The sequence below is a fragment of the Phenylobacterium sp. genome, from assembly GCF_004799515.1.
Taxonomy (GTDB): Bacteria; Pseudomonadota; Alphaproteobacteria; order Caulobacterales; family Caulobacteraceae; genus Phenylobacterium.
The window spans coordinates 1-56,248 of the sequence record NZ_SSMX01000024.1 but is presented as its reverse complement, the minus strand read 5'-3'; the positions used below and the strand labels follow the sequence as shown (position 1 = coordinate 56,248).

Genomic DNA, 56,248 nt, shown 5'->3' with positions numbered 1-56,248 from the left:
GCGGAGCGTTCGGCATCGGCCTCGACGTCGACGCCAAGGACATCAGCCACTACGCCATCTTCCTGGCCCAGGCGGGCCTGGGCCTGCCCGACCGCGACTACTACCTGCAGAGCGCCTTCGCCGAGAAGAAGGCGGCCTACCAGGCCTATGTCGAGACGCTGCTGACGCTCGAGGGCTGGCCCGACGCCAAGGCCAAGGCGGCGGCGATCGTCGCGCTTGAGACCCGGATCGCCGAGGCCAGCTGGACCAAGGCCGAAGAACGCAACCCCGACACCACCTACAACCCCTATAGTTTGCCGCAGCTCGAGGCGGCCGCGCCGGGCTTCCCCTGGCGCGCCTTCCTGGCGGCCGCCGACCTGGGATCCCCAGCCAAGGTGGTGGTGGTCGAGAAGACCGCCTTCCCCAAGATCGCCGCGATCTATGGCGCCGCCCCGGTGGACGTGCTGCAGGCCTGGCTCGCCTTCAACGTGGCCGACAACGCCGCGCCCTACCTCTCAAAGCCCTTCGACGACGCCTTCTTCGCCTTCCGCAAGAAGACCCTGACCGGCCAGGACGAGGAAGAGGTCCGCTGGAAGCGCGGCGTCCATGCGGTGAGCGGCGGAGACTTCGCCGCAGGCGACCGTTCCGACCGCTTCGGCACCCTCGGCTGGGCGGTGGGCCAGCTCTACACCGCCCGCTACTTCCCACCGGCCGCCAAGGCCAAGGTGCAGGCCCTGGTCGCCGACCTGAAGACCGCCTACGCCGCGCGGATCGGGAAGCTCGACTGGATGAGCCCGGCGACCAAGACCGAGGCGCTGAAGAAGCTGGCCGCCTACACCGTCAAGGTCGGCTACCCGGACAAGCCGCGCGACTATTCCAAGGTGGTGATCCGCGACGACGACCTAGTGGGCGACGTGCTGCGCGCCGCCCAGGCGGACTGGGCCTTCTATGTGGCGCGGCAGAACGGGCCGGTCGACCGCGGCGACTGGGGCATGACCCCGCAGACCAACGACGCCTACAACGGCTCGCTGATCGACATCGTCTTCCCCGCGGTGATCCTGCAGCCGCCGATCTTCGACCCCGGCGCGGACCCGGCGGTCAACTATGGCGCGGTGGGCGGGGTGATCGGCCACGAGCTGACCCACGGCTTCGACGACCAGGGCCGCAAGTACGACTCGCAAGGCCGGCTGCGCGACTGGTGGGCGCCGGCCGACGCCAAGATCTTCGAGGCCCGCGCCAAGGCGTTCGGCGCTCAGTACTCCGCCTACGAGCCCTTGCCCGGCGCCCATGTGAACGGCGACCTGACCATGGGCGAGAACATCGCCGACCTGGGCGGCCTGACCCTGGGCCTCGACGCCTACCACGCGAGCCTGCACGGCAAGCCCGCGCCGGTGATCGACGGGCTGACCGGCGACCAGCGGGTGTTCCTGGGCTGGGCGCAGGCCTGGCGCGGGAAGCTGCGCGACGACGCCGTGCGCCGCCAGGTGGTCAGCGATCCGCATTCGCCGCGGCAGTACCGGGTGAACGGCCCGGTGAGGAACATCGACGCCTGGTACGCCGCCTTTGGCGTCAAGCCCGGCGACAAGCTCTATATCGCGCCCGACCAACGGGTGCGGATTTGGTAGCCGGCGCGCAGCGATGACCGAGGATGCGACGGGGGCCCTGGGCCCGCCCGATCCGCCGGACAAGAGCCGGCTCGCCGCGCGGATCTCGGCGGACTACCTGCTGCGCTCGCTCAAGATGATCGGCGAACTGGCCAACGGCGAGCTGCTCACCGGCCTGGTCAACCTGGCGCTGGTGCAGGCCAACGTCTCGCACCTGGACCGGGTGTCGAGCGGCTTCGACAGCCTCGACAGCCCTCCGCCCGATGAGGTCCGCCGGCCGGTCAGCATCCTGGCGCTCTCGGCCAATCTGGGCCTGCCCTACGAGACCACCCGGCGGCACGTGGCCAAGATGGTCGAGACCGGGCAGTGCGTGCGGGTGAAGGGCGGGGTCATCGCGCCCACCGCCGCGGTCGCCGATCCGCGGCGTTCCGAGATGCTGGAAGTCAATCTGACGAACCTGCGCCGGCTGTACCGCAACCTGCGCGCCGCGGGGATCAGCCTCGACTGACGACGTCGCCCTGAAGGCTCAGAGCTCCACGGCCTCTCCGCCGGGGCCGCTGGCGCGGGCGGCCGCGGCCCTGGCCAGCATGCGGCGGTTGGCGAAGCCCTCGGCGATGGCGCGGGCCAGGCGGCTGACGCTGAACGGCTTGCCGACGAAGCTGTTGGCCCCGACGGCGCCGGCCTTGATCACGCGCGCCTCGGTGGCGTGGGCGGAGACCACCACGACCACCACCTCGGCGATGTGCGGATCCTTGGCGGCGCGGATCCGGCTGACGAACTCCAGGCCGTTCTCGCCGGCCATCTCGATGTCCGCAAAGACGAGGTCGACGCCGCCGGCCTGCAGGACCGCCCAGCCGCCCGCGGCGCTGTCGGCCTTGAAGATCTTGTTGATCCCCAGGCCCCGCAGGACCTCGGCGATCAGGGTGCGGGTGTTGGCGTTGTCCTCGACCAGCAGGGCGCAGACGCCGGTGAGGTCGAGATAGTCGCCGCTCGGCTGCGTATTCATGCGACGCCCCCACGTCTGGAAATCCACAGGCGCATTCTGCGGCTGAGGCCCCTAACGATAGGCTGAATCGCAGAGGCGCCCCCGACGAGGGACTACCCAGAATGGGTACTCTTCCCGCCGAGAACGTCATGGCCCCAACCGCTAGGCGGCGAGCTGGTCGCCCGGCGGGATCACCGCGTCCAGGGTCAGCAGGGTGATGATCCCGTCGTCGGCGGTGATCACGCCCAGCACGAACTCCTGGACCTTCGGCTCACCCACGTTCGGCGCGGGCTGCAGCATGCCCTCGCCAAGGGTGAGGATATCGCAGACCGCTTCGACCAGCAGGCCCACCAGGCGGTCGCCGATCTCGGCCACGATCACCACCGAGGCGGCGTTGGGCTCGCTGTCGCCGAGGCCCAGGCGTGAGCTGAAGTCGATCACCGGCAGCACAGAGCCGCGCAGGTTGATCATCCCCAGGACATGGGCGGGCGATTGCGGCAGGCGAGTGGAGGCGCACCAGCCGCGGATCTCGCGCACCGACATGATGTCGATGGCGAACCGCTGGCCGCCGATCTCCACGATGATCAGCTCCTGGCCCGCCTTGACGTTGAGCTCGGCCTTCATCCTCAGAACTCCGACCAGGCGGCGGCCTTGGCCTGATCCGTGGAGATCATCTGGGCGACCTTGGCCTGGGCGGCGTGCACCGGATGGCGAGAGGCCGGCGTGGGCCGGGCCGACGGGGCGGGACGCGCGCGATTGGGCGCGGCGTGGTCGGGCCCCAGCCGGAACTGGCTCATCAGGTCGGAAAGGTCGGTCGCCTCCTGCGACAGGGCGTGGCTGGCGGCGGTGGATTCCTCGACCATGGCGGCGTTCTGCTGGGTGACCTGGTCCATCTGGTTCACCGCGACGTTCACCTGGGCGAGGCCTGTGGCCTGCTCCTGAGCGGCCGAGGCGATCTCTTCGACCAGGGCATTGATGCGCCCGACCTCGCCCACGATGCGCTCGAGCGCCTGGCCGGTCTCGCCGACCAGCTTCACGCCCTGGCCCACCTTGGCCGTGGAGTCGGAGATCAGCGCCTTGATCTCCTTGGCCGCGTCCGCCGAGCGTTGGGCGAGAGCGCGGACCTCGGACGCCACCACCGCGAAGCCCTTGCCGGCGTCGCCGGCGCGGGCGGCTTCCACCCCGGCGTTCAAGGCCAGCAGGTTGGTCTGGAAGGCGATCTCGTCGATCACGCTGATGATCTGGCTGATCTGCTGGGCGGAGCCCTCGATCTCGCTCATCGCCGACATGGCCTGGGCGACGACCTGGCCGCCGGTCTCGGCGCCGCTCTTGGCGGAGGCGACTACGTCGCGGGTCTCCTTGGCGCCCTCGGCGGTCTTGCGCACCGTAGCGGTGATCTGCTCCAGGGCCGCGGCGGTCTCCTCCAGGCTCGCGGCCTGTTGCTCGGTGCGCCGGGACAGGTCGTCGGAGGCGACGCTGATCTCCTGGCTGCCGGAGTGGATGCCGCCGGCGTTGCCGACGATCACGCCCATGGTCTTCTCCAGCTTGGCCATGGAACCGTTGAAGTCCTCGCGCAGCTTCTCGTAAGCCGGCGCCAGGCTGTCGTTGACCCGATAGGTCAGGTCGCCACTGGCCAGCTTCTCCATGGCGTTGCCGAACACCGAGACCACCAGGGCCTGTTCCTTGGCGATGGCGGCCTCGCCGGCGGCGCGGCGTTCCTGCTCGGCGCGCTCCTTGGCCTCGACCGCCTCGGCGTCGGCCTTGATCTTGGCGATGGCGCTTTCCTTGAACACCTGCACCGCGCCGGCCATCTGGCCGAGCTCGTCGTGGCGGTCGGCGCCGGGGATTTCCACCGCGTGGTCGCCGCCGGCCAGCCGGCGCATCACCTCGGCGATGGCCAGGAGCGGCTTGGACACCTGGTTGACCACCACATGGCCCGCGAAGGCGAGCATCAGCGCCGCCAGGGTCGCGATGCCGCCCATGATCGCCAGGGACACCGTCGCGGCGTGGGCCGCGGCCCGGCCGTCCTCGGTCGCCACCCGCATCTGCAGGTCGACCAGGTCGCCCACCGCGCCCGTCACCGGGTCGATGGCGGGATAGAGGCTGTGGTCGTTGAATTCGGCCAGGCCCGCCATGTCGCCGGACTGCAGCAGGCCCACCAGGCGGTCGGTGGCGCTGTCCGCCGCCGGCAGGCCCGCCTCGACCTTCTGGACCAGGGCGGTTTCCTCGGTGGTCATCTGGGTCTGGCGATAGGCGCCCCACTTGGCCTTGATCGTCTCGCGGGCGGCGGCGATCTGCTGCAGGGCCTTGGCGGGGGTGTAGGAGCCGCCGCGCGCCTTGTGGGCGGCGTCGACGATGCTATCGGAATAGCTGTCGCTGACCGCCTTCAGCTGCTGCATCGGCACGACGCGGTCGCTGATCACCGACTGCAGCCGGGTGTTGCCGACCGTTGTGGAAATCCAACCGCTCGCGCCGATGGCGATCATGCCCAGGCCCAGCGCCGCCAGCGAGCCGACCAGGCGCGCCTTGATCGTAAGCTTCATCGTCTTCGTCTCCATCCATCCCTGGATCGGGTTGCACCGGCAGCCGGGACAGAGGCGTCGAAGCGCGCCCGCGCCAGGGGTGGCGCGCGTTCGCAGACCTTCTCGGACCTGGCGGTCAATCGTCGCCAGCACCCTTAATTTCGGCGGATTACTTTTCCCTAAAGAGTGGGAATTCCCAGGAATCGGCCGGGCAGGTCAGCGTTTCGCCAACTTGCGGATCGCCGCCGCCAGGGGCTGCTCGGCGTCGCAATAGCCGGCCCAGGCGGTGGTCTTCTCAAGCAGGGCCGGCGCGGTGCGGATGGTGAAGGCCTTGGGGTTCAGCCCCGGTTTCACCTGGTCCCAGGTCAGGGGGAAGCTCACCGTCGCGCCGGGGCGCGCCCGCGGCGACAGCGGCGCCACGGCGGTCGAGAGCCGGTCGTTGCGCAGGTAATCCAGGAAGATGCGTCCGACCCGCTTGGCCTTGGCCATGTTGACCACGTAACGCTCGGGCTGGTCGGCGGCGATGGCCAGGCAGACGTCCTGGGCGAACTTTTTCGCCGTGGGCCAGTCGGTCTTGCCCTTCCCGTCCTTCAGCGGCGTGACCACGTGCAGGCCCTTGCCGCCGGTAGTCTTGCAGAAGGCCGTGAGGCCCAGGGCTTCCAGCCGTTCCTTCACCGTCAGCGCGGCCTCGATCACCCGCTCGAAGGGGATGGCCTCGTCGGGATCCAGGTCGAAGACCAGCCGGCCGGGCGTCTCCGGCGAGAACGGTTGACAGTTCCACGGGTGGTATTCGGTGGCGCCCTGCTGGGCGAGCGCGGCCAGGGCCTCGATGCGGTCGATCTCGAGATAGGGCTTGTGGTCGCCCAGCACCTTGACCTCGGAGATCAGAGCGGAGGAGCCCTTGCCCACATGGCGCTGGAAGAAGCGCTGCGCGCCCTCGATCCCATCCGGCGTGCGGATGATCGAGCAGGGCCGGCCCTTGATGTGGGTCATCATCCAGGGCCCGACCGTCTGCAGGTAGCGGGCGAGGTCGAGCTTGGTGACCGGCGTCCCGTCGCCGCCATCCGGCCATAGCGCTTTGTCCGGATGCGAGAGGGTTATGCCCATGACGACGGCGGGTCCCGGTTTCTTCGTCGCCGCAGCCTTGGCCATGGGCGCGGGTTCGGCAAGGGCCGCCTCGCTGACCTGCGCCGGCTTTTCGGCGACGACATCCTGGGCGGGCTTGTCTTCGCGCAGCGCCTTAAACGCGCCCTGGCGCACCATGCCCGAGGCGGTGAAGCCGGCGAACTCGATCTCCGCCACCAGCTCTGGTTTCGCCCAGTGGACATCGGCGGCCTTGCGCGGCGCGCCCGCGCCGATGAAGGGGCTCTTGTCCGCCTCCAGGTTCTGCAGGCGCGGCAGAACGCGGGCCACCTTGTCGCGGCCGAAGCCCGTGCCGACCCGGCCGGTGTAGATCAGCTTGCCGTCGCGGTTCACGCCGACGAGCAGCGAGCGCAGTTGCCCGGTCTCGCCGGTCCAGCCGCCGATCACCACCTCGTGGCCGGCGCGGCACTTGGACTTCAGCCAGGTCTCGCTGCGGTCCGACCGGTAGGGTGCGTCGAGCCGCTTGGAGACGATCCCCTCCAGTGACATGCGGCAGGCCGACTGCAGCACCGCGTCGCCGGCGATCTCGAAGTGGTCGACGTAGCGGATGCGTTTGCCGACCGTCCTGGGCGCCGTGTCCAGCAAGGCCTTCAGCCGCGCCTTGCGTTCGCTGAGGGGCAGGTTGCGCAGGTCCTCGCCGCCCGCGAACAGGAGGTCGAAGGCGAAGAAGATCAGGTCGCCGGTCTTGCCGTCCGACAAGGCCGCCTGCAGGGCCGCGAAGTCGGGCGCGCCGGAGGCGTCGAGCGCGCAGGCCTCGCCGTCGATCAAGGCGTCGGGCAGGGCCTCGCCGGCCTTGCCGATCTCCTCGAACTTCGCCGTCCAGTCGAGACCGGCGCGGGTCTTCAGAGTGGCATGGCCGCCATCGACGCGCAGTTGCAGGCGATAGCCGTCGAACTTGATCTCGTGGCCCCAGCCCACGCCCTGCGGCGGCCGGTCGACCGAGCGCGCCAGCTGCGGGGCCACGAACCCCGGCAGGGCCGCGGCCTTCAGCTTCGGCGGCGGTGCAGCGCGCAGGGGCGCAGGCTCGGCCTCGCCGTCATCGCTATCGCCGTCCGCGCGGTTCGAATGCCAGACCCGCTTGGCCTTGGCGCGCGCGCGGCCGGTCATGAAGCGGGTCGGGCCCTTGCCCTGGCCATCGGCGATCTCGCCCATGGTCCGGCCCGAGGCCACGGAGGTCTCGGTCTGCTCGACCAGAGCCATGCCGTCGTGGTCCACCGAATAGCCGTCGTGGTGCTTGATCAGCAGCCAGTTGTCCTTTTTCTCCCGCTCACGGCGCTTCATCCGCACCAGGACGAACCCGCCCTTCAGCCGCTCGCCATCGAGCCGGAACTTGAAGTCGCCGCCCGCGAGGCCCTTGTGCGGATCGGTCCCGGCTTCGGGCTCCCAGTAGCCGCGGTCCCACAGCATGACCGTGCCGCCGCCGTACTGACCCTTGGGGATGGTCCCTTCGAAATCGCCGTAGTCGAGGGGGTGGTCCTCCACCTGCACCGCCAGGCGCCGGTCGGCGGGATCGAGCGAGGGGCCCTTGGTCACCGCCCAGGACTTGAAGGTCCCGTCCAGCTCCAGGCGGAAGTCGTAGTGCAGGCGCGTGGCGGCATGCTTCTGGATCACGAAGCGCAGGCGGTTCGAAGGCGTCACCGCCTCGGCGCCGCTGGGCTCCTCGGTCTGGCTGAAGTCGCGCATGGCGCGGTAGCGGGCCAGGTTCTTGTCGGGTGCGCTCTTGTCGACGGCGGGTTTGCGGGCGGCCACGGCGGATGTCCCCTAGCAGGCCAGCGCAGCCTGCCTCGATGTCGCTAGGCCGGCGAGCGCGTTCACGAAGGAGTCGCGCCAGGCGGTGACGTCCTCGCGCTGGATGTTGTCGAACAGCGCGCTCCAGCGGCGGATGCGTTCGGCCTTCTCCATTCCGAGCGCGCGTTTCAGGGCGTCGGCGATCTCTTCGGGGCTGTTCGGGTTGACCAGCAGCGCCTCGCCCATCTGCCGCGCCGCGCCGGCGAAGCGCGACAGGATCAGGACGCCGGGATCCTCCGGGTTCTGGGCGGCGACATATTCCTTGGCCACCAGGTTCATCCCGTCGCGCAGCGGCGTCACCAGCCCGACCCGGGCCGCGCCATAGATGCCGGCCAGCTCGTCGCGGCGGTAGTTCTTGTTCACATAGCGGAACGGGTTCCAATCGACGTCGGAGAACTCGCCGTTGATGCGGCCCGACAGCGCGTCCAGCCGGCCGCGGATCTCCTGATAGGCGTCGACGCTCTCGCGGCTGACCGGTGCGATCTGCAGCATCAGCACCTCGCGGCGCATGTCCGGGTTGTCGACCAGGAACCGCTCGAAGCCCAGGAACCGCTCCTCCAGGCCCTTGGAATAGTCCAGCCGGTCGACGCCCACGACCAGGTGGCGGAAGACTGTGGCGGCGGCCATCAGGTCGCGCATGCGCCGGGCGCGCGGGCTCTTCAGCATGCGGGCGAAGTCGGGGGCGTCGAGGCCGATCGGGAAGGCGCCGACCCGCAGGGACCGGCCATAGGCCTTCAGCCGCCCGGGCTCCGGCTGCGATCCGCCGCCCTCCGCCAGGACATATTCCTCGAAGGCCTGGCAGTACTCGGCGGTCTGGAAGCCCACCAGGTCGTAGTCGAACATCGCCTGCACCAACAGGCTGTGCCCGGGCAGCGTGGTGAACACCTGGTGCGCCGGCCAGGGCACATGCAGGAAGAAGCCGATCCGGTTCTTGATGCCGAGCGCGCGCAGTTCGCGGGCCAGCGGGATCAGATGGTAGTCGTGCACCCAGATCAGGTCGCCGTCGGCGATCAAGGGCGCGAGCGTCTCGGCGAAACGCTTGTTCACCCGGCTGTAGCCCTCGCCGTAGACCCGGTCGTAGGCGGCGATGTCGGTGCGGTAGTGGAACAGCGGCCAGAGCGTCTTGTTGGCGTAGCCGTTGTAGTATTCGTCGAGGTCGGCGGCCTCCAGGTCGACCACCGCGCTCGTCACCCCGTCCTGGGTCTGCATCGAGAGCTTGCCGTCGAACTCCGGCGTGGTCTTGCCGCTCCAGCCGAACCATAGGCCGGAATATTCCCGCAGAGCCGCGGCCAGCGCCATGGCTAGGCCGCCCACGGTCTCCTCGCCCGCGCCGCCTGGCGGGTTCACCCGGTTGGAAACGACGATGAGGCGGCTCATGTGGCGGCGTCCAGCCAGGCCAGCGCCGCTTCGACGCCCGTCAGGCGGAAACGCGCGCCGGTGGGCCTGGGCGGGCCCACCGCCACGCCGAACCCGCCCAGGGCCTCCGCGGCCTCGAAGCCGTCCTCGTCGGTGACGTCGTCGCCCATGAAGACCGGCCGTGCGCCGGCGAACGCCGGTTCGCCCAGGAAGGCGCGGACGCTGTCGCCCTTGCTGGCGCCCGGGGTGCGCAGCTCCTCGACCATGTCGCCGTGCTGCAGGGTCAGGCCCGTCTCCTCGGCGATGGCCTGGGCGCAGGCGCGGGCGTCCGCGGCGTGCCGGCTCGCCAGGCGGAAGTGCAGCGCCACGGACAGGCCGGCCTTTTCCTCGACCATCAGGCCGGAATCCCGGGCCGCGAAGGCGCCGAGCGCCTCGGCCGCGCGGGCCAGGGCGGGATGCGGCGCGGCGCTCACCACCCGGCCGTCCTGATCGCGCCTTACGAGGCCGTGCACCGCCGCCACATTGGCCACGCAGCCCTCTAGGATACGGTCGACATCGGCCAGGGTGCGGCCGCTGATCACCGCCAGCCGGCCTTCCAGCTTGCGCGCCAGGCGCTCCAGGAGGCTGGTGCGGCGCGGGTCGGGGCGGACATCCTGCGGCCGCGCGGCGATGGGCGCCAGGGTGCCGTCGAGGTCAAGGAACAGCGCCGTCTCCCGCAGCCGCAACGGCTTGGGAGTGGGAAGTCCGACGATAAGCTCCTGGATCGACATGCACGCAACACCCCGAGGTGTTCTGGGAACGCGTGAGGCCTGGCTTCGATCCCTTGGACGAGCGCCGGAAACCCTGGATGGGCTTGACGTTCCGTACAGCAATCCGCGCTATGCCCCTCGCGCGCCTGAACCCGATCCAGACCCCTATTCGAGGTGACGTCCGATGGCCCAGAACCCCCAGGGCGAGACGCCGCTGGCCGACGCCATCGTGCTGTTCGGCGCGACCGGCGACCTGTCGCGGCGCATGCTGTTGCCGTCGCTCTACTTCCTCGACGCCGACGGCCTGCTGCCCGTGGGGTTCAAGATCCTGGCCACCGCCCGGGCCCAGCACAGCCGCGCCGAGTTCGTCGACCAGGTCCTGAAAATCCTGGCCGCGCGGCCGGAAGGGGTCGACGACGGCGTCTGGGCGCGGTTCTCCGAGCGGATCGACTATGTCGCCTGCGATGCCACCACCGCGGCGGGCGCGGGCGAGCTCAAGCCGCACCTGCAGGGCCGTTCGCGGCCGATGTTCTTCCTGGCCATCTCGCCCAGCCTCTATGGCCGCGTCTGCGTGGCGCTGGCCGCCGCGGGCCTGGCCGTCGACGAGAGCCGCATCGTCCTGGAAAAGCCGGTGGGCCGGGACCTGGAGACCTCGCGCGAGGTCAATGTCGCGGTGGGCGCGGTCTTCTCCGAGGACCGCATCTTCCGGATCGACCACTACCTGGGCAAGGAGACGGTGCAGAACCTGATCGCGCTGCGCTTCGCCAACACCCTGTTCGAGCCGCTCTGGAACAACCTCACCATCGACCACGTGCAGATCACCGTGGCCGAGACCGAGGGCGTGGGCGAGCGCTGGCCCTATTACGACGAGTACGGCGCCCTGCGCGACATGCTGCAGAACCACATGCTGCAGCTGCTCTGCTTCGTGGCCATGGAGCCGCCGGCCGACATGGAGCCGGACAGCGTGCGCAACGAGAAGGTCAAGGTGCTGCGTTCGCTCCGCCGCTTCACCCGCGCCGAGGCCCAGAGCGCCTCGGTGCGCGGCCAGTACACCAAGGGCGTGGTCGGGGGCCGGGAAGCCGACGGCTATGAGGCCGAGCGTGGTCAGCCCACCGGCACCGAGACCTTCGTGGCCCTGCGCGTCGACATCGACAACTGGCGCTGGGCGGGCGTGCCCTTCTTCCTGCGCACCGGCAAGCGCCTGCCCGAGCGGCGCACCCAGATCGCCATCCAGTTCAAGGCCGTGCCGCACTCGATCTTCGGCAACGCCGCCAAGGACGACCTGGTGGCCAACCGCCTGGTCATCGACCTGCAGCCGGACGAGGACATCGCGCTGACCCTCATGAACAAGTCGCCGGGCATCTCCCGGGGCGGCATGCGGCTGCAGTCCATGCCCTTGTCGCTGTCGCTGCTGCGCGCCTACGAGGGGCCCGGTTCGCGCCGGCGGATCGCCTATGAGCGCCTGCTGCTCGACGTGATGCACGGCAACTCCACCCTCTTCGTGCGCCGCGACGAGGTGGAGGAGGCCTGGCGCTGGGTCGACGGGGTCGCCGACGCCTGGGCCGAGGCGGGCCTCGCGCCCAAGCCCTACGCCGCCGGCTCCTGGGGGCCGTCGGGCGCCTTCGCGCTCATCGAGCGGTCGGAGCGCGCCTGGCTGGATTGACGGGGCGGCCGCGCGCCGCTGGCGGCGAGATACGGCAGAGTCGGGCAGTCGACACTACTGTGGCGGGTGCGCCCACATGCCGCGCGTCCGAACGGCGTTGGGATCGGCGCGCTCTGGAATCTTTCTGGGAATTCGGATTACATAGGTCAGCCAAGGGCTTATGGCCCGGGCTATTGGGGGTTCAAGGGATCGGGGGCGAGACCTTGCGGGCGACGGCGCGCGAGCGAAAAATACAACCGAAGCGGGTGCGTGAAAACCTGCCGCTGAGCCCCAATGAGGAACGCTACGTCCTGGCTGAGACCATGACGGGGCAGATCTACATGGCGCCCTCGGCGGTGCGCATCCTGGGCAAGGTCGACCTCAGCGGTTTCGAGGGGCTCCTGCAGGCCACCTGCGACCGTCATGAGGCGCGGCGCACCGGCTTCGAGGCCTCGGGCGACGGGGGGTTCCGCAAATACGTCGAGGACCGCGGCCGGGTCAGCATGAAGCGGCTCTCCATGCCGGGCGCCTCGGACGAGGCCCTGCGCGCGGCGGTCCGCGAGCACGTCTACCAGAAGAGCGACTTCTCACCCGGGACCCTGCACCGCTTCCTGATGATCGAGGTCGGGCCGGAGGACCACGTGGTGGCCATGGGCCTGCACCACGCCACCTCCGATGGCGTCACCACCTCGGCCTTCCAGATGGAACTCTTCATGCGGCTGTTCGGCTTCCCGCTGCCAGCCGAGAGCGAGGTGACCCAGTACAGCGACGTCTGGGATTTCGACTGGCGGAACTCCGACGCCTACCGGGAAGCCGAGGCCTTCTGGCGCGAGCGGATGGCGGGCCTCGAGACCGCCGGCGTCTGGCCGGCCGACCGGGCCAATGCGCCCACGCCCGAGGCGCGGCCCGGCGTGGTGCGGGAGGTGCCCCCGGAAGTCGCCGCCGCGACCCAGAAAGCCGCCGAGGCCATCGGCGCCAGCCACTTCACCTTCTTCTACGCCGTCTACATGGTGCTCCTGAGCCGGCTGACCGGAGCGGCCAGGGTCTGCACCACCTTCCAGAGCGCGGGGCGGCGCGGCAAGGCGGGCGCCGAACAGACGCATGGCGTCTTCTCCAACGCCCTGATCCTGGGGACCGAGGTCGACGAGAGCCAGTCGATCCGAACGCTTGCGGGCCGGATGCGCGGCGAGATCCGCGAGGCCATCGCCCACGAGATCTACCCCTATCACCACGTGATCCGCGCCACGGGCGTGCATCCGCGGTTCGCCATAAACTGGTATCCGCCGAGCCCGTCGGGCGCCGTCGAGGGCGTCAGTTTCGCGGGCATCGACCTCATCGAGAACCAGGACGACGACGACCTGAACCTGCGGTTCCACATCTACGAAGGCCGCATGAGCTTGGCGCTATTCTACGACCCCGCCGCCTTCGGCGCGGCGCGGGTGGAGGCGGTGGCCGAACAGGTGGTGGCCCTGGCCGACGCCCTGGCCCGCGACGTGGACGCGCCGATCGCGGCCTCGCCCCTGGCCGCTTTCGCCGCGCCGGGCGTCCTGCCCGACCCCGACGCGCTCCTGCCGGACGATCCGGGGCGGCTGATCCACGCCGATTTCCTGGCGCGGGCGCGGGAGACGCCCGACGCCATCGCCATCGAACACGGCGAGCGGCGGTTCACCTACGCTGAGGTCGAGGCGTGTTCGCGGGCGGTGGCCGAAGGGCTCGCGTCGCGCGGCGTGGCGGCCGGCGAGCGGGTGGCGATCCTGGCCGAGCGCAGCCCGGAGCTGGTCTTCGCCCTCCTGGGCGTGGCGCGGCTGGGCGGGGTTTTCATCCTGCTGGACAGCGCCTACCCCGAGCCCAGGCTGAGCCAGCTCTGCGAGATCGCCGCGCCGCACGCCGTGGTGGCGACCGGGCCTGGCCTGACGCCGCTCGCCGAACGCCTGGTGCTGGCGGCCCGGGCCAAGGCGCTGGAGGTGGGGGCGCTGCGCCAGGCGGCCCGCGACGCCGCGATCACCGGCCTCGCGCTCGACCGCGCCCGGCCGGACGAGGCGGCCTACATCCTCTTCACCTCCGGCAGCACCGGGCGGCCGAAGGGCGTCGCCTGCGCGCACGGTCCGCTCAGCCATTTCCTGCGCTGGCAGGCGCAGAGTTTCGGCCTGACCGCCGCGGACCGGATCACCCTCCTGTCCGGCCTGTCGCACGATCCCCTGCTGCGCGACGTCTTCGCGCCCTTGTCGGCGGGCGGGACCCTGCTGATCCCACAGGCCGCGACGGTGCTGCAGCCCGGGGCCCTGGCCGGCTGGCTGGGCGAGACGCGCGCCACCGTCGTCCACCTGACCCCGGCCCTTGGGCAGATCCTGGCGGCCGAGGCGCATCGCGCCCCGCCGCTGCCGCATCTGCGGCTGATGTTCTGGGGCGGCGACTTCCTGCGCCCAGCCTTGCTGGCCGAGCTCGCCCCGCTCGCGCCGACGGCTGAGCATGTGAACGTCTACGGCGCCACCGAGACACCGCAGGCCGCGGGCTTCTTCCGCTTCGACGGCGACCTCCAGTGGTCCGCCGTGCCGGTGGGCGCGGGCTCCAACGGCTTCCAGCTGCTGGTGGTCGACGCCGAGCGGCGTCCGGTCGGCGTCGGTGAGGCCGGCGAGATCGCAGTGCGCTCCAACCGGCTGAGCCTGGGCTATGTGGAGGCCGGGCGGATCGTGACGCCCAGCGACCGCGGGCGCGACGCCACGGCCCGCGCCAACATCCACTACACCGGCGACCGCGGGGTTCGCCTGCCGGACGGCCAGGTGCTGCTCACGGGGCGCCAGGACGACCAGGTGAAGATCCGTGGCCACAGGGTGGAGCTGGCGGAGGTCACCGCCGCGCTCGCGGCCCGGCCGCAGGTGCGCGCCGCCGCCGCGCTGGCGGTGGGCGAGGCGGCGCACCGCCAGATCGCGGGCTTCGTGGCGGGCCCCAGGCTCTCGGCTTTCGACGAGGCGGCGACGTGCGAGGCCCTGGCCGCCCGCCTGCCCGCCTACATGGTCCCACAGCGGATCTACTGGCTGGAGGCCCTGCCGCTGACCCCCAACGGCAAGGTCGACCGTGCGGCCCTGGCCGCTCACGTGGCGGCCCAGGAAGCGGCTCAGGCCGACCAGGCCGGTCCGGCGCGGGCGCCGACCGCGCGCGAGCAGGCGCTGATCGACCGCTGGCGCGAGGTGCTGGGCGCGGCGCGGCCGATCCTGCCCGCCTCCACCTTCGCCGGCCTGGGCGGCGACAGCCTATCCTACGTCCAGGCCTACTTGGCCACCGAGGAGGCGATCGGCGACGTGCCAGCCGGCTGGCAGATGATGACCGTGGCCGAGCTCGCCGCCGCCGGCCGGGCCGCCGCCGCGAGCCGCTGGGCGGGCTGGAGCGCGGTGGACGCCCCGATCCTGCTGCGCGCCGCCTCGATCTTCCTAGTGGTGGCGGGGCACTTGGGCCTGTTGCGCTACGGCGGCGGCGCCACCACCAGCCTGCTGGCGATCTCCGGCTACCTGTTCGGCGCCCTCCAGCTGCCGCAGGTCTTCGCCGCCCGCTCGGTCGCGCCGGCGACCCGCTGGCTCGGGAAGCTGTTCGTGCCGACCATGCTGTTCTCAGTGCTGCTGTTCTCGGCCAAGGCCCTGGCCGGGCGGCGCCCTAGCGTCTCGACCCTGCTGCTGGCGGCCGACCTCCAGGACTACTCTAAGCTCTCGCCGCCCTACTGGGGCGGGCATGAGTTCTATCTGTGGTTCATCGACTGCCTGCTGCAGATCCTGGTTCTGGTCTGCCTGGCGCTGGCCGTGACCACGCGGGCGACGGACTTCCGGGTCTCGCCGATGCGCTTCGCCGCGGGGCTGTTCGGCCTCGCCTGCGTCACCCGCTTCCTGCTGCCGGCCGCGGTCTATCCGGGATTCTTCACGGGCCAGGCGCCGGCCTTCGCGACGGTGGCCTTCCTGCCCACGACCCACCTGCCGACCTTCATGCTGGGGGTGATGATCGCGCTTGCCGCCACGCGACGGCAGAAGACCTGGGTCGCCGTGACGCTCCTGGGCTACGCTCTCATGACCGCGGGGGCGTTCAATCCGCAGCAGGCGCTGATCGCGCTGATTTCCGGCGCGGCCCTGCTGACGGCGGGCCAGGCGGCCCTGCCCAGGCCGGTGGCCGTGACCGTGATGGCGGTGTCCGGCGCCTCGCTGTTCATCTACCTGACCCATTTCGCGGCGCGGGACGTGCTGAGATGGGTCCACGCTCCGGCGTGGCCGGCGTTACAGGTGGCCGTGGCCCTGGCCGCGGGGATCGTGCTGTCGCAGCTCTGGACGAGGGGTGCGGCGCTCCTGGGCCGGGCCGCGCGCCAGCCGCCGGCCGCCGCCGAGCCCCAGGCGGCGATCTAGCGGACGCTGGCCCAGGGCCGCGAGAGCAGGCTCGCGCAGTTGATCAGGCCGACCAGGGAATAGGTCTGCGGATAATTCCCCCAGAGCTCCTTGCCGTCGAAGCTGATATCCTCCGACAGTAGGCCCGCCTTGGTGCGCCGGTCCAACATGTCCTCGAAAAGCTGCCGCGCCTCGTCGGTGCGGCCCGACAGGTGCAGGGCCTCGATCAGCCAGAAAGTGCAGAAGTTGAAGGCGGTCTTCGGCTCGCCGAAGTCATCGGGCTGGGCGTAGCGCAGCATGAACTCGCCGCGCCGCAGGCCCTTCTCCACCGCCTCCATGGTGGCGACCATCCGCGGGTCGGTGGGTTCCACGTAGCGCACGTCGATCATCTGCAGCAGCGAGGCGTCGAGCTGGTCGCCGCCGAAGGTCGAGGCGTAGCGGCCCAGTTCCTCGTTCCAGGCCTCGCGCTCGATGGTGGCGCGGATCTGGTTGGCGCGGTCGTTCCAGAACTCGGCGCGGTCCTTGAGGCCCAGCCGGGCGGCGGCGTTGCCCAGCCGGTCGCAGGCCGCCCAGCACATCACCGAGGAATAGGTGTGCACCGCCTCGCGGCCGCGGAATTCCCAGAGGCTGGCGTCCGGCTGGTCGTGCAGCTCGAAGGCGCGGTCGCCGACCCACTCCAGGGCGCGGAAGTCGTCCACCGAGGCCGGGCGGATCAGGCGCTCGTCGAAGAAGGCCTGGACGGTGGAGAGCACGATCTGGCCGAACACGTCATACTGCATGTGCTCGTGGGCCTGGTTGCCGACCCTGACGGGCCCCATGCCGCGGTAGCCCTTCAGGCCCGGGGCGACCCGCTCGGTCAGCACCGGCTCCAGGCCGACGCCATAGACCGGCTGCATCCGCCCGTCCTTGCCCACCTGGTCGACCAGGTTGCGCAGGTAGACCAGGTAGTTCTCCAGGATGTCCGCCGCGCCCAGGCGGTTCAGGGCCTGCACCACATAGTAGGCGTCGCGCAGCCAGCAGTAGCGGTAGTCCCAGTTGCGGGCGACCTCGCCCGGCTCGACCGCGTGCTCCGGGATCGAGGTGGTCATCGCCGCCACGATGGCGCCGGTGTCCTCGTGGGTGCAGAGCTTCAGCGTGATCGCCGCCCGGATCACCGCCGACTGCCACTCCAGCGGCACGTAGAGGGTCCGCACCCAGCGCCGCCAATAGTCGGTGGTCTCGCGCAGCATGCGCAGGGTGGTGGTGGTGATGTCGTCCGGGAAGCCTTCGTCCGGGCCCAGGAAGAGCGCGATCGGCTCCTCCAGCCGGAACAGACGCTCGTCCAGCACGTGGCTGATCGGCCCGTCGGTGGTCATCCGCAGTGTGGTCTCACCGCCCACATAACGGATGTGGTTGGAGCCGTTGGTGGTGGCGGCCGGCGCCTCACCGTAGTTCACGGTCGGCCGCAGGCGGATGCGGATGCGCGGCGTGCCCTCCACGGGCCGGATCAGCCGCACGAAGGCCAGCGGGCGGTAGAGCCGGCCGAACTGGCGGTAGCGCGGGCAGAAATCGATGATCTCCACGCGCGCGCCGGCCTCGTCGGTGATCTCGGTGATCAGGATCGGGGTGTTGCGGCGGTAGGCCTGGGTGGTCTCCTTGCGGTTCTCGACCTCCACGGACCACAAGCCATGGCCGCCGTCGGCGCCGTCCTCCGCGGCCTCGCCGTTCAGCAGGGCGGAGAAGAAGGGATCGCCGTCCACCCGGGGCGCGCAGGCCCAGACATAGCGGCCCGCCTCGTCGATCAGGGCGCTGGCCGCGCAGTTGCCGATCGGGAACAGTTCGAGGTTCTGGGTCACGCGTGCGCCCATACGGTCTGAGCCCCTGTCATCGCACACCCTCTTCCCGAGCCGGTTCGCCCAAATCCGCCAGCTTAGCCTCTAACGTGCCTTGATCAGCTTGGCTCCGGAAGCCTAAGGCTCCAGCCCATGATCCGTGCGCGCCGAGCCCGAATTGTCGCGACCCTGGGACCCGCGAGCCGCGGCGTGGACAAGGTGCGGGAGCTCGCCCTGGCCGGGGCGGACGTCTTCCGGGTCAACTTCAGCCACGGAACCCACGCCGATCACGCCAAGACCATCGCCTCGGTGCGCGAGGCGGAGGCCTCGGTCGGCCGGCCGCTGGCGGTGCTGGCCGACCTGCAGGGGCCAAAGATCCGCCTGGGCGTCTTCGCCGATGGGATCGCGCGGCTGAAGAGCGGCCACCACCTGCGCCTGGACCTGAGCGCCGAGCCCGGCGACGCCTCGCGCATCGGCGTGCCGCATCCCGAAGTGTTCGCCGCCCTGCGCAAGGGGGCTATCGTGCTGCTGGACGACGGCAAGGTGCGCCTGCGGGTGACCGACAACGGCCCGGACTTCGCCGAGACCGTGGTGGAGGCCGGCGACCAACTCTCCGACCACAAGGGCCTGAACCTGCCCGGCCTGGCGATCCCGATCCCGGCGCTGACCGACAAGGACCGCAAGGACCTGGCCTTCGCCCTGAACGAGGGCGTGGACTGGGTGGCGCTCAGCTTCGTGCAGCGCGCCTCCGACATGGCCGAGCTGCGCAGCCTGGTGCAGGGGCGCGCCAATGTGCTGGCCAAGATCGAGAAGCCCTCGGCGCTGGAGTCCCTCGACGAGATCCTCGACCTCTGCCAGGCGGTGATGGTGGCCCGGGGCGACCTCGGCGTGGAGCTGGCGCCGGAGGAGGTGCCGGTGGTCCAGAAGCAGCTGGTCCGCGCCGCCCGCCTGCGCGGCATCCCGGTGATCGTGGCCACCCAGATGCTGGAATCCATGACCCATTCGCCGACGCCGACCCGGGCCGAGGCTTCGGACGTGGCCGGCGCGGTCTATGAGGGCGCCGACGCCCTGATGCTCTCGGCGGAGAGCGCCGCCGGCGATTATCCGCTGGAAGCCGTCTCGATGATGGACCGCATCATCACCCGCGTGGAGCGCGACCCGCGCTGGCCGGAGCTGATGCGCGCGGAATATCCCGTGGAGGACGCCGACGCCGACGCCCTGGTGGCCGCCGCGCGCAAGGCCGCCGACGCCGCCTCCACCGCCTGCCTGGCCGCCTTCACCACCACCGGCCAGACGGCGCTGCGGCTGGCCCGCGAGCGGCCGCTGCAGCCGACGCTGGCGCTCACCCCCAGCCTCGACACCGCCCGGCGCATGGCGCTGATCTGGGGCGTTGAGCCCCGCGTCGTGGCCGAGCCCTCCGACCCGGAGGACCTGACCCGCGTGGCCCTGGAACAGGCGGTCGAAATGAACCTGGCCGACCCCGGCCAGCGGGTGCTGATCCTGGCCGGCTTGCCCATGGGCAAGCCCGGATCGGCCAACATCCTGCGCATCGCCCATGCGCCCACCCGCTAGGCCGGCGCGTTAGGGCGGGATGATGGTTGAGACCTTCGAAAACGGCGAGGCGCTGGCGGACGCGGTGGCCTCCGCCATTCTGGAACGGCTCTCGGCCGGCCTTGCCGCCCGCGGCCATGCGAGCCTGGTGGCCACCGGCGGGCGTTCTCCCGGCGGCGTGTACGACCGGCTGGCGCGCACCCCGCTCGACTGGGCGCATGTGGCCGTAACCCTGTCCGACGAGCGGCAGGTGGACGCCGACTCGCCGAATTCCAACGCCCGGGGTCTGCGCGAGCGCCTGTTCGTGGGCGAGGCCGCCGCCGCCCGCTTCCTGCCGCTGACCGACTATGCCGAGCCGGCGCTGCGCCAGCTGATGCCGTTCGATGCGGTGATGCTGGGCATGGGCGAGGACGGCCATGTCGCCTCGCTGATCCCCGGCAGCCCGGTGATGGCCCAGGCGAACGGCCCCGCCCTGGTCGCGGAGTCGCCCCAGGGCTTCGGCGCGCCGCCCGTGCCGCGGATCAGCCTGACGTTCGCGGCGTTGTTGCAGAGCCGCGCCATCTTCCTCTTGATCGCCGGGGAGGCTAAGCGGCAGGTGATCGAGGGGGCTGCGACCGGGCCCGACCTGCCCGTGCGTACGGTCCTTAACCAGGACCGGGTTCCGCTGAGGGTATTCTGGGCCCCGAGCTTCGAGGGATAGCCACATGCATCCGGTCACGGCGGAAGTCACCGAACGGATCGCCGAACGCAGCCGCGCGACCCGCGCCGACTACCTGGCCCGCATGGAGTCCGCCCGCTCCGCCGGGACCGGCCGCGCCAAGCTCTCCTGCGCCAACTGGGCCCACGCCTTCGCCGCCGAGAGCGACGGGACCAAGACCATGATGCGCGACCCCGCCGCGCCCAACCTGGCCATCGTCAGCGCCTACAACGACATGCTCTCGGCCCACCAGCCGCTGGAGCGCTTCCCGGCCATCATCAAGCAGGCCGCGCGCGAGGCCGGCGCGGCGGCCCAGTACGCCGGCGGGGCGCCGGCCATGTGCGACGGGGTCACACAGGGCCGGCCGGGCATGGAGCTGTCGCTGTTCTCCCGCGACGTGATCGCCATGGCCACCGCCGTGGCCCTGACCCACGACGCCTTCGACGCGGCCCTGATGCTGGGGGTCTGCGACAAGATCGTGCCGGGCCTGACCATGGGGGCCTTGAGCTTCGGCCACCTGCCGGTGATCTTCGTCCCCGCCGGGCCGATGACCTCGGGGGTGTCGAACCACGAGAAGGCCCGCGTCCGCGCCCTCTACGCCCAGGGCCAGGCGACGCGGGAGGAACTTCTGGACTCGGAAATGGCCTCCTACCACGGGCCCGGCACCTGCACCTTCTACGGCACCGCCAACTCCAATCAGATGATGATGGAGATGGCCGGGCTGCACCTGCCGGGCGCGGCCTTCGTGCATCCGAACACGCCGCTCCGCGACGCGCTCACCGCTGCCGCGGCCAAACGGGCGGTGGAGATCCGCGACGGGGCCAACGCCTATGCGCCCATGGCCCAGGTGGTGGGCGTCAAGAGCGTGGTGAACATGCTCGCGGGCCTCTTGGCCACGGGCGGGTCCACCAACCATACCCTGCACCTGATCGCCATGGGCCGCGCGGCGGGCGTCCTGCTGACCTGGGAGGATTTCGACGACCTCTCCCGCGTCACGCCGCTGATCGCGCGGGTCTATCCGAACGGGGCTGAGGACGTGAACGCCTTCCATGCCGCCGGCGGCATGGCCTTCGTGGTGCGCCAGCTGCTGGACGCGGGCCTCGCCCATGACGACGTGCTCACCGTGGCCGGCCAGGGCCTGCGCCGCTATCAGGCCGAGCCCTTCCTCGACGGCGGCAAGCTGGTCTGGCGCGAGGGCGCGGCCCGGTCCCTGAACCGCGACATCCTGCGGCCGGTGGACGATCCCTTCCACACCGAGGGCGGCCTGCGTCTGCTCAAGGGCCCGCTCGGCCGGGCGGTGATGAAGACCTCGTCGATGAAGCCCGACCATCTGGTGGTCGAGGCGCCGGCGGCGGTGTTCGAAAGCCAGGACGACCTGCAGGCCGCCTATCATCGCGGCGAGCTCGACAGGGATTTCGTCGCCGTGGTCCGTTTCCAGGGCCCGCAGGCCAACGGCATGCCGGAGCTGCACAACCTCACCCCGCCGCTGGGCGTCCTGCTGGACAAGGGCTTCAAGGTGGCGCTGGTCACCGACGGGCGGATGTCGGGCGCCTCGGGCAAGGTCCCGGCGGCGATCCACGTCACGCCGGAAGCCGCCGACGGCGGACCGCTGGCCCGCGTCCGCGACGGCGACGTGATTCGGCTCGACGCGCACAACGGGACTTTGGAGATCAAGGTGGACACCCACGAGTTCATGGGACGCGAACGCGCCAAGGCCCCGCCGTCCGTCCCCGGCTACGGCCGCGAGCTGTTCGGCCTGATGCGCCGCGCCGCGGGGACCGCCGACACCGGCGCCTGCTCGCTGTTCGAGGCCGCCTGATGAAGCCCAGTTACACCGGCCTGGTCGGCGACGTCGGCGGCACCAACGCCCGCTTCGCCCTGATCGACGCCGAAGGCCGGGTGCGTAACCTGCACATCTATCCGTCCGCCAACTATTCTTCGCTGAACGACATCATCGCCGACTACCTGGAGCGGACCATGGGCCGCAAGCGCGTTCCACGCGCGGTGATCGCCGTGGCCGGGCCGGTGGTGGACGGCGAGATCGAGTTCACCAATCTCGACTGGCAGGTCTCCGAAGGCGACCTCCTCGCCCAGTTCGAGTTCGAGGCGGTCAAGCTGATCAACGACTTCGCCGCCCAGGCCCTGGCCTGTCCGATGTTGACCGGCGAAGCCCTCAAGGTGCTCGGGCCGCCCCGGCGCGGGCCGCCGGATTGCCCCATGGTGGTGCTGGGCGCCGGCACGGGCTTCGGGGTGGCGGGCCTGGCGCGCAGCGACCGCGGCGACGTGGCGGTGGCCACCGAGGGCGGCCACGCGGCCTTCGCCCCCTCCGACGACCTGGAGGTGGAGATCTGGAGCCAGTTCCGCACTATCCACGGCCGGGTCTCCATTGAGCGCATCCTCTCCGGCCGCGGCCTGTTCGAGCTCTATGGCGTGATGGGCAAGCTGCGCCAGATGGAGCCGCACCTGGCCGACGAAAAGGCGGTGTTCGAAGCCGCCAGCAAGGGCGACGTCCTGGCCGCCGAGGCCGTCGATCGCTTCTGCGCCATCCTGGGCTCGGTGGCCGGCGACCTGGCCCTGAGCTTCGGCGCCCGCGGCGGGGTCTTCATCTCCGGCGGCATCGCGCCGCGCATGGTCGAGCGGCTGGCGGCGAGCGAGTTCCGCGCCCGTTTCGAGGCCAAGGGCCGGCTGTCGTCCTACCTGCAGCAGATCCCCACCTCGCTGGTGGTGCATCCCTATCCGGCGATCATCGGGGCTGCGCGGGAGCTTTCGATGATGGAGCGCATGTGAGCGCGGCTCCCCCTTCAGGGAACGACTTGAGCCTGGATGAGATCCTCGGGCTCGCCCCGGTGATCCCGGTGCTGATCATCGAGGATGTGGCGTACGCGGTCCCGCTCGGCCGCGCCTTGGTGGCCGGGGGCCTGCCGGTGCTGGAGATCACCCTGCGCACCCCGGTCGCCATGGACTGCCTGGAGCGGATGGCCGGCGAGGTTGAGGGCGGCGTCGTGGGCGCCGGCACCGTGCTCAACCCGGCCATGCGCCGCGCCGCCGCCGCGGCGGGCGCAAGGTTCTGCGTCAGCCCGGGCCTGATCGAGGGCGAGACCGCCGGGGAGCGCGCGCCCCTGTTGCCCGGGATCGCCACGGCCACCGAACTGATCGCCGGCCTGGCCGCCGGGTTCACCAACTTCAAGCTCTTCCCGGCCAATGTCGTCGGCGGGATCGAGGCCCTGAAGGCCTTCGCGAGCCCCTTCCAGCAGGCCCGATTCTGCCCGACCGGCGGGGTCAACGCGGCCAACGCGGCTGACTACCTGGCCCTGCCCAACGTGGTCTGCGTCGGCGGCAGCTGGGTCGCGCCCGCCGAAGCGATCCGCGCCGGCGACTGGGGCCGCATCACCGCGCTGGCCCGCGAGGCCGCCGCCTTGGGCGCTGGCTGATGGACGAGACCAACGACCAGCTGCGCTGGGAGGTCACCGCCGTCGCCCAGCCCGCCGAGGCCGGCTCGGCGATCGTCAAGGTGCGCGGCCGGAACGCCATGACGCCGGAAATCGAATTCGACATGGTCGTCGACTGGCCCGCCGGCGCCGAACGCGCCGACGTGGAGGGCCGCGCGCTGGTGATCCTCTCCCTGCTGTTCAAGGAGCTGGCCGCCGAGTGCGAGCGGGTGGCGGGCGAGCGGTTCGAGCGCGGCTAGGGCCGGATCAAGTGCGGCAGGGCGGCGACTTCCTGCGGCGTCATCGGCTCGATGGTGTCGATCGGGCAGGCGATTTCGGACCGGATCTGGACGTCGGCCGGCTTGCAGATCATCTCGGCGTGTCTTGAGGACAGAATGCCGCTCAAGACCTCGAAAGCCTCATGCCGCGGCGTGCCGCCGGTGACGCAGTCGCCCTTGGTCTCCACATGGAAGTAGGCGACGGCGTGCATGTGATCGATGTCTTTCACCTTGAAGTAGAGGGTGTGCGGACCGGCCGCGACGCGGTCGCCGATGTCCCGGACGAAGAAGCAGCCCTTCTCAGGCGCCGCGGACGCCGCCGAGGCGAGGATGAGGGCCGCGATCCCCGCGAGGCCGGCAAGACGGTTCAGCTTCATGGTCGTCTCCCACTCTAGTGGGCCTCTATGCCGTACTGGCGTCACGCCGATGTTGCGCGCCGGACGCCTGCGTCTCACCGCCTCCGGGAAACGCGCTTCGGCGGGTTCGAGTCCGTAGGCTCTCCCGTCACGCGCTCTATCTTTGTAGACTGGGCTGAACATAACGACCGGAAGCGGCGTGGGGAGCGGTAAGTGGGAAAGCGTGACGTGACGAAGACCAAGACCTTGGCCGGCAAGGCGACGGGGCCGCTCAGCGGCGTGCGCATCCTGGACCTGACCAGCGTGGTCAACGGCGCCTATGCGACCCAGATCCTGGCCGACCAGGGCGCCGATGTGATCAAGGTCGAGGACCCCGGCGGCCGTCGCGGCGGCGGCGGCGACATCATGCGTTATCCGGGCCATGTCCCGGAGGGCGCGCCGCGCGACCTCGGACCCATCTTCCTGACCATCAACCGCAACAAGCGCTCCATCGTGCTGGACCTGAAAGAGCCCAGCGCGCAACGGGCGCTGAAGCGCTTGGTGGAGAGCTGCGACGTCTTCGCGGCCTCGGTGCGCTACGAGGGGCTGAAGCGCCTGGGCCTCAGCTATGAGGACCTGAAGGCGGTGAAGCCGGACATCATCTATGTCCACGCCGCCGGCTACGGCTCCGACGGCCCCTATGCGGGCGAGCCGGCCTATGACGACCTGATCCAGTCCGCCTCAGGCCTGGCCGACGTCCTGCCGCGTACGGACGGCAACGACACACCGCGCATCCTGCCGACCCTGGTGGCCGACAAGGTCTCGGGCCTCTTCATGGCCCAGGCGGTGACCGCGGCCCTGCTGCACAAGGCGCGCACCGGCGAGGGCCAGTTCGTCGAGGTGCCGATGCTGGAATGCGTCACCAGCTTCCTGCTGGTCGAGCACCTCTACGACCACACCTTCGAACCGGCGCTGGGCCAATGGGGCTATCCGCGGGTCGTCAATCCCAACCGCAAGCCGTTCAAGACCGCGGATGGCTACATCGGCCTCCTGCCGTACACGGACAAGCAGTGGGACCAGTTCTTCGAGGTGGCCGGCTGGGGCGACAGCCTGGCGAAGGACCCGCGCTTCTCCGACTACGCCGCGCGCGCCAAGCACACCCACGAGCTCTACGGCCTGGTGGAAACGGTCACCGGGACCAAGACCACCGAGGAATGGCTCGCGCTCCTGAAGCCCCTGTCGATCCCGGTGGTGCGCACCAACCGCCTGGATGAGCTGGAGGCGGACCCGCACCTGGCCGCCGTCGGCTTCTTCGAGCACTACGACCATCCCGACTGCGGGGCCTACAAGCAGATCCGGCCGCCGGTGAAGTTCGCGGGCTCGCCCGCCAACATCCGGCGCCACCCGCCCCGGCTGGGCGAGCACACCGAGGAGGTGCTGGCCGAGTTCGGCGTCGGCCTCGGCGAAGACGAACCCGCGTGAGCCCGTCGTGCGCGTCCTGGTCATGGGCTCGACGGGGTCGGGCAAGTCGACGTTCGCCCGGCGCCTCGCCGAGCGCATCGGCGCGCCGCACATCGAGCAGGACGCCCTGAACTGGGACCCCGGCTGGACCAACCTCAGCCAGGTTGACCCCGAAAAGCTGCGCGGCCGGGTGCGGGCGTCGATCGCCGCCGAGGCCTGGACCGCCTGCGGCAATTACTCCGCCGTGCGCGACCTCTTCCTGGCGCGCGCCACCCACCTCGTCTGGCTGGATTACACGCGGCCGGTGGTCATGGCGCGGGTGATCCGCCGCTCGGTGGTCCGCGCCATCGCCCGCGACGAGCTCTGGGAGGGCACCGGCAACCGTGAGGACGTCCGCCGCTGGCTGGACAAGGACCATCCGATCCGCTGGGCCTGGGACACCTTTCGCCGCCGCCGCGCGGCCTATGAGGCGATGTTGGCCGATCCGCGGCTTGCGCATCTTGAGACCCACCGCGTCCGGCGCCCGCGCGAGGCCGGCTTCCTTATCGACCGTCTTGTCGCCGAGGCTCTTCCCATCTGATAGCGTCGGTCTATTCTGTAGGCAGCGCCGACCGGCAAGAGTCGGCCGGAGGACATTTGGCCATGCCCATTTCCAATCGCACCCATTTCCTGGCGGCCGCATCGTGCGCCGTCCTCTCGCTCAGCGCCTCGGCGGCCCTGGCTCAGGCCGGCGGGTCCTACACGGCCCCGCGCACCGCGTACGGCCAGCCGGACCTGCAGGGCAACTGGACGACGGCCACCATCACGCCGCTGACCCGCGACCCGAAGTTCGGCACCCGGAACGTGCTGACCAAACAGGAAGCCGACCAACTGGAGGGCGCCACCCGCGCCCAGATTGCCCGAGCCGATGCGCCGACCCCGCCCGACGCCACGGTCAAGGACCTGAAGAACGCCGATTGTGGCGCGGACGGCATCTCCGGCTTCAACTGCGGCTACAATCAGGGCTGGAAGGATCCCGGCACCACGCTGATCGACATCAACGGCGAGAAGCGCGCCTCGATCATCACCTCGCCGGCCAACGGCCAGTTCCCGCCGCGCGCGTCCGGCGCGCCGGACCCCGCCGCCGCCCGCGCCCGCATGGCGCACCGCACCGACAATCCGGAAGGCTTCAGCCTGGGCGAGCGCTGCCTGCTCTCCTTCGGCTCGTCGGCCGGTCCGCCGATGCTGCCGCTGATGTACAACAACACCTACCAGATCGTGCAGACCAAGGACGAGATCGCCATCGACGTGGAGATGGTCCACGACGTGCGCCACATCCGGCTGAACGCCCAGCATGGCCCCTCGAACATCAAGCTCTGGATGGGCGACTCGGTCGGCCACTGGGAAGGCGACACCCTGGTGGTCGAGACCACCAACATGCGTCCCGAACAAGGGCTGCGCGGCGCCTCGCCGAACCAGAAGGTGATCGAACGCTTCCGCCGGATCGGGCCGAACTCGATCTCCTATCAGTTCACCGTGGAGGATCCGACCGTCTACGCCACGCCGTTCAGCGGCGAGGTGCAGATGCGCACCACCAAGGGCCAGGTCTACGAATACGCCTGCCACGAGGGGAACTACGCCCTGACCGGCATGCTGGCCGGCGCCCGCGCCGATGAGAAGAAGCAGGCCGAAGCCGGCGGCGCCGCCAAGACCGGCGGAGAGTAAGCGGCGCTAAAAATCCTCCCCTTCAGGGGGAGGTGGCGCGAAGCGCCGGAGGGGTTTCACCTCCGGCGTCGTGGGCTTGAACCCCCTCAGTCAGCTTCGCTGAGAGCTCCCCCTGAGGGGGAGCATCTACGTCGTCGCCGCGGTCAGGCTGAAATCGTTGCGAGCTTTGCCGGCGCGGGCTCGCCGTGCGCGTCGGCGATGCGGGCCTGGAACCAGGCGACCCCACGCTCGTGCTTCGGCGACAGCACGCCGCCGCGGTAGATCCCGGCGCTGAGGTTGCGCTGCACCTCCTCGCAGACCTGCTTGTCCTGCGCGGTCACCCGGTCGGAGGCCTCGAACATCTGCGCCAGCTCGGCGGCGCGGGCCGGATCGAAGAAGTAGAAATAGTCGAGGCGCGTCTCCTCCGGACCCACGGCGGTCATGCGCTCGATCATGGAGCCGTGGCGGTAGGTGTTGATCGCCAGGTTGGGCCACAGCCACGCCCAGGTCCCGGCGTAGACGGAGGCGTCGCGCGCCGGCGCCCACTGGAAGATCACCTCGCCCTCGATGTCGACCTGGTAGTCGGCCACGACCACATCGGCGTCGAACTCCGGATGGACCATCGGCAGGTGATAGCCCTCCAGGTAGTTCTCGACATAGGTCTTCCAGTTGCAGGCCAGCCGGTGGCTGCGGCGCTCGGTGAGCGGGAAGTCCGGGAACGGCGCGAGGTCGGTGAGCGGCGCGAACGACTCGCTGAGCGGGGCGGCGTCCAGGTCGAGGTTGACGAACACCAGGCCGCGCCAGGTCTCCACCCGCGCGGGGAACAGGCCGAACTCGCGCGGATCGAAGCCGGGCGCCGCGCCGAAATCGACAGCGTTGCGCAACCGGCCGTCCAGGCTGTAGCGCCAGCCGTGGTAGCGGCAGGTGAAGGCCTCGCCGCAATGGCCCGCGCCGTCAGCCACCAGGGCTCCGGCGCGGTGGCGGCAGACATTGTGGAAGGCCGCCAGCGCCCCCTCGGCGTTGCGCACCACCACCACCGGCGCGCCGCCGACGTCCTCGGCGATGTAGTCGCCGGGATTGGGCGCCATGGCCGTGTGGCCGACGAACTGCCAGGACCGCCGCAGCACCTCCGTCCGGTCGGTCCGGAACGCCTCCTCGCCGCTATAGAGATCGACGCGCAGCATCTCGCTCTCCCAGGTCCTGCCCCATGCCGCAGACTAGCGGCGGCGCAGCCAGAGATACAGCAGCGCTGACGCCGCGATGGGAACCAGGCAGAAGCCGAGCTCGATCGGCTTGCCCGACGCGATCAGGATCAGGCTGGCGGCAATGGCTGCGAGCGCGGTCATCCTTGCGGGCCACCGTCGGGCGGGCGCGAGGCCTCCCGACAGCCGGATCAGCGACCCCCCGGCCAGGGTGTAGCTGTAGAGGCTGAGCAGTACGCTCACGTCGGCGAGGGTGGCGAACTGCTGGCCGAGGCTGGGCGAGGTCGTGCCTGTGGCCACCAGGGTCATCAGGCCGCCGGTGGCAAGCAGGTTGATCGCCGAGGCGCGCTCGCCGGGCCGGGTGCGGAAGAGGCGGGGAAAGACGCCCGCGTCGGCGCCGCTGCGGCTGGTCTCGCTGGTCACCAGCACCCAGCCGGTGAGGCAGCCCTGAGCCCGCAGCAGGGCGCAGACCGCGATCACGCCGGCCAGGCCCAGGCCGAACACCACCTGGCCCGCCTCGGCGAAGGGGGCGCTCGATCGGGCCAGCGCATTGGCGGGCAGGATGCCCATCAGCACACAGCAGGCGCTGATATAGAGCGCGGCCACGACAACGACGCCGATCAGGCTGGCGCGGCCGACATTACGCGCCGGATCGCGCACCACGCCGGCTGTGGCCGCCGCGGACTCCACGCCCAGGAAGGCGAAGAAGGCGGTGAGCGCCGAGGGGCCCACCGCCGCGGGCAGGGACAATCCCTTCGGGTTCCAGGCGGCGAGGAACAGGCCCGGATGGAAGGCGAGCCAGCCCAGGGTGGCGGCGATCGCCACCGGCGCCAAGCCCACCGCCAGCGTTGCGCCTTCGACGCGCGCCACCGCCCGCGGGCCGATCCAGGCGGCGGCGACGCTCAGCCAGATCGAGGCCAGGGTCAGCATCAGCCGCGGCGCGGGGCCCGCGAGCGCCGGCGCGAGATAGCCTACGGCCCCGGCCACCGCCATGGCGATCGGCACCATCCCGGTCCAGCAGCCCACCCAGTAGGCCGTCGCCGTCTGCACGCCGAAGACGGGCCCCAGGCCCGCCTCCACATAGCCCGGCAGGCCCTTGGCCTGCGGGGCTGCGCCCGCCAGCCAGGCGAACATCCCAGCGACGGCGAGGGCCGCGGCGGTGGCGGCGATCCAGCCCAGGATGGAGATCGAGCCTATGGCCCCCAGGCTGACCGGCAGGAGGAAGATGCCGGAGCCCACCATGCTGCCGGCGACCAGGCCGATGGCCCCCAGCAGTCCCACCGCGCCGTGATGAGCGTGGACTCGAGCAGGCGGCGCAAGCTCGCTGGCGTCGGATATGGCCATTCAGAGCCCCCGGCTCTGGCGCCGGGCGCGGCGTCCACCGACCATCGCCCGGATCGGACGCGGCGCCTAGATCGGCGCGAACACCGGTACGGGCGGCCCGCCGTCGGTGTCCTGGAAGCGCACCTTGACCCGCAGGCCGATGGAAAGCGCGTCCGGCGGCACGCCCAGGAAGTTGGTCAGGACCGCCGGGCCCTCGTCGAGCGTGACATAGCCGATGGCGTAGGGGCCGGTCTGCGAGCGGCGCATCACCGAATAGGTGTAGATCGCCCCCTCGCCGGGACTCTCCTCCCACACGGTCTCGCCGGAGGCGCAGTAAGGGCAGATGGCGCGCGGGTACCAGTGGGCCTTGCCGCAGTCGACGCAGCGCTTGATCAGGAACCGGCCTTCCCTGGCGGCGTCCCAGAAGGCCTGGGTCTCCAGGTTGACCACCGGCGCCGGAATGGGCCGAACCATCGGGTCGTTGGAAGCTTCCGACATCTTCAGGCCTCCCGTTCCAGGATCACCGTCGCCGAGCCGTGGCGCGTGCCCAGCGAGCCGCCCGTGCCGTGGGCGATGGCCAGGTCGCAGTTCGGGACCTGCACTTTCGGGTGCGCCTCGCCGCGCAGCTGGCGCACCGCCTCGATCACCTTGGTGATGCCGCCGCGGTTGGTGGGGTGGTTGTTGCACAGGCCGCCGCCGTCGGTGTTGAACGGCAGCTTGCCGACGCCGGAGATCAGGTTCCCGTCGGACACGAACCTTCCGCCCTCGCCCTTGGCGCAGAAGCCCAGGTCTTCGATCTGCATCAGGACGGTGATGGTGAAACTGTCGTAGATCGAGGCATATTTAATGTCCGCGGGCGTTACGCCGGCTTCTCCGAAAGCCTTCGGTCCGGACCAGACGGCGCCCGAGTGGGTCAGGTCCAGATCGAGCCCGCCGCGCGGGCCCTTCGGCGCCTCGCCTGCGCCCATCACCCGCACCTTCGGCCGGTTCAGGCTTCTGGCGATTTCCGGGCTGGTGACGATCAGCGCGCCGCCGCCGTCGGTCACGACGCAGCAGTCGAGCAGATGCAGCGGATCGGATATCATCCGTGAGCTGATGACATCCTCGACGGTGACCACGTCGCGCAGGAAGGCGTGCTCGTTCCACTGGGCGTGATGGCTGGCCGCGACCTTGATCCAGGCCAGCTGTTCGCTGGTCGTGCCGTACTCGTACATGTGCCGCATGGCGCACATGCCGTAGGTGTTGTGGGTCGAGCCGCCGTAGATGTTCTCGAATCCCGCCTCCGGCGCCGGCTCGCCGAAGCCGCCGCCGCGCCCGCCGGCGCCACGCGCCTGTCGGGGCCGGCCGGCGAGCGTGATCAGGGCCACGGAGCACTTGCCCGCCGCGATCGCCTCCGCCGCGTGGCCCACATGGACGATGTAGGACGAGCCGCCGGTCTCGGTGGAGTCCAGGTGGCGGACGTTCTTCAGCCCCATGTAGTCGATCATGGAAAGCGCGCCGAACCCCGGGGCGTCGCCGGCGCAGAAATAGCCGTCGATGTCGTCCTTCGTGAGCCCCGCGTCGGCCAGCGCGCCCCTGGCGCATTCGGCGTGCAGCTGCGGCGTCGTCTTGTCCGGCGCGTCGCGCAGCGGATGCTCGAACGCGCCCATGATGTAGGCCTTGCCCTTGATGCTCATGGCCGCTCCCCGGGTCAGGCCTCTTCCGTCTTCAGCCGTGCGTCGCGCAGAGCCGAGCGGCGCACCTTGCCGGCGTCGTCGCGCAGGGGCTCGTCGACGAACTCGTAGGTGCGCGGCTGCTTGTAGCTGACCAGGCGGTCGGCCAGATGGGCTTTAAGATCCTCTGGGCTCACCGTCCCCTTGGTCTGGACGATGGCGTGGATGATGTTGCCGAGGTCGTCGTCGGGCAGGCCGATCACCGCCACCGACTGCACCTGGGGATGCTCCTCCAGCGCCGCCTCGATCTCGGCCGGATAGACGTTGGAGCCGCCCACCAGGATCATGTCGGTGCGCCGGTCGGCCAGGTAGAGGTAGCCCTCGGCGTCGAACCAGCCGATGTCGCCCAGGCTCTCCCAGCCGCCTTCGATGGCCTTGGCGGTGGCGCCCAGGTACTTGTATGTCGGCGGCGCGCCTTCCGGGCGGCGCATGTAGATCTCGCCGACCTCGCCCGGGGGCAGGTCGCGGCCGTCCTCGCCCACCGCCTTCATCTCGCCCATCATCACCCGGCCGACCGAGCCTCGGTGCTCCAGCCATTCGGCGCCGGTGATGACGGTTATCGCCTGGGCCTCGGTGCCGGCGTAGAGCTCCATCACCTTGTCCGGCCCGATCCAGCGGATGAAGGCCTCCTTCAGGAAGGCCGGGCAGGGCGCGGCCAGGTGCCAGAGGGTCTCCAGCGACGAGACGTCATAGCGCTCGCGCACCGCGTCCGGCAGCCGCCAGATGCGGTTCATCATGGTCGGCACGACATAGACCCAGGTGGCCTTGCGCGCCTCGATCTCGGCCAGGGTCGCCTCGGGGTCGAACCGCGGCATCACCACCAGGTGGCAGCCCTGGGAGATGGCGGACATCATCATGCCGAAGCCGGCGTTGTGGTAGAGCGGCGCCGGCAGGACGGCGATGGAATTGGGCGTCAGGCGCCAGCCGCCGATCTCCGGCGTCTCCTTGGTGGTCACCCCAGGCTGGCCGGCCAGGATCAGCTTCGGCCGCCCGGTCGAGCCGCCGCTGGTCGGCGCCTTGGAGATCGGCGCGGTCGCGTCCGGCAGGTCCCTATCGTCGGAGGACCTGGCGGCGATGTCGTCCACCGTGACCAGCGGCCGGTCGATCTCGTGCTTGAAGTCGGCGATGACGATGGGCGTCCTGGCGAGCTCGACGATCGCCTCCAGCTCGCCCTTCGGCAGGCGGAAGGAGACCGGCTGCGGCGTCGCCCCCAGCTTCCAGATGGCGTAGCAGGCCTCCACGAAGCCCACCCCGTTCGGCAGGCCCAGCGTCACCAGGTCGCCGTGCTTGACGCCCAACGCCTGCAGGCCGCGCGCCAGCCGGTTCGTCCGGCGGTGCAGCTCGGCGTAGGTCAGGCTGGCCGGCCCGCAGCTCACCGCAGGCGCATTGGGCTGGAAGGTCGCGTGCTGCCTCAGCTTCGCGCCCAGGGAGATCATCTCCGGCGCGGTGGTCGTCCCGAAGCTGGCGGCGGCGAGGTCGGGTTTGTCTTCGGCCATGGCGTCTTTCCCAATGTCTGGCGGGCCAATGTTCGGCGGGTCTTAGCGCCCGCCCGCTCTGAAATCGTCCGGTCCGCCGCAATCCTCGGCGGGGCCGCCACTCTCCCCTCAAGGATGCGGCGGCGGCAAGGCCTTGGTTTCGGTTGCGAGGCTCCCTAGGTCATCCGAAAGGGCCGACGAACGGGAGACGGGCATGCTGGACGGCAATGTGGCGGCGGACTTCGCCGAGCGGCAGAAGGGCGCCCTGCCAGGCGAGCTCGGCATCCAATGGGACGAGGTCGCCAATGGCCGCGCCGCCGGCTGGTTCACGGTGGAGCGCCGCCACATGGCGCCCAACGGCTTCCTGCACGCCGCCTCGGTGATCGCCCTGGTGGATTCGGCCTGCGGCTACGCCTGCGTGGCCAGCCTGCCCGAGGGCGCCACCGGCTTCACCACCATCGAGCTCAAGGCCAACTACCTGGGCACCGCCAAGGAAGGCGAGACCGTGGAATGCCGCGCGCGCCTGGCCCACGGCGGGCGCATGACCCAGGTCTGGGACGCCGAGGCGGTCAACCGCACCACCGGCAAGACCATGGCGCTGTTCCGCTGCACCCAGATGGTGCTGTACCCGCGCTGACCGCATCGGGCCGCGTTGAAGCGCCGCTCTTGCCTCCAAGGGGTCGGATGAGTAGGTTCCGCGCCTCGCTCAGCGGACCCCCTATTCTCCGGGTCCGGCGCCGGCTCTGGAGAGGTGGCTGAGTGGTCGAAAGCACCGCACTCGAAATGCGGCGTGCCTTTACGGGCACCGTGGGTTCGAATCCCACCCTCTCCGCCAGAACCCCGCGCGCGCCGGACCCTCACAAAAACGGCAGCTTGAACCCCGGGCCGTAGATCCAGCCGGCGGCGATGTAGAAGCCGGTGTAGGCGTCGGGCGCGCCGACGGGGCCCCAGATCCAGCCGTTGGCGATCCAGTGGCGGGTGTCCAGGTCGGCGGCGCCGTCGGGGCCCCAGATGTGGTTGGCGCCGTCGATCCAGAACTTGCCGTGCTGCTCGGCCTGGCTGCTGTAGATCCAGCCGTCCTCGATCCAGGCGACGGGGACGATGTTCGCGTTCTTCGTCACCGGACCCACTCGCACCTTCGGCTCGCCACTTCGCCAGGATAGCCGCCCGTCCGGGGCCGGGACAGAGCCGAGGGTGACGGCGGCGGCGCGGACGCCCTAAGGTCGCTTTCCAGCGGCGGGAGCGATCATGGGCAAGGAGCGGCTGGCGGCGTTCAGCGACGGGGTGCTGGCGATCATCATCACCATCATGGTGCTGGAGCTGAAGGTCCCGCACGGTGTGGCGGCGGCGGACCTGATCCCCGTCCTGCCGGTGTTCCTGAGCTATGTGCTGAGCTTCATCTACGTCGGCATCTACTGGAACAACCATCACCACATGCTGACCCTGTGTCAGACGGTCAACGGACCGATCCTGTGGGCCAACCTGCACCTGCTGTTCTGGCTGTCGGTGGTGCCTTTCGTCACGGCCTGGATGGGCGAGAACTATCTGTCGACCGCGCCGGTGGCGCTCTACGGCGTCGTGCTGATCATGAGCGCCGTCGCCTTCGCCATCCTGATCGCCCTGCTGGTGCGCCATGAAGGGCCTGGCTCGGCTCTGGCCCGGGCGGTGGGCCGGGACGTCAAGGGCAAAATCTCGGTGGGGATCTACGTGGCCGGCGTGGCGCTGGCCTTCGTCCAGCCCCTGGCGTCCCTGGCGCTCTACGTCCTGGTGGCCGGGATCTGGTTCATCCCGGATCCGCGGGTGGAGCGGGCGATCGGGCTGGATGAACAATCTCGCTGACGGCCGGCCCTTTCTATGGCGGCGCGCTCACCAACTGCCCGGCCTTCGCCATCGCCAGCAGGCGGTCCACCAAGCGGTCGGCGACACTCTGGTCGGCGGGGACGCCGAACAGGGCGCGGACATAGATGGGGGCGAGCAGATAGTCGGTGACGTCCATGACGCCGGGTGCGGGTTCGCCGCGCTCAAGGGCGCGGGTGATCAGGTCGTAGATCTGCTGGATGCGGGGCCCGAGCGCGGTGATGCGGCCTACGCGGTCGGCGTCCTCGGTTGGCGCGGTGGCGATCAGGATGCGGAAGAAGGCCGAGCCCTCGCGGCTGCACAGGCTCTGAGCCACCGTCCGTCCCCAGGTCCTGAGGTCGCCTTCCAGGGAGCCGGTGTCCGGCAAGGGCGAGTCCTCCATCAGCCGCTCCACCGCCATCTCGGTCAGCAGGCTGCGTACGTCGCCCCAGCGCCGGTAGAGGCTGGTCGCCGCGACCCCGGCGCGCCCGGCGATGTCGGTCATGGCGATGTCGGCGGCGTCGCGCTCCGCCAGTAAGGCCGCGGCCGCCTCGAAGGCCTGCGCCTTGGTCCGCGCGGTGCGGCCGCCTGGCCGTGGGGTCGCCATGAAGGTCGTCTCCTTAACGCAAAATAATTTGCATTAGTTCGGAAGAAGGCGCAAGGACTGTCGCACAGTGCAGCCTGACCGGCGGAGGACACCCATGGACCGTAGAACCCTTTTCGCGCTCGGCCCCGCCCTGGCGCTGGCCGCCGGCGCCGCGGTCGCCCAAACTCCGCCTGCAACGCCGACGGAGACGTCGCCACTGTTCCCCGACGACGACCAGTTCTGGTTCGAGACGGTGCGGATGTTCGGCGCCGATGAATATGGCGCGGGCTCCTTCGGCGAGGTGCTGGCGGTCTCGCGCCAGATCAAGGCCGGCGACTACGACAGCTGGTACGACGCCTGGAACGCCGCCGGCGACCGCCTGGCGAAGGAAGCCGAAGGGCAGCTCGTCCGGAGCCACAAGGTCAGCGCCCGCGACAACTTCCTGCGGGCGTCCAACGCCTACCGCTCGTCGGAATTCTTCCTGCACGCCAATCCAAAGGACCCACGCGTATCGCGGGCCTACAAGCGCGCCGTCGAGACCTATCAAGCCGCCGTCAAGCTGTGGCCCACGCCCATCGAGCCCGTGGAGATCCCCTATGAGGGGACGACGCTCCCCGGCTACCTGCACCGGGTGGATGGTTCGGCCAAGAGGCGGCCGCTGCTGCTCCTGAACACCGGCTTCGACGGCTCGGCCGAGGAGATGCATTGGTCCGGCGCGACCGCGGCGGTGGAGCGCGGCTACAACGTCCTGGTCTTCGACGGCCCCGGCCAGTTCGGTCCCCTGCACCGGGCGGGCCTTCCCTTCCGCCCCGACTGGGAGAAGGTGGTCACGCCGGTCGTCGACTTCGCCCTGAAGCAGAAGGGCGTCGATCCGAAGCGCATCGCGCTCATGGGCGTCAGCATGGGCGGCTATCTCGCCCCGCGCGCGGCGGCCTTCGAGCCCCGGCTGGCCGCCTGCATCGCCAACGACGGCGTCTTCGACAACGGCGCGCCCTACCTGGCGCAGGTCCCGCCGGCCCAGCGCCAGGCCTTCCTGGCGATGATCAAGGCGCCGCCCGGCCCGTCGCCGCTCGATCCCATCCTCACCGGGATGATGAAGGCCTCGCCGGTGGCCCGTTGGGCCGTCACCCACGGCATGTGGGCCTTCGGCGCGTCCAACCCCCGCGCCTACTTCGCCAAGGCGCTGGAGTACAATCTGTCGGGCGGGGTCGCCGAGAAGATCCGCTGCCCGACGCTGGTCTGCGACGCCGATGGCGACCTCTTCTACAAGGGCCAGCCCCAGGTGCTCTACGATCACCTGACCTGCAAGAAGACCATGGTCCGCTTCACTGAGGCCGAGGGCGCGGGCGCCCACTGCCAGGTGGGCGCGAGCCGCCTGGCCTTCGCCCGCATCTACGACTGGCTGGACGAGACCCTGGCGGCGATCCCGGCCTAGTCCGCGCCGTCAGTGGCGCGGCAGCACCCGGATGATCGCCATCATGCCGTTATCCTCATGGTCAAGGATATGGCAGTGGTAGACGAAGTCGCCGACCACGGGCCCGCGGAAGTCCATCAGGACCGTGATGCTCGGATAGGGGCCGCTTCCCGTCCAGTAGGGCACCAGGAAGGTGTCGTAGAACTGCTGCTGCGCGGCCGGCAGGGTCTGGCCGTTCTCGCCGATCAGCTTGAAGTGGATCTGGTGGATGTGGAAGGCGTGCAGCTCCTGGGAGCGGTTCTCGATCGTCCACTGCTCCACCGCCCCCTGGGTGGTGACGATGGCCGGCGGATTGGCGGCGTTGAACACCGTGGGCGTCGCGCCATCGACGGTGATGAAGAAGCTGGTGCTGGCGTCGTCGCCGTTGCCCTGCTGGACTTCTGAAAAATAGAGCGTCCGGTTTGCCGTCACCATGCGCGGAGTAAGGCCAGCGAACCGGTTGCCGGGCGGCGCGGCGGTGGGCTGCGGCATGGGCGCGGTGCAGATCGAGCCTTCCGCCGCGACGGCCGTGGCGCTGGTCTGCAGCAAGGCGAGCGTCCGGGCGGGGTCGAAGTCGCCCTGCGGGCCGGTGTCGATCGCCTGGGTGACGAGGGCCGCCTTCTGGACCGTGGCCGCGGGGCCGGTGATGATGAACTCGGCGCGGCCGGCCGGCGGCAGCATGATGTGGGTCACCGGCATGAGGGTTCCTTGGCCCTTGCCGTCCTGCGATCCGGTGGGCACGCCGTCGAGGGCCACCAGCTGCAGCGGCTGGGCGACGCCGTCGTAGACGAGCTGCAGGTCGGTGACGGTGTCGGCCGAGGCGTTCAGCACGCGCCAGAACTCCTGCCGCCCCGGCGGAATGCCGATCACCGCGGGGACCTCGGTGGGGAAGGCGATCGGCACATAGTTGAGGGTCAGATCCCAGGACGGCGGGGCGATGCCCGCGTGGCGGACGCCGCCGGAGGGCGCGCGGCTGGGCCCCGGCGCGTCGGCGACGTTCTGGTCGCGGATCACCAGGAGCCGCGTCGGCAGGCCGGCGACGGCCGGCTGGAGGTTCTCGATGCCGTCGACGACGATCGCCCCGGACGCGCCGCCCTGCACCGCGGTGTCCGACTGGCCGTGGATGTGCGGATGGTACCAGTAGAGGCCCGGCGGCTCGTCCCAGGGCAGCTTCACCGAATAGGTGAAGGTCTGGCCGGAGTTGACCGTGGTGTGGATCGTCTCGTCGGAGTGGCAGGTGGGCGCGGTGTTGGCGCCGTGGAAATGGATGTTCACCGAGCTCGCGTCGCTCGCCGCCGCGCCGCAGACGTTGGAGCCCACGCCCATGACCATCGGCGTCGAGGCCCCGCTGACCGGCGGGACCCGGTCGGTCAGGGTGATGTCGAGGGTGTCGCCGGGGCGCAGGTGCAGGGAGGGCGATTCCAGCCCGTCCGGCGTCACGAAGCAGAAGAGGGTGCGCCCGTCGCTGTCGGTGGTGGTCACATAGTCCAGCGAGACCTTCAGCACGCCGTTCTGGCTGTAGAGGTCCGGCGGCGATGTGGCCACGGCGCCGGCGGCGGGGCGGGCGCAGGTTTCCGGGGCGGCCGTCGTCGTCGTGGCGGGCGGCGGGCTTTGCATCGCCATGCCGCCGTTGCCGCTGCTTCCGCCGCCGCAGCCGGCCAGCATGCTCGCCGCCAGACCGCAGAACGCCCAGGTCCAGATCCTGTCGAGACGGGGCACGCGATCTCCTCAACGCCGACTTGCACGGAGCCTGCCGCCATTCGAGCCATACGGCTTAAAATTTTCCATGCAATTCCGCCAAGCTGTGGCGCGCCTATGAGGCCTCGATCGCGGATCGGGAAGAATTCCCGATTTGATCGGGAACGGGCGCCATTGCCGCGCTCCGACGCCTCTTCTACCCCCGAGGGAACGCCGCGCTGACGGCTTGAATAAAAAAAGATTTGCGGGGAGCGACAGGTTTTGAAGCACCGATATTTGGCGTCTCTTCTGCTGGCGGCCACGCCGGCGGCGGTGTCGGCCCAGACGGCGGGCCCGGCCTCGAATCCCGTCTCTGAGCTGGTGGTGGTCGCGGCCTCGCCGCTGCCCGGTTCGAACCTCGAGCGGGACAAGGCGCCGGTCGAGACCTACGTCGTCACCGCCCGTGACATCTCCCGGACCGGCCCGCCGGACCTCCTGAACGCCCTCAACCAGCAGGTGGGCGGCGTCAATCTGGATTCGGCCGCGGGCAACCCTTATCAGCCGACCCTATTCTATCACGGTTTCGAGGCCTCGCCGCTGCAAGGGACCTCCGAGGGCCTGGCGGTCTACGCCAACGGGGTGCGCCTCAATCAGTCGTTCGGCGACACGGTCAACTGGGACCTGATCCCCAACCTCGCCATCGACCGGCTGACGGTGGAGGGCTCCAATCCGGTCTTCGGCCTGAACGCCCTGGGCGGCTCGCTGAACGTGCAGTTGAAGACCGGCTTCACCTACCAGGGCGGCGAGGCGGACCTGTCGGGCGGGTCGTTCGGCCAGGTGCAGGGTGACGTCCAGTACGGCGCGAAGGTCGGGAACACCGCCCTCTACGTCGCAATCTCCGGCCTGCACGAGGACGGTTGGCGTGACCTGCAGTCCTCGGACATCCAGAGCCTATATGGCGATCTCGGCTGGCGCGGCGAGCGGGCCGAGGCGCACCTCAACGTCACCCTGGCCAACTCCGTCCTGAACGGCCCCGGCACCTCGCCGGTGGAGCTGCTGGCGGCCGATCCGGCGGCTCAGTTCACCGCGCCCAACAAGGTCTCCAACCGCTTCGCTCAGATCAGCGGCTCGGGCGGCTATCAGCTCAGCCCCACCACCTCGGTGCAGGGCGTGGTCTATTACGACAACTTCCGGCAGCTGGTGGTGAACGGCAACAGCGCCAACGACACGCCCTGCGACGACGGCTCCGGCCTGCTCTGCGGCGACTCCGGGCCCAGCACCACCCTGGGCGGCGCGACGATCCCGGCCTTCCTGGGCGACAGCCCGTTCGCCTATTCGGAGCTGGACGACCAGACCACCAACACCGACGGCTACGGCGTCTCCGCCCAGGTGGTGAACACCGACAAGCTGTTCGGCCTGACCAACCACGCGGTGCTGGGCGCGAGCTATGACGGGGCCCAGACCGACTTCTCCGGCATTTCCTTCATCGGCGGCATCACCGCGGTCAGCCGGGAGTTCGTCGGCCCGGGCGTGGTGATCGACGAGCCGGGCGACAACGTCCCGGTCCATGTCGGCGTGACCGACAACTATTACGGGGTGTTCGGCTCGGACACCCTGAACCTGACGCCGGAGCTCTCGGTGACCGCCTCGGCGCGCTACAACGTCGCCGACATCGACCTGAAGGACATGAACGGCGGCGACCTGACTGGCGCCCACAGCTACAGCCGCTTCAACCCGGCCATCGGCCTGGCTTACAAGGCCGCCTCCTGGGTCACGCTCTACGGCGGCTACGCCGAGGCCAACCGCGCGCCGACGCCGGCGGAGCTGTCCTGCGCCAGCCCGGCGGATTCCTGCAGCCTGGCCAACTTCTTCGTCGGCGACCCGGACCTGAAGCAGGTGGTGGCCCACACCTTCGAGGCCGGCGCGCACGGCGGGTTCCAGCCGTTCGCGGGCGCGACCCTCAGCTACAACCTGGCCCTCTACCGGACCGACCTGGACAACGACATCCTGTTCGTCAACAGCGTCACCCAAGGCCGCGCCTTCTTCACCAATGTCGGCCGCACGCGCCGCCAAGGCGTCGACGCCGGGGCGCGGCTGGTGACGGACCGCTGGCAGGCCTACGTCGACTACGCCCACACCGACGCCACCTATCGGACCAGCTTCGTGGAATCCGGCGGCAGCAACCCGGCGGCGGACGGCGACGGCAACCTCGCCATCCAGACCGGGAACAAGCTGCCCGGCATTCCCGCCGACCAGGTGAAGCTCGGCTTCGACATCAAGGCGACGGAGCGGCTGACCCTGGGTGCCATGGCGGTCGGCCAGAGCGGGACCTTCCTGTTCGGCGACGAGGCCAACCTGACGCCCAAGCTGCCGGGCTTCTTCGTGCTGAATTTCTACGGCAGCTACCAGGTGACCCACAATCTGCAGGTCTTCGGCCGGATCGAGAACGTGGCGGACACCCGGTACTACACCTACGGAACCTTCTCCCCTACCGATTCGGTGTTCCTGAGCCAGGCGCCCACCGCCAGCAATCCGCGCAGCTACAGCCCCGCCGCCCCGATCGGCGGCTTCGGCGGCGTCCGCTTCACCTTCTAGGGACCTAGGGTTTGGCGGCGGCGGCCTGTTCCGGAGCGCCGCCCTCGTAGCGCAGCGGGATGGCCACCGTCGCCCCCACGGTCGGCAGGCCCTCGGTGGTCCAGGTGGTCAGCCTGAAGTGCGGGATCAGAGCCATGGCCGCCTGGCCGACGCCCTGGCCGGCCGGGTCCTCGCGCGTCACCTTGCAATCGGAGACCGCGCCGCCGGCCTGCACCGTGCAGGCCAGCATCACCCGCACCGTGCCACCGACGCCGGCCTTGGTCACCGTGGCGAAGGCCTGGGCGGTCTCCTCGGCGCTGGGTAGAGCGGCCCATTGCGGCTTGCCGACCGCGGGCTGGCCCGCGCCCAGCACGGCCGGGTCGAAGGTGAAGGGGAGCTGCACCGTGGCGTCGCGCAGCGGCTTGCCTTGCAGGTCAGCCGGCGCCCGGAAGCGGCGTGCGAGGGCCAGGGCGGCATTGCCAAAGCCCTGGTCCTTCGGCTCCTCGGTCATGGTCCGGCACTCGATCAGATAGCCTTGGCTCGAAAAGGCGCAGTTGACGGTGGCGTGGCCGGGCGTGCGGGCCTCGCGCGCCCGGCGCGGATAGGCCGCGGCCAGGTCGGTGTAGCTGGGCGCCTCGATCCAGGCCATGGCCGCCGGCGCTGTCGAGGGTCCATTGGCCGCCAGCGGGCCGCCCGCGCCGGCCTGCAGGACGAAGTTGATCGGGATGTTCACCGGGGTCACCTGCGGCTCGCCCTTCAGCGAGCCGGGCTTCATCAGGAGCTGGGGCGTGATCGCCACGGCCGCCGCGCCGAACTGCTCGCCGGCCGGCGACTCCGAGATCGCCACGCAGTCGAAGAGCGCGCCCTGCAGGTTGATCATGCAGTTCAGCACAGCCTTACCGCTGAGGCGCTTGGTGAGCGCGTCCCTTGGCCAGACGGCCATCAGGTCGGCCGGGGTCGGCTTGTGCAGCCAGGTCGGCGGCGCATCGATCCGGAAGGCGGAGTCCAGCAGAACCACCGTGCCGCCCGGCGCCTCCGTGGCCACCAGCTCAGGCTTCATCTGGAAGAGCGGCGCGAGCGAGGCCAGGCCCTGGGCATAGCCGGAGCCGGCCGGCGTCTCGGCTAGGCTGGCGCAGGCCGAGAGCGCGCCGGCGGCGTCCACGTGGCAGCGCACCACGGCGCGGCCGCCATGGGCCCGGACCTCGGCGGGCCGTATCTCGGCGTACTGCTGCGGCGTCGGCTCCTTGGCCCAGCGGGCGGCCTGGGCCGGCGGGGCGGAAGCGGGCGCCGGCGGCTGCGCTCCTGCGGAGGAGGCGAGCATCAGGGCCGCGACGGCGGCCACCGCGCGGGCAGGCGTCAAGCTCATGGAAGTCTCCTCCAGCCCCCGCATTCTGCACACCGCCGCGCCGAGGGGGAACCGCCGAAAGCGGCGTCCGGGCTCAGGGGCGGCGGCGTGCGGGGCGGCGGCGTTCGAGGCGGTGATGGAGGCGCCCTGTCGGAACGGTCAAAACCGTTCGCGGCGAGATGACGCATCAGTATATCCGAGGCGCCGGATTATCTACTCAGGGATGCGATTTCCCACAGATATTAAAGCCAAGCTCGATAGACTTCGCCAGCTTGCGCAGTCTTCCAATAGAAGCGTGGCTGTACTGCCGCTGGCGCTGGGCGTCGCGGTGATGTCCTTGGGCCTGGCCGAGGCGGCAGCGCATGCTGAAGCCTCGGCCCAGCATCATGCGGGCGGCTCCGGCCTGTTCGCCGACCTGACGGCGGATGCAGCCCCCGCCGACGCCCCGCCGCGTACCCGCTTGGTTTGGGAAGGCGTCGACCTCGATGGCGACGGCCAGCCCGACGTCGCCAACCCCACCGGCCACGCGCCGCGCGGCGCCGACGCCTATGGCGAGGGCGCTTTCCATGCCTCGCGTGACGGCGGCACGCGGGAGCATGAGGGCGTGGACTATGTGGCCACGGCCGGCCAGGCGGTCACCGCGCCGATCTCCGGCTTCGTCTCCAAGATCGGCTACGCCTATCCCGACGACCAGACCCTCAAGTTCGTGGAGATCGACAATCCCGCGCTGCACCTGACCGCGCGGGTGTTCTACGTCGATCCGAAGGTGGCGGTGGGCGATCCCGTCGCCATCGGCCATCCGATCGGTGTGGCTCACACCCTGCAGGCGCGTTATCCGCTGGGCATCACCGACCACGTCCACCTTGAGATCGCCGAGGCCGGCCGCAAGGTCGACGCCCAGACCCTGATCTTCGCCCGGACCGAGACGGAGCAGCAGGCCGCGGACTAGGCGCCGCGCCCGCGCCTTGCCACGGGCGCCGCAACATCGTTCAGTGACCGCCGGCTTGGGGATGCGGCGGGGCGGCATGGCGATCGCGGCGGACGTGAAGGCCGGCCCAAGGCCCGTCAGCTTCGGCATGGGCGTGGTGGGCCTGCTCGCGCTGGCCATGTTCATCAACTACGTCGACCGCGGCAACCTGGCGACCGCCGCGCCCCTGATGAAGGACGAGCTGCGCCTCTCGGCCAGCCAGCTCGGCCTGCTGCTCTCGGTCTTCTACTGGACCTATGTGCCGGGCCAGCTGCTGGCGGGCTGGCTGGCGGAGAAGATCAATCCCTACCGCGCCTATGCCCTGGGCCTGGCCATGTGGTCCCTGTCCACGGCTCTGACTGGCGTCGCTTCGGGCTTCTCCATGCTGATCGTGCTGCGCCTGCTGCTGGGCTTGGGCGAGAGCACGGCCTTTCCCTGTTCCTCGAAGCTGATCGCCCAGCACATGCCGCAGCACCGGCTGGGGATCGCCAACGGCCTGGTCTCCATGGGCCTGTCGCTAGGACCGGCGTTCGGCACCCTCGCCGGCGGCCTCCTGATGGCGAAGACCGGCTGGCGGCCGGTGTTCCTGCTGTTCGGCCTGGCCTCGCTGCTCTGGCTCTGGCCCTGGCTCAGCGCCACCCGGCGCCTGTCGGCGGCGGCCGATGAGCCCAAGCGGGACCTTGCGCCCTCGTTCCTGGCGATCATGGGCCGGCGTGAGGCCTGGGGCGCGGGCCTCGGCCACTTCTGCAACAACTACGCCTTCTACTTCGTGATCTCGTGGCTGCCGCTCTACCTCGTGAAGTCGCGCGGCTTCACGGTCTCGCAGATGGCCGAGCTGGGCGGCGCGATCTACGTGATCTACGCGGCCGCCTCGATCGGTACGGGCTGGATCTCGGACCGCTGGATGGCGGCGGGCGGCTCGTCGAACCGGGTGCGCAAGACGGTTGTGATCGCCGGCCACGCCCTTACGGCGGCGGCCATGGCCGGCTGCATGCTGGGAACCGCGCCGGTGGCTATCGCCAGTCTGTTCCTGGCGGCGGTGGGCTTCGGCCTGATCAGCCCCTCGCTCTACGCCATCGGCCAGACCCTGGCGGGCCCGCGGGGCGGCGGGAACTGGATCGCCTTCCAGAACGCGCTGGGCAATGTGGCGGGAATCGTCGCGCCTATCGTCACTGGCGCGGTGGTGGACCGGACCGGCCAGTTCACCTGGGCCTTCGCCGTGGCGGGCCTGGCGGCGGTGGGCGGGGTGCTGTCCTGGGGCTTCGTGGTGCGCAAGATCGCGCCGCTCGCCTGGCCGGGCGCCCTCATCACAGCTGACCAGGCGCCCGGCTCAGGCTTGTCGTCGCCCTAGAACAACCGGCGACGACGCGAAAAGGCGTGGAACAGCACCAGGAGGGCGACCGCCCCCAGGGTGGCCACCAACAGGGAATAGACGTTCAGGCCGGTGACGCCGGCCGCGCCGAAGCGGGTGAAAAGGAAGCCGCCCAGGAAGGCGCCGACGACGCCCAGCAGCAGGTCCCGGATCATGCCGCTGCCGCGATGATTGACGAGCATGCTGGCGATGAAGCCCGCCACCAGGCCCAGGACGATCCAGGCGAGAATAGACATGAGGGTCTCTCCGAAAGCCGGCGTGGGGCCGCCGGCGGTGCGGATCAAAATCGCCACCGCATATTCGGTTCCGCTCTGGCGCGACGCGGCCCAAAGTCGGGGACGCGACCCAGGCGCAACCTTTGCCGTGGGCGCACGTTCTGGACCGAGCGTGTCCGCGACCTTTCCTAGGAGACATCCCGTGCGCAACAAGCTTATCGCGACCCTGGTGTGCTCGGCCCTCGCCGTGACCGCCGTCGTTCCCACCGCCGCCCAGGCCGAGCGCCATCGGGTGCGGGTCTGCCGTGACGTGAGCACCCGCGGCGCCCGCAACACCGGCACCGCGGTCGGCGCTGTGGGCGGCGGCGTGGTCGGCAATGCGCTGGGCCACGGCAGCGTCGGCGGCACGGTCCTGGGCGCCGTCGCCGGCGGCGTGATCGGCCACCAAGTCGCCAAACACAACGCCACACGCAAGGTCTGCCACTGGGAGTGGCGCGGCTAGGACCGCTTCAGCCTCGCTGACAGCAAGGGCCCGGCGCGCGATGTGCGCCGGGCTTTTCGCATGCCGATGCGCCAAGCTCAGTGCAGACGGAACTCGCCGCCCAGGGCCTTTAGCTCCGCGGGCTTGATCAGCCGGCAGTGGCCAACCGTGACCCTGAACAACGGCCCGTCCAGGGTGCGCGTCCAGAAGTCCAGGAAGCCCTTCAGCTGCGGGAAGTCCGGGAACAGGTCGTAGTCCTGCCAGATGTAGCTCTGCAGAAGGGCCGGATGGTCGGGCATGCGGTAGAGGATCTCGGCGGTCGTTAGACCATAGCCGGCGAGCTGCTTGCGGAATTCGGGCGAGGCCTGCATGGCGGTCCCCAACGCTCCCTATACCCACAAAGTCTGGGCATGATTCGCGCCGAAGATTCCAAGAATTCAGCTATTTGGCACTCATCAAGCGGGACTGCTGCTCAGGTTTTGGGGGGCAGGCGCAGCGGAACCGGCGGCGTCACGGGCCGCCAGCCCCGCGCAGCGATGACGTCGTTGCTCTCCCGCGCCTCGCGGCCCTCCGCCAGGGACCAGGTGACATGGAAGGTCCCGCCGTCCGGACGGGCGACGGCGCCGTCCACGGCCACCACCAGGGCCTGGACGCCCGCCCCGTCGTCCGCCTCGCCCACGATCGCGCCTGCGGTAGCCTGCGGCTCTTCCGCCGCCCGGTCGCCGAACTTCAGGGTCACATGGTGGGCGACCACCACCGGATAGCGAGGCGGGAAGCGGGCCAGCAGGGCCTCGCGCTCAGCGGGGTCCAACAGCCAGCCGGTGTAGAAATGCGTCGGGTCGGCCATGCGGCTCACTTTCCCCGGTTGGCGCCCGGCCCGGAAGGCTTATCGTTGATAAGCTGACCGCTCAGAAGAAGCGGCTGGGAACGAACGGGAGTCCGGACCATGAAGTTCACCTGGTTCAACCTGATGCCGTGGCCCTATCTGCCGGACGACTTCCGGGAGACCAACCGCTCGGTCTGGGTGGACATCGACCAAGCCCTGTTCGACCCGGTGAAGAGCCATCAGGTCTACAACACCTACATGGACCTCCTCGAGTACGCCGACGCGCTCGGCTTCGACGGGGTGGGCGTGAACGAGCACCACCAGAACGGCTACGGCATCATGCCCAGCCCCAACATCATCGCCGCGGGCCTGGCGCGCCGGACCAAGGACGCGGCCATCGTGGTGCTGGGCAACTCGATCGCCCTCTACAACCCGCCGATCCGCGTGGCCGAGGAGTTCGCCATGCTGGACTGCATCTCGGGCGGACGGCTGGTGGCGGGCTTCCCGGTCGGCACCTCGATGGACACCAACTTCTGCTACGGCCAGATCCCCAGCCTGACGCGGGAGAAGTACCAGGAGGCCCACGACCTGATCATCAAGGCCTGGACCACCCGCGAGCCCTTCGCCTGGAACGGCCGCTACACCAAGCTGCGCCACGTCAACCTGTGGCCCCGGCCGATCCAGCAGCCGCATCCGCCGGTGCACATCCCCGGCGGCGGGTCGGTGGAGACCTACGACTTCTGCATCGACAACACCTACAGTTACTCCTACCTCAGCTTCTCCGGCTACCTGCGCGCCCAAGCCCTGATGAGCGGCTACTGGAAGCGGGTGGAAGAGCGTGGGGTGGACAAGAGCCCCTACCGCGCCGGCTTCGCCCAGACGATCCTGGTGGCGGACACGGACGAAGAGGCCGAGCGGCTCTACGCCGAGCACGTCAACTACTTCTACAACCGCTGCCTGCACGTCTACCCGGGCTTCGCCGACGCGCCCGGCTACCGCACCATAAAGACCATCCAGACCGGGGCGCTGTCGCAATACGCCCCGCCGCGCGGCGGCTACGCGACGCTGTCGTGGAAGGACCTTGTGGAGGGCGGCCACGTGATCGCCGGCTCCCCGGAGACCGTCCGCCAGCGGATGGAGGAGCTGATCAAGGGCCTGAACGTCGGCAACATCTTCTGTCTGATGCACGTCGGGAACATGCCGGCCGACAAGTGCATGTACTCCACCAAGCTGTTCGCCGAGAAGGTGATGCCGAAGCTGAAGGCCATGTTCCCGGACTGGGCGCCGGAGTGGGCGGACGACAACCGCTTCTGGACCAGTCCGCTGAAGGACCGTGTGGCCTCGGGAAGCCTGCCGCGCCAGGCGCCCAGCGCCGCCGACCTGGCCAGGACCTACGCATTGGAGGCCGGGGAATGATCGGGCTCAAGACCGTCCAGGCCCCGCGCGCCGCCGTCCGCTATTTCGAGGGCGGCGAGGGCGAGCCGCTTGTCTTCCTGCACGGCGCGGGCGGCCTGACCGCGGAGGACCCGTTCCTGGCCGCGCTCGCGCAGACGCACCACGTCTACGCCCCGCTGATCCCCGGCTACGGCGATAGCGACGAGGCGCCCGAGATCCGCGACATGCTGGATTTCACCCTGCACAGCTGGGATGTGGTCGAGGCGTTGGGCCTGAAAGACCCGGTGCTCGTCGGCCACTCCATGGGCGGGATGATCGCCGCGGAGATGGCGGCCATCGCGCCGAACGACGTCTCGCGCCTGGCGCTGATCGCGCCGGCCGGCCTCTGGGACGACGCCCATCCGGTTCCGGACCTCTTCTCGACCCTGCCGTTCGAGATGCCGGCGCTGCTCTTCCACGACGCGGCGGCCGGGGCGGCGATGCTGACCGCCGGGCGCAATGTGGAAGACCCGAACTTCCTGCAGACCTACCTGGTGACCAACGCCCGCCAGCTGGGCATGGCCGGGCGCATCCTGTTCCCGATTCCGGAGCGGGGGCTCCAGCAGCGCCTCTATCGGATCAAGGCGAAGGCGGTGCTGATCTGGGGCGACAGCGACCGGCTGATGCCGCCGGCCTACGCCCACGCCTTCAAGAAGGGCATTGCGGACTCGCGGCTCGTCTCCATCCCCGAGGCCGGCCACATGGTGATCGTCGAGAAGACCGCCGCGGTCGTCGAGGCTATCGCGACGCTGGGCTGACCCCACAGACCGTCGTCGTCCGGTCGGCCTCTCCGGGCGCCGGGAGGATGACGGGCATTGGGAAGCCGGCGCACTACATGAGGGCCATGACCGCCGCCCTGCAACCCGGCCTGTTCGAGACCGCGCCCGCCTCACCGGACCTGCCGCCGGGCTTCGCCTACCGGCCGGACTTCCTGTCGCCGGGCGAGGAGGGCGGTCTGCTCGGCTGGCTCGGGACCCTGCCGTTCGAGCCGTTCCAGTTCCGCGGCTTCGAGGGCAAGCGCCGGGTGATCTCCTTCGGCTGGAAGTACGACTTCACCCGCAGCCACCTGGTCAGCGCCGACGGCATACCGGCCGAGCTCTCCGCCGTGCGCGAACGCGCCGCGGCCTTCGCGGGCCTGGGAGCGGAAGACCTGCAGCAGTGCCTGATCAACGAATACCTGCCCGGCGCGCCCATCGGCTGGCACCGCGACCGGCCGGCCTTCGAGACCGTGCTGGGGATTTCGCTGAAGGCCCCCTGCAGCTTCCGCCTGCGCCGCCGCGTGGACGAGAGGTTTGCGCGCGCGGCCATCGAGCTGCAACCGCGCTCCATCTACGCCCTGACCGGCGAGGTGCGCACCGCCTGGGAGCACTCGATCCCACCGGTCAAGGCGCACCGCTATTCGATCACCTTCCGCAACTTCCGCGGCGAGACGCGGGGATTGCCTGCCGCAAGGTGACGGGGCCATAGGAAGTTGAACGGCGCGTCACGATGCCGGCGACCCCGGGAGGAGACCCAGATGAAGCGACTTTGGATCGTGGCCACGGCCGCCGCCGTGCTGGCGGGGTCGGCCGAGGCGAAGACGCTGACCGTCACCCCGGGCGGCGACGCCCAGGAGAAGATCCAGACCGCGCTCCTGGACGCCAAGCCGGGCGACACGGTGATGATCGCCGCCGGCCGCTATGAGCTCACCGACGGCCTGTCGCTGGACGTGGCCAATGTGACGGTGAAGGGCGCGGGTCCCGACGCCACCATCCTGTCCTTCAATGGCCAAAAGAGCTCCGGCGAGGGCTTCCTGATCACCTCCAGCCGCGTGACGGTGCGCGACCTGGGCGTCGAGAACTGCAAGGGCGACGGGATCAAGTCCAAGGGCGTCGACCAGATCACCTTCAGGAACCTGCGGGTCGAATGGACCGCGGGCCCCAAGGACAGCAACGGCGCCTACGGCGTCTACCCGGTGGCCTCGACCAATGTGCTGATCGATGGCGTGACGGTGAAAGGCGCCTCCGACGCCGGCATCTACGTGGGCCAGTCGAAGAACATCGTGGTCCGCAACAGCACCGCGGCTTTCAACGTGGCTGGCATCGAGATCGAGAACTCGATGAACGCCGACGTCTTCGACAACGTCTCGACCCACAACGCGGGCGGCATCCTGGTGTTCGACCTGCCGAACCTGCCGCAGATGGGCGGCCACTCCACCCGGGTGTTCCGCAACAAGGTCGTGCAGAACGATACCAAGAATTTCGCCAGGAAGGGCGCGATCGTCGGCGACGTGCCCACCGGCACCGGGATCATGGTGATGGCCAACCGCGACATCCACGTTTTCCAAAACGAGATCGACCAGAACCAGACCGCCGCGGTCCTGGTGGTCAGCTACACCCAGAGCTACGACGACCTGACCTACAACCCCCTGCCGCGCGACATCGCCGTGCACGACAACAAGATCGGCAAGAACGGCTGGGCCCCGCAGTTCCCGGGCGGTGACGTCATCGCCAAGGCTACGGGCGGGACCATCCCGCCGGTGGTCTGGGACGGGGTGACCAACTTCACACCTAAGGGGATGAGCGCGCCGGTCGCCGTGCACGTCCACTTCACCGACGGGCCGGTGGCCAACCTGCACTTCGCCGCGCCGGGCAATGTGTTCAGCGCCAAGCCGCAGGTCCTGGCCACCCTCGACGACGGCGCCATCGCCGAGCCCAAGCCCGTCGTTCTGCCGAAGGCCCAGACCGGCTCATGAGGCGACGGCTGCTCGCCGCCCTGGCGGCGATCCTCTGCGTGGGCGCGGCGCCCGCGGCCGGCCCGGTCGACCTCTCGGCCTTGATGTCGGAGACGCCAGCGCCGACGCTTTCGGCCTATCGGCTGTTCACGGAAGCGGGCGTCAACCATCCCAACGCCGGCGTCATGCCCTATGCGCTGAACACGCCCTTGTTCAGCGACTATGCGGAAAAGGCCCGCTTCCTCTACCTGCCGCCGGGGACCCACGCGGCCTACCGGGCCGAGGGCGCGCTCGACCTGCCGGTGGGCGCGACCCTGGTGAAGAGCTTCGCCTATCCGGCCGATTTCCGGCGCCCGGACGACAAGGTCCGTGTGCTGGAGACGCGGCTCCTGATCCACCGCCGCCGGGGCTGGACAGCCCTGACCTACGTCTGGAACGCCGACCAGACCGAGGCCGTGCTGAAGCGCGCCGGGACGCGCATCGATGTCAGCTTCCTCGACGCCCACGGCCGGGCCCGGCAGGTGGACTACCGCGTGCCCAACCAGAACCAGTGCAAGGAGTGCCACTCGCTCTCCGGCCGCATCGCGCCGATCGGGGTCAAGGCGCGCAACCTGAACGGCGACTATCCTTACGCGGAGGGGCGTGAGAACCAGCTCGCCCACTGGATGCGGACCGGACTGCTCGTGGGCGCGCCCACGCCGGAGAAGGCGCCGCGCACCGCCGTCTGGGACAATCCCGCCGAGCCCCTGGAGGCCCGCGCCCGGGCCTATCTCGACGGCAACTGCGGCCACTGCCACAACCCGCGCGGCGAGGCCTCCAACACCGGGCTGTTCCTCAACCTCGAAGAGGCGCGGCCGGTGAAGTACGGGGTCGGCAAGCGGCCGGTCGCCGCCGGCAAGGGTGCGGGCGACCTCTCGACGGACCTCGTCCCCGGCCACCCCGACGCCTCGATCATCGCCTACCGCATGGCCTCCACCGATCCCGGGGTGATGATGCCGGAGCTCGGCCGTTCCGTGACACACGAAGAAGGCTTGGCCCTGATCCGCGACTACATCGCCAGGATGCAGGCGGCTCCCGGGCGATAATTTCCATAACGGAAAGAGTCTTGGGCCGAGGCGGGCGATTATCCCGCCCGAGCTAAGGTATAAATTCCCCAGCGTTAATTCCCTCGCTGGAGAGCCCTATCGTGCGCAACCTCTACAAGTCCGCCGTCTTCGCCGCCGTCCTGGCGCTCAGCGCCGTCGGTGCCGCCCAGGCCCAGATGACCACCGCGCCCGCCGCCGTCCAGGCCGGGACCTACAAGGCCGATCCCGCCCACAGCAAGATCACCTGGTCGGTGACCCACTTCGGCTTCTCCACCTACGTCGGCCAGTTTTCCCACGTGGACGCGACCCTGAAGCTCGACCCCAAGGCCCTGGGCGCGGCCGCGCTGGACGCCACCATCGACGCCAACTCCCTGGGCACGCTGAACCCGGCGCTGGACACCCACCTGAAGTCCAAGGACTTCCTGGACGTCGCCGCCTTCCCGACGGCGACCTTCAAGGCCGCCAAGGTCACCAAGACCGGCGAGAAGACCGCCGACATCACGGGCGACCTCACCCTGCACGGCGTCACCAAGCCGGTGGTGGTGCACGCGACCTTCAACCAGGCCGGCGTCAACCCGTTGGACAAGAAGTACTCCCTGGGCTTCGCCGGAACCGCCGAGATCACCCGCTCGGAATTCGGCATCAAGGCCTACGTGCCCGCGATCAGCGACAAGGTCACGCTGACCATCGAGGCCGAGTTTAAGGCCGTGAGCTAACCGCCTAGAGCAGGTCCCCGCCCGCCGCGGCCGCCGTCGTACCGTCCTTCTGGAAGGCCTTGATGACGTTGCGGCCGACGGTCCAGCGGTGGACCTCGTCGGGGCCGTCCACCAGCCGCTGCGCGCGGATGTGGGTGTACCAGGCGGCGAGCGGCGTATCGCGGCTGTAGCCCAGGGCGCCGTGCAGCTGGATGGCGGTGTCGACCACGTGGTGGACCATGTGGGCCAGGTAGACCTTGGCGATGGAGTTCTCCTGCCGCAGGTCCAGGCCCTTCTCCGCCTTGTAGGCGATGTGCAGCAGCATCAGGCGCGAGATGTAGAGCTGGGTCGCGCACTCGGCCATCATGAACTGCACGGCCTGGCGGTCTGACAGCAGCTGGCCGAAGGTCTTGCGTTCGGTGATCCGGGCGGCGGCCATGTCCAGCGCCCGCTGCGCCAGGGCCACGTTGTGCATGCCATGGCGAAGGCGCCCGTAGGCCAGGCGGTGCTGGCCCATGTTGAAGCCTTGGCCCTCGCCGCCCAGCAGGTTCTCCGCCGGCACCTTCAGGTCGGTGATCTCGATCTCGGAATGGCCGCCGCCCATGATGTGGCTGAGCGGGCCTTCCAGGGCCATGGTCGGGATGTCGCGCTTGATCTTGTAGCCGGGGTCCGGCAGCTCGACGATGAAGGTGGAATAGCGCTGGTGGCGCGGGGCGTCCGGGTCGGTCATGGCCATGACCAGGGCCAGGTCCACGGCGCTGGCGGCCGACGAGAACCACTTCTCGCCGTTCAGGATGTAGTTTTCGTTGCCGTCCTTGACCGCGCGGGTCTGCATGCCGGTGGCGTCGGCGCCGGAGGCCTTCTCGGTCATCGAGTAGCAGACGCGTTTCTCGCCGTTCAGCAGCGGCTTGAGGAACTTCTCCTTCTGGTAGTCGGTGCCGTGCGCCAAGAGCGTCAGGATGGTGGCGTCGTCCGGCCCCTGGCTGTTCATGGAGAGCGCGCCCAGGTGGCTTTCGCCCAGCTCCATCTGCACCAGCGCGTTGGCCAGGGGGCCTAAGCCCATGCCGCCGAATTCCTGTGGCACGAAGGGCAGCCACAGGCCCTGGGCTCGGGCCTTGCCGCGCAGCTCACCGAGGACGGTCTTGTAGCTCGCCTCGTCCACCACCCGGGCCTCGGCGGGGATGCACTCGTCCTGCACCCATTGGCGCACGCGTTCGCGGACCGCCTTGGCGTCCGGCGGGATCTCGAAGTCGATGGACATGGCGCTTCCTCAGGCTGGCTCTGGTTGGCCGCCAGCCTGGGTCGTCGCCCCCACGGAGTCTAGCGGGAGAGTCTAGCGTTCGCCCATGTGGCCGCGCTCGCCGGCTTCCTTGCGGGCCTTTTCCAGGTCGGCGCCTTCCGGCCCGTCCAGGGCTTCCTCGGCCTCACGGGCCTTCTGCTCGACGCCGCCCTTCTTCACGAACGCCTGCTCCTCGGCGTCGAATTTGCGGGCGGCGTCGTAGTTGCCCTCGCCCTGAATCTGCGACGTTCCGGTCTTGTTGTCGGTCATGGCCAAGCCTCCTTCGGTCTCCGGGGTAACCCCGCCAGCCGGGCGCGGTTCCGGATAGATCGTCTCGATCCCGCCGATAGAGCAAAACGATTGGCTCTATTGCCGCCCCGCGGCGTAGGGTCGCGGCCGAAACCCCCAGGGAGACGGACCATGAGCCTCGCCAGCAGCAAGACCCTCGACAACCTCAAGGCGGCCTTCGCCGGCGAGAGCCAGGCCAACCGCCGCTACCTCTACTTCGCCCAGAAGGCCGACGTGGAAGGCTACAACGACGTGGCCGCGGTGTTCCGCTCCACGGCGGAAGGCGAGACCGGCCACGCCCACGGCCACCTGGAATTCATGGAAGCCGTCGGCGACCCCGCCACCGGCCTGCCGATCGGCGGCACCTCCGACAACCTGAAGGCCGCCATCGCCGGCGAGACTCACGAGTACACCGACATGTACCCGGGCATGGCGCGCACCGCCCGCGAAGAGAGCTTCGACGAGATCGCCGACTGGTTCGAGACCCTGGCCAAGGCCGAGAAGTCCCACGCCGGCCGCTTCCAGCGGGCCCTGGACAGCCTGGACTGATCCTTTCTCCCGGGTGTCATCCCGGTTTCGGCGCAGCCGGAGACCGGGACCCATAAGCTCCGCGTCGCAAGCACGTCCGCGAGGGCGCCGAGTGAAACCGTCGATGTGAGCGTTTATGGGTCCCGGTCTTGGCGTACCGCCAAACCGGGATGACAGCGGGTTTGGGGCCACGCATGAGCGAAGACGCCGACACCTCCGGAAAAGCAGCCGCCGGCCCGCCGCGCGAGGGCAGCCTCGATGCGCCGTTCCGCCATCCCATCGCCTGGCGCGACGACGATTACTACGACCTCGCCAAGGTCGAGGCCGAGATGGAGCGGCAGTTCGACGTCTGTCACACCTGCCGACGCTGCTTCAACCTGTGCGACAGCTTCCCGCGCCTGTTCGACCTGATCGACGAGAGCAAGACCGGCGAGCTCGATAGCGTGCCGAAGAGCGACTACGCCAAGGTCGATGAGGCCTGCACGCTCTGCGACATGTGCTTCCTGACCAAGTGCCCCTACGTCCCGCCGCACCCCTTCGACATCGACATCCCGCACCTGATCCTGCGCTACCGCGCCGCCAAGCGCCGCGCCGGCGAGCGGCAGTTCGTGCGCGAGCAGCTGGGCGAGACCGACCGCAACGGCAAGCTCGCCAAGCCCTTCGCCGGCCTCGCCAACTGGGCGACGGCGCGGAAGAACACGCCGCTCCGCCACCTCTTGGAATCCATCGCCCAGATCGACGCCGAGGCGGAGCTGCCGAAGTACCACTCGAAGACCGCGACCGACCGGCTGAAGTCGCCGCTGGCGCCCAACCCGCAGGGCCCCGCCTTCGGCCAACGCAAGGTCGCGCTCTATGCGACCTGCTTCGTCGACTACAACGAGCCCGACACCGCGGTGGCGGCGGCCAAGGTGCTGGCCCTGCAGGGCTGCGAGGTGAAGCTGGTCTATCCCGAATGCTGCGGCATGCCGCAGTTGGAGGCCGGGGACCTCTCCGACGTGGCCGGGCGGGCCGAGCGGGTCGCCGGCGTCTTCGCGCCCTATATCGCCGACGGCTACGATGTGGTGGCGCTCACCGCCTCCTGCGGCCTGATGCTCAAGTTCGAGTGGCCGCTGATCTCGCCGGAGAACAAGGCGATCGTGGCCCTCTCGGCGGCGACCAAGGACATCTGCGAATATGTCGTCGAGCTCAACCGCGCTCACGGCCTCGCGCCCGGCCTGACGGCGGTCGAGGGCGGCGTCACCCTGCACCACGCCTGCCACGCCCGCGCCCAGAACATGGGCGCGAAGTCCGCGGAGATGCTGAAGCTGATCCCCGACACCCGCGTGGAGCTGGTGGAGCGCTGCTCCGGCCACGGCGGCACCTTCGGGGTTATGAAGGCCACCCACCAGGTGGCCAACAAGGTGGGCCGGCCCGCCGCGCGGCAAATCGCCCAGAAGGGGACCGAGACCCTATGCTCGGACTGCCCGCTGGCCTGCAAGCACCTGGGCCAACTGCTCAGCGCCGAGACCAAGGCCGAAGAGCACGCCACGCCGCGCCAGGCCCATCCCATCGAGATCTTCGCCCGCGCCTACGCGCTTTGAGAGACGCCATGCCCCCCAGCGCCCGCCAGATCACCCCCGCCGACCTGATCCCCGACGCGGACTACGCCAAGCAGCGCCGCGAGCGCCGCGTGGCCCTGCTGCCGATCAAGCGCCTGCGCCGCATCGAGCTTGGGCCGGTCTGCACTCTGATTTTCGAGAACTACGACACCATGCTGTTCCAGGTGCAGGAGATGCTGCTGACCGAGCGCGGCGGGCCCGAGCAGGTCCC

51 protein-coding genes and 1 tRNA gene (1 of these 52 cut by a window edge) are annotated in these 56,248 nt (G+C 70.0%); 30 read left to right on the top strand and 22 right to left on the bottom strand.

The genetic code is table 11. The features are described from left to right. A protein-coding gene (locus tag E8A49_RS09245; protein ID WP_293379456.1) for a M13-type metalloendopeptidase crosses the window boundary here: on the top strand, window positions 1–1,604 show its 3' portion. Its footprint begins 466 nt before the window's first position; only the last 1,604 of its 2,070 coding nucleotides appear in the window; its start codon lies off the left edge, out of view; its stop codon occupies window positions 1,602–1,604. A gap of 13 nt (window positions 1,605–1,617) precedes the next feature. Further along, complete coding sequence (locus E8A49_RS09240; RefSeq protein WP_293379453.1) at window positions 1,618–2,091, top strand: hypothetical protein; 474 nt, start codon at window positions 1,618–1,620, stop codon at window positions 2,089–2,091. 18 nt (window positions 2,092–2,109) lie between these two features. Here E8A49_RS09240 and E8A49_RS09235 read toward each other — a convergent pair whose 3' ends face one another. The 6 genes from E8A49_RS09235 to otsB form a co-directional block, all read right to left on the bottom strand. Further along, window positions 2,110–2,589: a response regulator gene (locus E8A49_RS09235; RefSeq protein WP_293379450.1), complete on the bottom strand. Its 480-nt coding sequence runs from the start codon at window positions 2,587–2,589 to the stop codon at window positions 2,110–2,112. Window positions 2,590–2,730: 141 nt separating this feature from the next. Then, the gene (locus E8A49_RS09230) at window positions 2,731–3,192 is read right to left on the bottom strand and encodes a chemotaxis protein CheW (RefSeq protein WP_293379447.1); all 462 of its coding nucleotides are present in this window, start codon (window positions 3,190–3,192) and stop codon (window positions 2,731–2,733) included. A gap of 2 nt (window positions 3,193–3,194) precedes the next feature. Then, window positions 3,195–5,111 carry a methyl-accepting chemotaxis protein gene (locus E8A49_RS09225; protein WP_293379444.1) on the bottom strand — a complete coding sequence of 639 codons (1,917 nt, stop codon included), beginning with the start codon at window positions 5,109–5,111 and terminating at the stop codon, window positions 3,195–3,197. A gap of 195 nt (window positions 5,112–5,306) precedes the next feature. Beyond that, entirely contained in the window at window positions 5,307–7,982 is a 2,676-nt protein-coding gene (ligD, locus tag E8A49_RS09220; RefSeq protein WP_293379441.1) for a DNA ligase D, read from the bottom strand. A gap of 12 nt (window positions 7,983–7,994) precedes the next feature. Further along, on the bottom strand, window positions 7,995–9,398 hold the full coding sequence (locus tag E8A49_RS09215; protein WP_293379438.1) for a trehalose-6-phosphate synthase: 1,404 nt from the start codon (window positions 9,396–9,398) through the stop codon (window positions 7,995–7,997). Further along, entirely contained in the window at window positions 9,395–10,147 is a 753-nt protein-coding gene (gene otsB / locus E8A49_RS09210; RefSeq protein WP_293379434.1) for a trehalose-phosphatase, read from the bottom strand. Before otsB ends, E8A49_RS09215 begins: the two co-directional genes overlap by 4 nt. Before the next feature lie 163 nt (window positions 10,148–10,310). On the opposite strand from otsB, the gene zwf reads away from it, so the two are divergent. Both zwf and E8A49_RS09200 read left to right on the top strand, forming a co-directional pair. Beyond that, complete coding sequence (gene zwf / locus E8A49_RS09205; RefSeq protein ID WP_293379432.1) at window positions 10,311–11,789, top strand: glucose-6-phosphate dehydrogenase; 1,479 nt, start codon at window positions 10,311–10,313, stop codon at window positions 11,787–11,789. Window positions 11,790–12,034: 245 nt separating this feature from the next. After that, on the top strand, window positions 12,035–16,150 hold the full coding sequence (locus tag E8A49_RS09200; protein ID WP_293379430.1) for an AMP-binding protein: 4,116 nt from the start codon (window positions 12,035–12,037) through the stop codon (window positions 16,148–16,150). On the opposite strand, the gene E8A49_RS09195 is transcribed toward E8A49_RS09200, so the two are convergent. Beyond that, window positions 16,147–17,976, bottom strand: a complete 1,830-nt coding sequence (locus tag E8A49_RS09195; protein ID WP_293379427.1) for a glycoside hydrolase family 15 protein — start codon at window positions 17,974–17,976, stop codon at window positions 16,147–16,149. The two genes, E8A49_RS09200 and E8A49_RS09195, sit on opposite strands and share 4 nt — an antisense overlap. Window positions 17,977–18,093: 117 nt before the next feature. Between E8A49_RS09195 and pyk the strand changes: the two genes are divergently transcribed. From pyk to E8A49_RS09165, 6 genes are read left to right on the top strand one after another with little or no spacing between them, the layout of a single operon-like run. Continuing rightward, on the top strand, window positions 18,094–19,512 hold the full coding sequence (pyk, locus tag E8A49_RS09190) for a pyruvate kinase (protein WP_293379424.1): 1,419 nt from the start codon (window positions 18,094–18,096) through the stop codon (window positions 19,510–19,512). 22 nt (window positions 19,513–19,534) lie between these two features. Further along, complete coding sequence (pgl, locus tag E8A49_RS09185; RefSeq protein WP_293379421.1) at window positions 19,535–20,191, top strand: 6-phosphogluconolactonase; 657 nt, start codon at window positions 19,535–19,537, stop codon at window positions 20,189–20,191. Window positions 20,192–20,195: 4 nt separating this feature from the next. After that, a complete protein-coding gene (gene edd, locus E8A49_RS09180; RefSeq protein ID WP_293379418.1) occupies window positions 20,196–22,007 on the top strand; it encodes a phosphogluconate dehydratase in 1,812 nt (603 codons plus the stop codon). Beyond that, window positions 22,007–22,975 (top strand): glucokinase, encoded by a 969-nt coding sequence (glk, locus tag E8A49_RS09175; RefSeq protein WP_293379415.1) that lies wholly within the window; start codon window positions 22,007–22,009, stop codon window positions 22,973–22,975. The genes edd and glk overlap by 1 nt, the downstream gene beginning before the upstream one ends. A gap of 26 nt (window positions 22,976–23,001) precedes the next feature. Beyond that, entirely contained in the window at window positions 23,002–23,619 is a 618-nt protein-coding gene (eda, locus tag E8A49_RS09170) for a bifunctional 4-hydroxy-2-oxoglutarate aldolase/2-dehydro-3-deoxy-phosphogluconate aldolase (protein WP_293379412.1), read from the top strand. Beyond that, the gene (locus tag E8A49_RS09165) at window positions 23,619–23,876 is read left to right on the top strand and encodes a hypothetical protein (RefSeq protein WP_293379409.1); all 258 of its coding nucleotides are present in this window, start codon (window positions 23,619–23,621) and stop codon (window positions 23,874–23,876) included. Before eda ends, E8A49_RS09165 begins: the two co-directional genes overlap by 1 nt. On the opposite strand, the gene E8A49_RS09160 is transcribed toward E8A49_RS09165, so the two are convergent. Then, a complete protein-coding gene (locus E8A49_RS09160; protein WP_293379407.1) occupies window positions 23,873–24,271 on the bottom strand; it encodes a hypothetical protein in 399 nt (132 codons plus the stop codon). The genes E8A49_RS09165 and E8A49_RS09160 overlap by 4 nt on opposite strands. Before the next feature lie 207 nt (window positions 24,272–24,478). On the opposite strand from E8A49_RS09160, the gene E8A49_RS09155 reads away from it, so the two are divergent. From E8A49_RS09155 to E8A49_RS09145, 3 genes are all read left to right on the top strand, one after another. Next, window positions 24,479–25,711: a CoA transferase gene (locus tag E8A49_RS09155; RefSeq protein ID WP_293379405.1), complete on the top strand. Its 1,233-nt coding sequence runs from the start codon at window positions 24,479–24,481 to the stop codon at window positions 25,709–25,711. 7 nt (window positions 25,712–25,718) lie between these two features. Beyond that, the gene (locus E8A49_RS09150; RefSeq protein ID WP_293379403.1) at window positions 25,719–26,270 is read left to right on the top strand and encodes an AAA family ATPase; all 552 of its coding nucleotides are present in this window, start codon (window positions 25,719–25,721) and stop codon (window positions 26,268–26,270) included. Window positions 26,271–26,332: 62 nt separating this feature from the next. Further along, window positions 26,333–27,394 carry a hypothetical protein gene (locus E8A49_RS09145; RefSeq protein ID WP_293379401.1) on the top strand — a complete coding sequence of 354 codons (1,062 nt, stop codon included), beginning with the start codon at window positions 26,333–26,335 and terminating at the stop codon, window positions 27,392–27,394. 143 nt (window positions 27,395–27,537) lie between these two features. On the opposite strand, the gene E8A49_RS09140 is transcribed toward E8A49_RS09145, so the two are convergent. The 5 genes from E8A49_RS09140 to E8A49_RS09120 all read right to left on the bottom strand — a co-directional run bounded on the left by E8A49_RS09140 (window position 27,538) and on the right by E8A49_RS09120 (window position 33,106). Next, window positions 27,538–28,557, bottom strand: coding sequence for an SRPBCC family protein (locus E8A49_RS09140; RefSeq protein ID WP_293379399.1), 1,020 nt, complete (start codon window positions 28,555–28,557; stop codon window positions 27,538–27,540). Between the two features lie 33 nt (window positions 28,558–28,590). Then, complete coding sequence (locus tag E8A49_RS09135; protein ID WP_293379397.1) at window positions 28,591–29,919, bottom strand: amino acid permease; 1,329 nt, start codon at window positions 29,917–29,919, stop codon at window positions 28,591–28,593. Between the two features lie 66 nt (window positions 29,920–29,985). After that, window positions 29,986–30,396, bottom strand: coding sequence for an OB-fold domain-containing protein (locus E8A49_RS09130; RefSeq protein ID WP_293379395.1), 411 nt, complete (start codon window positions 30,394–30,396; stop codon window positions 29,986–29,988). Window positions 30,397–30,398: 2 nt separating this feature from the next. Next, complete coding sequence (locus tag E8A49_RS09125) at window positions 30,399–31,574, bottom strand: thiolase domain-containing protein (protein ID WP_293379393.1); 1,176 nt, start codon at window positions 31,572–31,574, stop codon at window positions 30,399–30,401. Window positions 31,575–31,588: 14 nt separating this feature from the next. Continuing rightward, window positions 31,589–33,106 carry an AMP-binding protein gene (locus E8A49_RS09120; RefSeq protein ID WP_293379391.1) on the bottom strand — a complete coding sequence of 506 codons (1,518 nt, stop codon included), beginning with the start codon at window positions 33,104–33,106 and terminating at the stop codon, window positions 31,589–31,591. A 193-nt stretch (window positions 33,107–33,299) separates the two neighbouring features. On the opposite strand from E8A49_RS09120, the gene E8A49_RS09115 reads away from it, so the two are divergent. Beyond that, complete coding sequence (locus E8A49_RS09115; protein ID WP_293379389.1) at window positions 33,300–33,722, top strand: PaaI family thioesterase; 423 nt, start codon at window positions 33,300–33,302, stop codon at window positions 33,720–33,722. Window positions 33,723–33,830: 108 nt separating this feature from the next. Then, window positions 33,831–33,920, top strand: a tRNA-Ser gene (locus E8A49_RS09110). A gap of 22 nt (window positions 33,921–33,942) precedes the next feature. Here the strand turns inward: E8A49_RS09110 and E8A49_RS09105 are convergent. Then, window positions 33,943–34,206: a hypothetical protein gene (locus E8A49_RS09105; protein WP_293379387.1), complete on the bottom strand. Its 264-nt coding sequence runs from the start codon at window positions 34,204–34,206 to the stop codon at window positions 33,943–33,945. Window positions 34,207–34,333: 127 nt separating this feature from the next. On the opposite strand from E8A49_RS09105, the gene E8A49_RS09100 reads away from it, so the two are divergent. Beyond that, window positions 34,334–34,924, top strand: a complete 591-nt coding sequence (locus E8A49_RS09100) for a TMEM175 family protein (protein ID WP_293379385.1) — start codon at window positions 34,334–34,336, stop codon at window positions 34,922–34,924. Between the two features lie 13 nt (window positions 34,925–34,937). On the opposite strand, the gene E8A49_RS09095 is transcribed toward E8A49_RS09100, so the two are convergent. Next, window positions 34,938–35,528 carry a TetR-like C-terminal domain-containing protein gene (locus E8A49_RS09095; RefSeq protein WP_293379383.1) on the bottom strand — a complete coding sequence of 197 codons (591 nt, stop codon included), beginning with the start codon at window positions 35,526–35,528 and terminating at the stop codon, window positions 34,938–34,940. 94 nt (window positions 35,529–35,622) lie between these two features. On the opposite strand from E8A49_RS09095, the gene E8A49_RS09090 reads away from it, so the two are divergent. After that, on the top strand, window positions 35,623–36,942 hold the full coding sequence (locus E8A49_RS09090) for an alpha/beta fold hydrolase (protein WP_293379381.1): 1,320 nt from the start codon (window positions 35,623–35,625) through the stop codon (window positions 36,940–36,942). A 9-nt stretch (window positions 36,943–36,951) separates the two neighbouring features. Here the strand turns inward: E8A49_RS09090 and E8A49_RS09085 are convergent, their stop codons facing one another. Beyond that, the gene (locus E8A49_RS09085; protein ID WP_293379379.1) at window positions 36,952–38,679 is read right to left on the bottom strand and encodes a multicopper oxidase family protein; all 1,728 of its coding nucleotides are present in this window, start codon (window positions 38,677–38,679) and stop codon (window positions 36,952–36,954) included. A gap of 255 nt (window positions 38,680–38,934) precedes the next feature. On the opposite strand from E8A49_RS09085, the gene E8A49_RS09080 reads away from it, so the two are divergent. Further along, on the top strand, window positions 38,935–41,232 hold the full coding sequence (locus E8A49_RS09080) for a TonB-dependent receptor (protein WP_293379377.1): 2,298 nt from the start codon (window positions 38,935–38,937) through the stop codon (window positions 41,230–41,232). Between the two features lie 4 nt (window positions 41,233–41,236). Here E8A49_RS09080 and E8A49_RS09075 read toward each other — a convergent pair whose 3' ends face one another. Next, the gene (locus E8A49_RS09075; protein WP_293379375.1) at window positions 41,237–42,577 is read right to left on the bottom strand and encodes a TonB family protein; all 1,341 of its coding nucleotides are present in this window, start codon (window positions 42,575–42,577) and stop codon (window positions 41,237–41,239) included. 274 nt (window positions 42,578–42,851) lie between these two features. Here E8A49_RS09075 and E8A49_RS09070 point away from each other — a divergent pair, with 274 nt between their 5' ends. Together E8A49_RS09070 and E8A49_RS09065 are read left to right on the top strand one after the other, a co-directional pair. Next, window positions 42,852–43,505, top strand: a complete 654-nt coding sequence (locus E8A49_RS09070) for a peptidoglycan DD-metalloendopeptidase family protein (protein ID WP_293379373.1) — start codon at window positions 42,852–42,854, stop codon at window positions 43,503–43,505. Window positions 43,506–43,581: 76 nt separating this feature from the next. Further along, entirely contained in the window at window positions 43,582–44,874 is a 1,293-nt protein-coding gene (locus tag E8A49_RS09065) for an MFS transporter (RefSeq protein WP_293379371.1), read from the top strand. Here the strand turns inward: E8A49_RS09065 and E8A49_RS09060 are convergent. After that, window positions 44,871–45,131 carry a GlsB/YeaQ/YmgE family stress response membrane protein gene (locus E8A49_RS09060; protein ID WP_293379368.1) on the bottom strand — a complete coding sequence of 87 codons (261 nt, stop codon included), beginning with the start codon at window positions 45,129–45,131 and terminating at the stop codon, window positions 44,871–44,873. The two genes, E8A49_RS09065 and E8A49_RS09060, sit on opposite strands and share 4 nt — an antisense overlap. A gap of 181 nt (window positions 45,132–45,312) precedes the next feature. Here E8A49_RS09060 and E8A49_RS09055 point away from each other — a divergent pair, with 181 nt between their 5' ends. Beyond that, window positions 45,313–45,612, top strand: coding sequence for a glycine zipper 2TM domain-containing protein (locus tag E8A49_RS09055; RefSeq protein ID WP_293379365.1), 300 nt, complete (start codon window positions 45,313–45,315; stop codon window positions 45,610–45,612). Window positions 45,613–45,689: 77 nt separating this feature from the next. Here E8A49_RS09055 and E8A49_RS09050 read toward each other — a convergent pair whose 3' ends face one another. Beyond that, window positions 45,690–45,962, bottom strand: a complete 273-nt coding sequence (locus E8A49_RS09050) for an usg protein (RefSeq protein ID WP_293379362.1) — start codon at window positions 45,960–45,962, stop codon at window positions 45,690–45,692. A 101-nt stretch (window positions 45,963–46,063) separates the two neighbouring features. Continuing rightward, complete coding sequence (locus E8A49_RS09045; protein WP_293379359.1) at window positions 46,064–46,438, bottom strand: hypothetical protein; 375 nt, start codon at window positions 46,436–46,438, stop codon at window positions 46,064–46,066. Between the two features lie 99 nt (window positions 46,439–46,537). Between E8A49_RS09045 and E8A49_RS09040 the strand changes: the two genes are divergently transcribed. From E8A49_RS09040 to E8A49_RS09015, 6 genes are all read left to right on the top strand, one after another. Beyond that, a complete protein-coding gene (locus E8A49_RS09040; protein WP_293379356.1) occupies window positions 46,538–47,833 on the top strand; it encodes an LLM class flavin-dependent oxidoreductase in 1,296 nt (431 codons plus the stop codon). Continuing rightward, window positions 47,830–48,609: an alpha/beta fold hydrolase gene (locus E8A49_RS09035; protein WP_293379353.1), complete on the top strand. Its 780-nt coding sequence runs from the start codon at window positions 47,830–47,832 to the stop codon at window positions 48,607–48,609. Before E8A49_RS09040 ends, E8A49_RS09035 begins: the two co-directional genes overlap by 4 nt. Before the next feature lie 47 nt (window positions 48,610–48,656). Next, window positions 48,657–49,307, top strand: coding sequence for an alpha-ketoglutarate-dependent dioxygenase AlkB (locus E8A49_RS09030; protein ID WP_293379350.1), 651 nt, complete (start codon window positions 48,657–48,659; stop codon window positions 49,305–49,307). A gap of 60 nt (window positions 49,308–49,367) precedes the next feature. Beyond that, window positions 49,368–50,585, top strand: a complete 1,218-nt coding sequence (locus tag E8A49_RS09025; protein ID WP_293379347.1) for a parallel beta-helix domain-containing protein — start codon at window positions 49,368–49,370, stop codon at window positions 50,583–50,585. After that, window positions 50,582–51,649 (top strand): SO2930 family diheme c-type cytochrome, encoded by a 1,068-nt coding sequence (locus tag E8A49_RS09020; protein WP_293379344.1) that lies wholly within the window; start codon window positions 50,582–50,584, stop codon window positions 51,647–51,649. Before E8A49_RS09025 ends, E8A49_RS09020 begins: the two co-directional genes overlap by 4 nt. A 101-nt stretch (window positions 51,650–51,750) precedes the next feature. Next, complete coding sequence (locus E8A49_RS09015) at window positions 51,751–52,365, top strand: YceI family protein (protein ID WP_293379341.1); 615 nt, start codon at window positions 51,751–51,753, stop codon at window positions 52,363–52,365. 4 nt (window positions 52,366–52,369) lie between these two features. Here E8A49_RS09015 and E8A49_RS09010 read toward each other — a convergent pair whose 3' ends face one another. Both E8A49_RS09010 and E8A49_RS09005 read right to left on the bottom strand, forming a co-directional pair. After that, complete coding sequence (locus tag E8A49_RS09010; protein WP_293379338.1) at window positions 52,370–53,605, bottom strand: acyl-CoA dehydrogenase family protein; 1,236 nt, start codon at window positions 53,603–53,605, stop codon at window positions 52,370–52,372. Between the two features lie 72 nt (window positions 53,606–53,677). After that, entirely contained in the window at window positions 53,678–53,893 is a 216-nt protein-coding gene (locus tag E8A49_RS09005; RefSeq protein WP_293379335.1) for a hypothetical protein, read from the bottom strand. Window positions 53,894–54,043: 150 nt separating this feature from the next. On the opposite strand from E8A49_RS09005, the gene E8A49_RS09000 reads away from it, so the two are divergent. The 3 genes from E8A49_RS09000 to E8A49_RS08990 all read left to right on the top strand — a co-directional run. Further along, window positions 54,044–54,460 carry a rubrerythrin family protein gene (locus tag E8A49_RS09000; protein ID WP_293379332.1) on the top strand — a complete coding sequence of 139 codons (417 nt, stop codon included), beginning with the start codon at window positions 54,044–54,046 and terminating at the stop codon, window positions 54,458–54,460. A 173-nt stretch (window positions 54,461–54,633) separates the two neighbouring features. Next, window positions 54,634–56,019 carry a heterodisulfide reductase-related iron-sulfur binding cluster gene (locus tag E8A49_RS08995; protein WP_293379329.1) on the top strand — a complete coding sequence of 462 codons (1,386 nt, stop codon included), beginning with the start codon at window positions 54,634–54,636 and terminating at the stop codon, window positions 56,017–56,019. 8 nt (window positions 56,020–56,027) lie between these two features. Further along, window positions 56,028–56,248, top strand: a 221-nt coding sequence (locus E8A49_RS08990) for a DUF3501 family protein (RefSeq protein WP_293379326.1), incomplete at its 3' end; no start/stop codon positions are given.

Excerpts from the sequence above, each read along its gene's own strand:
- E8A49_RS09240 (WP_293379453.1), top strand. The coding sequence starts at position 1,618 with ATGACCGAGGATGCGACGGGGGCCCTGGGCCCGCCCGATCCGCCGGAC.
- E8A49_RS09235 (WP_293379450.1), bottom strand. The coding sequence starts at position 2,589 with ATGAATACGCAGCCGAGCGGCGACTATCTCGACCTCACCGGCGTCTGC.
- E8A49_RS09230 (WP_293379447.1), bottom strand. The coding sequence starts at position 3,192 with ATGAAGGCCGAGCTCAACGTCAAGGCGGGCCAGGAGCTGATCATCGTG.
- E8A49_RS09225 (WP_293379444.1), bottom strand. The coding sequence starts at position 5,111 with ATGAAGCTTACGATCAAGGCGCGCCTGGTCGGCTCGCTGGCGGCGCTG.
- E8A49_RS09215 (WP_293379438.1), bottom strand. The coding sequence starts at position 9,398 with ATGAGCCGCCTCATCGTCGTTTCCAACCGGGTGAACCCGCCAGGCGGC.
- otsB (WP_293379434.1), bottom strand. The coding sequence starts at position 10,147 with ATGTCGATCCAGGAGCTTATCGTCGGACTTCCCACTCCCAAGCCGTTG.
- zwf (WP_293379432.1), top strand. The coding sequence starts at position 10,311 with ATGGCCCAGAACCCCCAGGGCGAGACGCCGCTGGCCGACGCCATCGTG.
- E8A49_RS09195 (WP_293379427.1), bottom strand. The coding sequence starts at position 17,976 with ATGGGCGCACGCGTGACCCAGAACCTCGAACTGTTCCCGATCGGCAAC.
- pyk (WP_293379424.1), top strand. The coding sequence starts at position 18,094 with ATGATCCGTGCGCGCCGAGCCCGAATTGTCGCGACCCTGGGACCCGCG.
- pgl (WP_293379421.1), top strand. The coding sequence starts at position 19,535 with ATGGTTGAGACCTTCGAAAACGGCGAGGCGCTGGCGGACGCGGTGGCC.
- edd (WP_293379418.1), top strand. The coding sequence starts at position 20,196 with ATGCATCCGGTCACGGCGGAAGTCACCGAACGGATCGCCGAACGCAGC.
- glk (WP_293379415.1), top strand. The coding sequence starts at position 22,007 with ATGAAGCCCAGTTACACCGGCCTGGTCGGCGACGTCGGCGGCACCAAC.
- E8A49_RS09165 (WP_293379409.1), top strand. The coding sequence starts at position 23,619 with ATGGACGAGACCAACGACCAGCTGCGCTGGGAGGTCACCGCCGTCGCC.
- E8A49_RS09160 (WP_293379407.1), bottom strand. The coding sequence starts at position 24,271 with ATGAAGCTGAACCGTCTTGCCGGCCTCGCGGGGATCGCGGCCCTCATC.
- E8A49_RS09145 (WP_293379401.1), top strand. The coding sequence starts at position 26,333 with ATGCCCATTTCCAATCGCACCCATTTCCTGGCGGCCGCATCGTGCGCC.
- E8A49_RS09140 (WP_293379399.1), bottom strand. The coding sequence starts at position 28,557 with ATGCTGCGCGTCGATCTCTATAGCGGCGAGGAGGCGTTCCGGACCGAC.
- E8A49_RS09135 (WP_293379397.1), bottom strand. The coding sequence starts at position 29,919 with ATGGCCATATCCGACGCCAGCGAGCTTGCGCCGCCTGCTCGAGTCCAC.
- E8A49_RS09130 (WP_293379395.1), bottom strand. The coding sequence starts at position 30,396 with ATGTCGGAAGCTTCCAACGACCCGATGGTTCGGCCCATTCCGGCGCCG.
- E8A49_RS09125 (WP_293379393.1), bottom strand. The coding sequence starts at position 31,574 with ATGAGCATCAAGGGCAAGGCCTACATCATGGGCGCGTTCGAGCATCCG.
- E8A49_RS09120 (WP_293379391.1), bottom strand. The coding sequence starts at position 33,106 with ATGGCCGAAGACAAACCCGACCTCGCCGCCGCCAGCTTCGGGACGACC.
- E8A49_RS09115 (WP_293379389.1), top strand. The coding sequence starts at position 33,300 with ATGCTGGACGGCAATGTGGCGGCGGACTTCGCCGAGCGGCAGAAGGGC.
- E8A49_RS09100 (WP_293379385.1), top strand. The coding sequence starts at position 34,334 with ATGGGCAAGGAGCGGCTGGCGGCGTTCAGCGACGGGGTGCTGGCGATC.
- E8A49_RS09095 (WP_293379383.1), bottom strand. The coding sequence starts at position 35,528 with ATGGCGACCCCACGGCCAGGCGGCCGCACCGCGCGGACCAAGGCGCAG.
- E8A49_RS09090 (WP_293379381.1), top strand. The coding sequence starts at position 35,623 with ATGGACCGTAGAACCCTTTTCGCGCTCGGCCCCGCCCTGGCGCTGGCC.
- E8A49_RS09075 (WP_293379375.1), bottom strand. The coding sequence starts at position 42,577 with ATGAGCTTGACGCCTGCCCGCGCGGTGGCCGCCGTCGCGGCCCTGATG.
- E8A49_RS09065 (WP_293379371.1), top strand. The coding sequence starts at position 43,582 with ATGGCGATCGCGGCGGACGTGAAGGCCGGCCCAAGGCCCGTCAGCTTC.
- E8A49_RS09060 (WP_293379368.1), bottom strand. The coding sequence starts at position 45,131 with ATGTCTATTCTCGCCTGGATCGTCCTGGGCCTGGTGGCGGGCTTCATC.
- E8A49_RS09050 (WP_293379362.1), bottom strand. The coding sequence starts at position 45,962 with ATGCAGGCCTCGCCCGAATTCCGCAAGCAGCTCGCCGGCTATGGTCTA.
- E8A49_RS09045 (WP_293379359.1), bottom strand. The coding sequence starts at position 46,438 with ATGGCCGACCCGACGCATTTCTACACCGGCTGGCTGTTGGACCCCGCT.
- E8A49_RS09040 (WP_293379356.1), top strand. The coding sequence starts at position 46,538 with ATGAAGTTCACCTGGTTCAACCTGATGCCGTGGCCCTATCTGCCGGAC.
- E8A49_RS09035 (WP_293379353.1), top strand. The coding sequence starts at position 47,830 with ATGATCGGGCTCAAGACCGTCCAGGCCCCGCGCGCCGCCGTCCGCTAT.
- E8A49_RS09030 (WP_293379350.1), top strand. The coding sequence starts at position 48,657 with ATGACGGGCATTGGGAAGCCGGCGCACTACATGAGGGCCATGACCGCC.
- E8A49_RS09025 (WP_293379347.1), top strand. The coding sequence starts at position 49,368 with ATGAAGCGACTTTGGATCGTGGCCACGGCCGCCGCCGTGCTGGCGGGG.
- E8A49_RS09020 (WP_293379344.1), top strand. The coding sequence starts at position 50,582 with ATGAGGCGACGGCTGCTCGCCGCCCTGGCGGCGATCCTCTGCGTGGGC.
- E8A49_RS09010 (WP_293379338.1), bottom strand. The coding sequence starts at position 53,605 with ATGTCCATCGACTTCGAGATCCCGCCGGACGCCAAGGCGGTCCGCGAA.
- E8A49_RS09005 (WP_293379335.1), bottom strand. The coding sequence starts at position 53,893 with ATGACCGACAACAAGACCGGAACGTCGCAGATTCAGGGCGAGGGCAAC.
- E8A49_RS09000 (WP_293379332.1), top strand. The coding sequence starts at position 54,044 with ATGAGCCTCGCCAGCAGCAAGACCCTCGACAACCTCAAGGCGGCCTTC.
- E8A49_RS08995 (WP_293379329.1), top strand. The coding sequence starts at position 54,634 with ATGAGCGAAGACGCCGACACCTCCGGAAAAGCAGCCGCCGGCCCGCCG.